Source organism: Actinomadura keratinilytica (genome assembly GCF_039539665.1).
Taxonomy (GTDB): Bacteria; Actinomycetota; Actinomycetes; order Streptosporangiales; family Streptosporangiaceae; genus Spirillospora; species Spirillospora keratinilytica.
Window position 1 is genome coordinate 1 of sequence record NZ_BAABDO010000007.1, and the last position, 57,671, is coordinate 57,671.

The following is a 57,671-nucleotide window of genomic DNA, read 5'->3' on the forward strand; positions in this document are numbered from 1 at the left end:
GGGCGGGGCGGGGGCCGCCGTGGGCGCGGCCGCGGGCGACGCAGCGGCCGGGGGCCGCGCGGTCGGCGCCGGACCGGGCCCCGGGCGGTTATCCACGGAACGCCGTTCGCCTTCCGTTCCGCCGGGCGCGGAAGGGACGCTGGACACGGCGGCGCCGCCCCGGGGGCGGGTCTGGGCGGAGGGCGTCTCCGCGCCGCCGCCCGGAGTCACGGGGGCGGCGCCGCTCGACGAGACGGGAGGTGCGGGCGCAGGTGCGGTGGACGCAACGGGCACACCGGCCGCCAGCTGGCGTTCAAGACGGTCCAGGCGGGCGAACATGGACGACTCGTCGCCGTACGCGGCGGGCAGCAGGATGCGGGCGCACACCAGCTCCAGCAGCAGCCGGGGCGAGGTCGCCCCCCGCATCTCGGTCAGGCCGGTGTGCAGCAGGTCGGCCGCCCGGGTCAGCTCGCCCGGGCCGAGCGACTCGGCCTGGCGCCGCATGCGCTCCAGCTCGTCCGGCGCGGCGGTCAGCAGCCCGGTGCCCCCGGCCTCCGGCACGTTCGACAGGATCACCAGGTCGCGGAGGCGTTCCAGCAGGTCGGTGGCGAACCGGCGGGGGTCCTGGCCGCTTTCGATCACCCGGTCCAGGGCGGCGAACACCGCGGCGCCGTCGCGGGCGGCGAACGCGTCCACCACCTCGTCCAGCAGCGCCGAGTCGGTGTAGCCGAGCAGCGAGACGGCGCGGGCGTAGGTGATGCCCTTCTCGTCCGACCCGGCCAGCAGCTGGTCCAGGATCGACAGCGTGTCCCGGGCCGAGCCGGCGCCCGCCCGCACCGCCAGCGGAAGCGCGTTCGGCTCGTACGGCACGCCCTCCCGCTGCAGGATCTCCTCGACGAGTTCCTGCAGCACCCCCGGCGGGATCAGCCGGAACGGGTAGTGGTGCGTCCGCGACCGGATGGTGCCGATGACCTTCTCGGGCTCGGTGGTGGCGAACACGAACTTCAGGTGCGGCGGGGGCTCCTCGACCAGCTTGAGCAGCGCGTTGAAGCCCTCCCGGGTGACCATGTGCGCCTCGTCGATGATGTACACCTTGAAGCGCGCCGACACCGGAGCGAAGAAGGCGCGTTCCCGCAGGTCGCGGGCGTCGTCCACGCCACCGTGCGAGGCGGCGTCGATCTCGATCACGTCGATGTGGCCGGTGCCGGTCGGGCCGAGCGCGACACACGAGTCGCACGTCCCGCACGGGTCCGGCGTCGGGCCCTGCTCGCAGTTCAGCGACCGGGCGAGGATGCGGGCGCTGGACGTCTTGCCGCAGCCGCGCGGGCCGCTGAAGAGGTAGGCGTGGTTGATCCGCCCGTTCCGCAACGCCTGCTGGAGGGGCTCGGCGACGTGCTCCTGCCCCTTGAGCTCGGCGAATGTCGCTGGCCGGTACTTGCGGTACAGCGCCAGACTCATCGGGGGTCCGCCCTCCTCAGAAGCAGAGCGTCAGAAGCGAAAGGACCCCCCGCACACCCGCCAGAGCCTGCTTATCCTTGCTGCCTTCCGGCCCTGGGGAGGTTCACAGGATGACGCCGTGCGAGGGGTCTGCCCAGAGTCTATGGCATTCCCGGAGCGACGGCTGCACGCTCGCCGTCTCTCGTCCCCGCGTAGGCTCGTCCGCCATGGCCCCTCAAGCCGCCCGGCCGCACCTGCTGCACATCGCCGAACGCCGCCACTGGGAGGCGGCCCGCGCCGCCGGAGCCGCCTACACCATGTCCACCCGAGGCCGCACCCTGGAGGAGGAGGGGTTCATCCACTGCTCCTCCGACATGGACCAGGTGCACGGCGTGTTGTCCCGCTTCTACGCCGACCTGGACCCGGCGGAGCTCCTCCTGCTGGTGATCGACGCCTCCCGGCTGGACGCCCCGGTGCGCCACGAGCCCGTGGACGGCGCAGTTTTCCCCCATGTCTACGGCCCGATTCCGCTCTCAGCCGTTATTGATGTCCGATCAGTGCCTGAAACCCGGTAGGCTCTGCGGCGGAGGATTCGCCTAGTGGCCTAGGGCGCACGCTTGGAAAGCGTGTTGGGGGCAACCCCTCGCGAGTTCGAATCTCGCATCCTCCGCTGGCGCGTTGAGGGCGGTCCCGGTGGGGCCGCCCTCAACGCGTTCTAGCCTCCTTCAGCCTCTCGCCCCGCCCCTGAGCCCCCGCCGCGGCCCCGGTCACGTAGCCCCTCAGCGGCCTGGCCGTACCTCGAACGCCAGTCACACCCCCGCGCGACGCCTCGTCCGCACCGCTGACGCGAAGCCCCCACTATGGGCCGATCTTGAGGCGCTGCACCTCCGCCGCTGCGAGACGCTCGGGCAAGGCCGCGTCTGAGCGTCCCCCAAGGAGCGCAGTCGTCAAGAGATGCCGAAGTCCAACCCGCAGGGCCTCAGCGCACATGACGTCCGCTGATCACATCGCCACGCGGATCGCTGCCGGTGACCTTGCACCAAGCTCACCCGGCGGCCAAGCACGACATCGCCCGCATGCCTGTGCGCGCGGGATGCAGATGCCTCACGGGCGAGCCTTGGTCACGACTGTCCACGGCAACAACACGTTCGTTGCCGAGCCGTCCCAGGACACTCGGAGGAGGCGAGCCAGCCGACTAGCATCATGGCGCTATGAGATGCTGCGCGGAACCGCGTGAGGCGCCGCGCTGACCTGCGCAGTTGCCCAACCGCCGGGTCGCTGCAAAATCAGCAGAGAGACCACTCACCCCAGTCAGCACGACCGGCGACTTTACCCTCGGGTCGCTCATCACCCCTGGAGGGATCGCAACCCCCACGCGTAGGTGCGCAGCGGCACGGCGTAGTGCGTGCCGGTCCCTCATCACCCCTGGAGGCATCGCAACACGGCGGCCTGGGCCGCGTACTCCTCCAGCAGGTCGGACAGGTCGCTCATCACCCCTGAGGGGCACATGCCGCACACGAGCCGCGAGCGCAGCGCCGGTCGCTCATCCCCCTTGAGGGATCGCAACCACGGCACCAGCGGCCAGTGCCCGGCGCCGGCCTCGGGTCGCTCATCACCCCTGGAGGGATCGCAACAGGCTGTCGGGCTGGACTAGGCCGTGTTTCAAAGTAGGTGGAGCCAGAGAAGAGCCTGATAGCGGGCAGCGAGCTTGACCTGGCGGGTGTCCACGGCCCGATGGCGCTCGGGACGGGTGCGGCCGTACCCGACGGCATGGCGTCCCCGGTGGTCGGCCGGGTCGAAGGCGGGTGGACGACCACCGCTGCTGTCGGGCCTGGCCCCCGCAACCAGGATCATGGCGGCGACGCTCGCCTCACTTTGAAAACACGCTAGCCCCCTGATCACGCGTCGCTCATCACCCCTGGAGGGATCGCAACCTGGTACGGGAGATCCGTGCACATGAGCGGCGGCTGTCGCCGCTCATCACCCCCTAGGGTGGGTCGTCAAAGTCTCATGGCCACATCGGCAGGGCGGTCGACGTGACGGCGACTCGGAAGGACTTGACGGTCCTGCAGTTGTGCAGGTGGCGACGCCATGCCACCGCCCGATGCGGTCGAAGCAGCGCTCGACGACGCCGCGCCGCCGATGGACACGCCTGTCGAAGAGCGGCCACATGGTCCGCAACGACCGACCAGGCCACAGCCACAATGACGACACTGCCTAGAGGCCTTGCGGCCTTTCGATCGGATCGCTGTGTCTCCTCGACCGCACCCGCCAGAGGTCCGCGTCGAGCGCAGCCTTGTGGAGGCTGGCGGGTGTCCGCTCCACTTCTGGCTGCCCAGGGCGAAGGCACATCGCTTCCGAAGCCGGGCTTGAGCGGGCACTGCCTACTGGCGGACGACATGGACGGCGGGCGGGCGCTTGCTGCAGGCCCGTGAACAGGGGCGTTGCAAGTTGACCGACTGGTCATCACCGGGTGAGCGGGACGGTTGCGACCCCTTCTCTCGTCCCGCGGTGACACCGTAGACTCGGGGGAGTGATCTTCAAGGCGGTCGGCGAAGGGCGACCTTATCCGGACCACGGCCTGACGTCCCGGGACTGGGCCCAGATCCCGCCGCGCCAGGTACGCCTTGACCAGCTCATCAGCACCAAGCGGGAGCTGGACCTGCAGTCGCTGCTGGCCAAGGACTCCACGTTCTACGGGGACCTGTTCCCGCATGTCGTCCAGTGGCGGGGCGAGCTCTACCTGGAGGACGGCCTGCACCGCGCCCTGCGCGCCGCTCTGCACCAGCGTCAGGTCCTGCACGCCCGCATCCTCGACCTCGACGCCCGCTGACCGGCGGGGCCGCCGCTTTACCCTGACATGCCCACTGCGGCCCCCGTGCCAGGGACCACTGTCGGCCGGGCACGGGCGAGTCAACGGCTCGAGACCAGCACCTCCGCCATGACATGCCACCCGCCCAGCCACGTGCCGGGGGGACCGCTCTCAGCCGGGCGTATGTCGGAGGCCTCGGCACGGAACCGGCGCCGCCGCGCCGTCCCTGTGACGGGAATCACTGCCGGACGGGCGCGGGTCGGAGTCAACGGCACTGCATCGCCACGACATGCCATCGCGTCGTCCCCCTTATTCGGCGGGGTGCAGGGCGGGGGCAGCGGCTCGGGACCGGCACCCTCGCGTCGCGCTGGCACGCCGCTGCGTCAGCCGTGTGCCGGGATGCGCTGTCGGTGGGCGGTAGCGTCCCGCCACCCCGGTCCGTGGCGGGTCCCGGCTTGCTGATCGGCACGGCTACCGATGGCACGGGGGCGCAGCGGCGGCGACGCCCCTGATCGCCGACCCGCTCACGGCTGAATACCAAACCGGACATGGCCCAGGTTGCGTCCGGTGGATCCTGACGGCCGTACGCCCGTCTGCGATGCAGCCGCCCTGCCGGCGCCGCAATGTGGTCGAACACCACACCAACCGGCCCGCAACGAGGCGCGGCATCGCCCCCCGCCACGCCGGGCCTGCCTGTCACCACCGCGCAGCTGCAGCATGATCCACCGGGCCTTAGGCCCGCTTCATCCTTGCCGCGCGGCGGTACGTTCTGGCCTGGTTCCACATGAGCCAGCACGACCACGCCGGCCGAAGGCCCGCCGCTCGGGTTCGTGTGACCGGGTCAGGCGCGGGTCACGGGGTCAGCGGCTCGGGGCCGGCACGTCCGCCGGGACGGACACCGCGGGAGAGGCGGAGACGGTCAGGGGTTCCGGGTCGGCGGCCTCGGCGTGGACGAAGGAGGGGCGGGCCGCCAGCAGCCCGAAGACGATCTCCGGGACGAGCAGGGCCAGCAGCAGGGCGAGGGGGACGTTCCAACCGCCGGTGGCCGTGTGCAGGACGCCGACGGCCAGCGGACCGACTCCGGCCAGCACATATCCGCCGGTCTGGGCCATGCCCGACATCCGGGCCGCCACCGACGGCGTCGCCGACCGCAGGCTCAGCAGGGTGAACGCCAGCGGGAACGCACTGCCCGTGGCGAGGCCGAGCACCGTCACCCACAGCCAGCCGGCCTGCGGGGCGACGATCAGGCCGCCGAGCCCCGCGACCATCGTGACGGCGACGGCCAGGACGAGGGGGCGCTGGTCGCGCATGCGGGCGGCGGCCATGGGCACGACGAGCCCGAGCGGGATACCGATGATCATCATGACCGAGACCATCATCCCGGCGGTGGCGGGCGCGTAGCCCTGAGCCCGCATGATCTCCGGGAGCCATGACATCAGGACGTAGAACATCAGCGAGGCCAGGCCCATGAACAGCGTCACGTACCAGGCGAGGGGGACGCGCAGCAGCGATCCCCCGCCGGAGGTGCGGGCTCGGTGCGGGGGCCGTTCGGCGGTGCGCGCCGTCATCCGCGTGAGGGGTGCCCAGGCGAGGGCGGCCAGCAGGGACGGGACGGCCCACACGGCCAGCGCGAGGCGCCAACCGCCCGTGTCGTTCAGCGGGACGGCCAGGGCGGCCGCCAGCGCGCCGCTGCCCGCCATGAGCATCATCGCCATGCCGGTGAGCGCGCCCAGGCGGCGGGGGAAGACGCGCTTGATGACCGCCGGGGTGAGGACGTTGCCCATCGCGATCCCCGCTCCGGCCAGGACGGTGCCCGCGAACAGCGCCGGCCGCACGGGGACGATCCGCAGCAGGATGCCCGCCGTGATCAGGACCAGTGCCCCGGTGATCGCGGTCTCCGTGCCGAACCGGCGGGCCAGGGGCGGGGCGAGGGCGGCGAAGACGCCCAGGCACAGCACCGGCAGCGTGGTCAGGACGCTGACCTCGACGCCGGACAGGTTGAGACCCTCCCGCAGGTCGCCCAGCAGCGGGGAGACGCCGGTGATGGCGGCTCGCAGGTTGACCGTCAGCAGGACGAGTCCGAAGAAGGTCCAGATCGCGGTGAGACGGGAGAAGCGCGTGGTGGAAGTCATGTCGCCTTGCTCATGAGTGGGGGGTCGGTGTGCAGGCGGGCCACGCCGCTGGCACGTTCCAAAGCACGGGGGGCGGCGGTCGCGCCGCCCGCGGTCAGACGTCGGGGCGGGCGGCCGTCGACCGGATGATCCGGTCCAGGCAGGAATGCGTGGCCTGCATCGCCGCCTCGGCGTCCCCGGCCTCGATGGCGGCCGCGATCGGGCCGTGCGGGACGTCGGTGTACTCCATCAGCGTCCCGGCGGTGCCGATGCTCGCCCGCAGGGCCGCGCTGAAGTCGCGGTAGAGATCGGTGAGGACGCGGTTGTGCGTGGCCTCGACCACCGCGGTATGGAAGGCCAGGTCGGCCTCGACGAAGGCGGCATGGTCGCCGGACGCCCATGCGGCGTCCCGCCGGGCGAGCGCGGCGCTGATCGCGGCGATGTCGGCGCTGGTGCGCCGGGCGGCGGCCAGCCGGGCGGCCTCGACCTCCAGGCCGCGGCGCACCTCCAGGATCTCGGCCAGTTCGGCGGCCTGCAGGCGGCGGCGCACGGCGCCCGACATCTCGCTGGTCGCGCGCACGTAGGTGCCGTCGCCCTGGCGGCAGTCCAGCAGCCCGGCATGGGTCAGGGCGCGCACGGCCTCCCGGACGGTGTTGCGCCCCACGCCGAGGTCGGCGGCCAGCGCCGGCTCGGGCGGGATCTTGCTTCCGACCGGCCACGCACCCGCGGCGATCTCGCTCTTGAGCTGCTCGATCACCTGGTCGACCAGGGACGAGCGGCGGGCGGTGCGCAGAGTCAAGGTCCCCCCAACGGTGCGGCGGCGGTCAGCCGGACATCCAGTCATCCTACGTTTGACCGAACGCGGCCACGCCGCACGGGTATTCCCCGCCCTGCGGAGGACCGTGCGCGCCGCCTGCCGGGTGTCAGACCTTCCTGAGGTCGCAGTCGGCGGTCTGGGGACGCGACCGGCGCAGCCCCGCGGCCTCCAGCGCCTGCCGGTAGGCGGCCGCGGCGGACTCCGTCTCGCCGAGGGTCTCGAACAGCTCGCCCAGCTCCCGGAACAGGTGCGCGGTGGGACGTCCGGCGGGCAGCCCCTCCAGCTGGCCCGCGGCGGCGCGCAGGACGACCAGGGCGGCCGTGCGGTCCTGCTGCGCGATGCGGGCACGGGCGAGCACCAGCCGCGCCTGCGTCGTCTTGCGGACGCGGCGTGCCTCGGCGGGCCCGGGACGGGGGGGCACCGCGAGGTCGGCGGACGCCGGCGGCGACAGGGCCATGCCGGTGTCGAGGAACTCCTCCAGGTCGGTGATCGCCTCGCCGGGACGGCCGAGCGCGACCAGGGCGCGCGCCCGTTCGATCGTGCTCTCGCCGGCCTCGGCGGACGGCAGCCCCCCGGTGTCGCCGAGCAGTTCCAGCGCCTCCTCCGCCGCCTGCGCGCTGACCTCGGCGGACACGTCGGCGGGCCCGCCCAGGCCCCGGCCCTGCGCCGCGGTCTGATCGGACGCCGCCGGGGTCGAGAACGGCATGACGCCGCGCAGCAGGGCCTTGGCGGCGGCCAGGTTGAGCCGCGACCGCGCCAGCAGCGACGTGCGGCCGGCGCGGACCGCCAGCGCCTGCTCCGCCAGGTACAGGGCGTCGCCGACCGCGCCCTCCTCCAGCGCCTGGGACGAGGCCCGCTGGTAGTGCACGCTGGGGTGGTCGTCGTCGGCGGGTTCCGCCTCGCCCAGCCGTCCGCCCACCAGCGTCCGCCCCAGCGCGTGCGCGCGTTCGGGATCGGACCGGTCCACGTACGCCAAGAGCAGGATCCGGCCGACCTCGGTGTGCTCCTCGCCGACGGTCAGCCCGAGCTCCCGCAGCCGCGCCAGCGTCCGCTCGCCGAGCGCGATGGCCTGGCCGAGGTCACCGACGGTGTGGTAGCAGCGCGCCAGCGCGATCACCGGAGGCAGCCAGCTCGCCCGGCACGGGTCGCGTTCGGCCTGTTCGCGCAGCTCCTCGAACAGCGCGATGGCCTCCTCGGTACGGCCCAGCTCCTCCAGCGCCCGGGCGCGGCCCCAGCGGGCCCGCGCGGTCAGCTCGGAGTCGTCGCTGCGCGCGAGCACGTCGTCGAATCCGGCCGCCGCCGTGCCCGCGTCGCCGGCCAGCAGCGCCAGCTGCGCGTGCCGCTCACGGACCTCCAGGTGGGCGCGCTGCTCCGGCTCCACGCCCTCGGCGAGGTACTCGGGCGTGCAGCCGAGCCGCTCGGCCAGCATGCGCAGGACCGTCGGCGTGGGCGTCCGCTTCCCGGACTCGATCAACGAGATATAGCTGTCTGAAAGGTCGTGACCGGCGAGCTGCGCCTGCGAGAGGCGTCTGGTGAGCCGCAGGTTGCGGACACGTTCGCCGACGTTGCCTGGACCCGGCATGTGGACTCACTTAGCGGAAGTAATCAGGCGGCTGGGGTGCCGACATGATTGCACATTGCGGGTTAACGCACATCGAGAGTAACGAAGCGCCAGGGGTGCGATCATCCCCCTCGGTCCTGGCGGCCGATTATGGTCTGCGGTGTCGCCGGCCGCGGCCGCTCCCGCCCGCACGCCGTGGCCGGTGGACGTGACGGCCCCGCGCACGGCGACCCCCGTGTCGTCGTAAGAGGCGTCCACCCGAGCCGGATCGGCCCCGCCGCATGTCACGGGGTGCGCTCCGGTCGGCGAACGTCCCATGTGCCGATCACAATAGCGGGTCCCTATCACAATATCCGACATCACGGGCAAAGATCATCGATTCGGCTCGGCGGACCGGTCCGGGCCGCCGAACGCTCGGCCGTTCGCGCAGGCCGCCGCCGGCTCCGGCGGCCGCGGAGCGTCGCGGCGCACACGGCATGCGGGACGGCGGGCACGGCGCGGCGGGAGTCACGCCCGTTTCGGTGGCGGGCCGGCAACCCGTTGGACGAAACGTCCAAAGCGGCCCTTGAGCGCGGCCTTCACCCGTCCGCAACTCCAAGGGTCACCGTCCGGCCCCGGAATGCCCGCAAACGGGCACGGCGGTTCCGCAATCGGCGAAATCCCGCCCGCCTACGCGGAACAGCCGACCTGCGCGCACCGGCCCCGCGACGGCGCCGTCAGTCGCCGTTCTTGTTGGGGAAGATCATCTCGCAGACTTCCAGGTACAGCTGCTCGGGGTAGGGCAGGTAGTCGACCGTGCGCAGGGCCTGGTCCTGACCGGCCGACTCCAGGACGAACTCGCCGTACCCCAGCATCCGCCCGGTGATCGAGCGGCGGAAGCTCATGTCGGTGACCTTGGCCAGCGGCATCATCGCCACCTTGCGGGTGATCAGGCCGGTGGTCAGCAGCATCCGCTGATTGGTGATCACGAAGTAGTCCACCGACCACTCGGCGACCCGCCAGACGAACCACGCCAGCAGCGCGAGCCAGGCCCACCAGATCCAACTGATCACCCCGCCCGAGTCGCTGGCGACCGTGTTGCTCAGCACACCGGCGACGATCAGGCCGCCGAGCACCAGGCCGACCGGGAACATGAGCACGGCGGGGTGCCGGCGTACGGTGATGACCTGCGTCTCGTGCGGCAGCAGGTACTTGTTGACCGACGTCGGAGCGGAGTCGCCGGGCGTGACCAGCCTCATCGGGGCCTCAGGCGAGTTCGGTGACGAAGGTGGCCAGGGAGTCGGCGACGGACGCGATGCCGATCGCCGCCTGGTTCACCGACTGCGCCGCGCTGCCGGGCTCCCGAATGACGTAGAAGGCCACAAAGGCCATGGCGGCCCACGTGACGTACTTCTTGGCGGGCACTACAGCCTCCCGGAGCGCGATGACCCACAGACCCCTGGTCAGTTTCGCACAGCCGCGACTCCGGGCAAAGCATGCTCAGGGTGCGTTCCCTGTAGCGCTGCGAGGCGTGTGCGGCAGATCGGTACGGCCCTCGTCGCGTCTTCGCTCCTCGCCGTCGTCGGGCGGAGGCATGGCCCGTCCGTCGGGCCTCCGCTCGATCCGGTGGCGGCCCCGTACTTCGCCGGCCGCGGCCCCGTCCGCGTGGTGCCGGGCCTGCGCCTCCTGCCCCGTGCCGGGGCCGGTCTCGGGCCCGTCGGCTCGTCCGTCCTCGCGGCGTTCGGCCTGGCGGCGCTCCGCTCTGCGGCGCTCGGCCCGCTGCTTCTCCGCCGCCACCATCGCGAGCACCTGCAGGTGCTTGCGTGCGATCTTCTCCACCAGACCGGGCGCGGCCGCCCCGGTGACCTCCTGCGCCCCGTAACGGGCCGCGGCCACGCACCGCGTCACCGTCTCCGGAGGATGCACCCCCACGAATTCCTTTTTAAGGCGGTCGCCGATCTCCTCGTAGACCGACGGCTCGCCGTCCCCTTGGTGAGCCATCACGTTTCCTTGAGACTCGCTCACACCACCCCGGTCCCGTTACCCATCCCCTGTGCGCCAGGGCGGTGGAGGGGAACGATCAGCACGTTCCGTAGCACCTTACTACCCACGGTGATTCTCGGCGGAACATCAAGAGTTCCGGCACACAGCCGAACACTCTCGCAATGGCCCCATGCTCCACGTTCACCGCCTCGCCCCGTGCGCCGCTACGAACGCTCCCGTCCCGGCGGGCTGGTCCACATCGCCGTCAAGAAACCCGGCCGCGTCCCCGACGAGCGGCCACAGGGTCCCCGGCGAAACCCCAACAAGAATTGCCGAGGCGGCAGCGGATACGCCTGCCTGCACACCGCCCTGGACGACCACACCCGCCTCGCTGCGCCGAAAACCTGCCTGACGAGAAGGCCGCCGCCTGCGACGCGTCGCCTGGTTCGCCGCCCGCGGCACCACCGTCGAGCGGGTCCTGACCGACAACGCCCGAGGCCTGCACCAAGAACACCGGCGTGGCGCCTGCCGCAAGCTGGGCTCCGCAAAAAGAGAGCCAGGCGGGACGAACCCGGCATCCAGGCAGGCGCTCAGGCGGTCACGGGGCGGCCTGACCACCAAGATCCACCTGGCGGTCGACGGGCGCGGGCCTGCCGTCGGCGGTCGTGCTCACGCCCGGCAACGTCAACGACTGCACCGCCTTCCCGCTCTCCGTCCGCTAGGCAGTGTCGTCAAAGTGGCTGCGGGCTGGTCGGTCGATGCGGACCATGTGGCCGCTCTTCGACAGGCGCATCCATCGCCGGCGGGCGTCGTCGAGCGCTGCTTCGACCGCATCGGGCGGTGGCACGGCACCGCCGCCCGCGCCACTGCAGGAACGCCGAGTCCTTCCGAGCCGCCGTTGCGTCGCCCGCCCTGCCGATGTGGCCGTGACACTTTGACGACACGCCCTAGAACGTGTTTCGAAGTGAGGTGAGCGCCGCCGCGGCATCGCCGCCACGATCCCGGTCTCCTGGGCGACCAGACCCGGCACCGGCAGCGGCGACAGCCGCAGCGGTCGTCCACCCGCCTTCGACACGACCGGCTGCAAGGCCCGCCATACCGCCGAGTGCGGCGTCAACCGCGAGCGCCACCGGGCCGCGGCCACCCGCCACGACACGCTCTTCGTCCGCGCCCAGGTCGTTCTGCCGAGATCACCGAAGTCAACAGGCGGCTCAACCGACTTTGAAACACGACATAGGGCGGACGCACCGCGACAGGGGTGCGCGCCGTTCGGGGGTTCGGCCTCCGTTCGTCGCGCGCGCGTGCGGTGAGATCTGGTGTCGCCTGGTGGGGCACGCCACGCCGCGACATCGGGTGGGCCCGGCGCGCCCCTGAGCCCATGCCGCGGGGTTGCGTGGACGCGCGGGCGGCGGTCGTCAGACGACGCCGTAGAGGCGGTCCCCCGCGTCGCCCAGGCCGGGGACGATGAAGCCCTGCTCGTTGAGGTGGGAGTCGACGGCGGCGGTCACCACCCGGATGGGCGTGCTGGTGCCCTCGAACACCGCCTCCAGGTACTTCAGCCCCTCGGGGGCCGCCAGCAGGCACAGGGCGGTGACGTCGGTCGCCCCGCGGTCGAGCAGGAGCCGGATGGCCGCGGCGAGCGTGCCGCCCGTGGCGAGCATGGGGTCGAGCACGTAGCACTGGCGGCCGGACAGGTCGTCGGGCAGGCGCGTGGCGTACGTCTGGGCCTGCAGCGTCCCCTCGTCCCGGATCATCCCGATGAACCCGACCTCGGCGGTCGGCAGCAGCCGGGTCATCCCGTCCAGCATCCCCAGTCCGGCGCGCAGGATGGGCACGACGAGCGGCTTGGGGCTGGCCAGCCGCACCCCCGTCGCCTCCGCCAGCGGGGTCTGCACCGTGACCTCGGCGACGCGCACATCCCGGGTGGCCTCGTAGGCCAGCAGGGTGACCAGTTCGTCGGCCAGGCGACGGAACGTGGGAGAGTCGGTTCGCTCGTCCCGGAGCGTGGTGAGCTTGTGCGCGACGAGCGGATGATCCACGACGTGGGTCTGCATGGGCACACCGTAGCCCACACCAGGCGATTCCCCGCACATCCGTCGTGAGCGGATACGAGCCCGGTGACCTGGGCACGATGGGGCTATGAACCGCGATCGCATCCAGCGGCCGGGGGACGCGGCCCCGGCACGTGAATCCGTCCATGACCCTCCCAACGAACTCCCCCGTCCACCTCGGGCGCCGACGCGGTCCCCTAGCGGCAGTGAGGCCCGATCCGGAGGGCCCGCCGACAGCCCGGGGGCCGAGGCGGCCCCGCCCCGCCCGGACGCGTCCGGCGACGCGCGGACCTCCGCGGACGCCGGAATCGCGCCGGACGCGCGGGGCGTTGAAGCCGTGGGGGAAGCCGAGACCACCGAGGACACCCAGGCCATGAGGAACGGGCAAACCGAAACCCCAGACGACGACGGGGACCTCCGGGGCGCCGAAGACGGCGACACCTCGGCCGACCCCGCCTCCCGCCGCGACATCACTCCCGAGCAGGTGCGCGAACGCCTCCGCCGCCGCGCCGTCTTCCTGCGTGAACTCGCCGAAGCCCGAGAACTGCGCCGCCGCGTGACCCCGCACCGCTCCCGCCGGGCCCGCATCCACGCGGTCTTGCGGCGCCGCACCTTCCGTCTCCACTGAAACCGACCCGGAGTCCGGGTCACGACCCCGCCCAATCGGACGACGACGCACCGTTGTGCCGTGCACGCGCCGTCCCGCGCCTACCTGAGCGCCGGGTGATCCGATCGCCCTCGCCCGGCGCTCGCGCCCCGTCACGCACCGCACCGGCCACCGCCCCTGTCCGCCCTCGGAGGCGGCGGCTTCAGGTGCCCGCTGCGGTCTGGAGCTTCCGGACGATGCCGTTGCAGGGCTCGGGGCGCCTGATCCGCGCCGCGTCCCCGGGGTGGTTGCCCGACTCGCTGACGTCGGCCACGACAGGGTCCGAAAAATCATGTGATAACCACCACAACCGCCCTTGGAGGAACGGGCTGCCGTCACCGCGCTCGGCGGCCTCCCACCCGACGGCCACGCCGAATCCGACTCGGCCTAGAACAGCGGGGCGACAGGACGTCCGCGAAGCCGCCGACATGCGAGGCCGACGGCGGCGGTCTGCGAACGACGGACGGAAGGCGCTCGCAGGCCAGGTCAGGGCCGGAGCTGCGCCCAGTTTGGCGGTGGTGCACGCGAGCAGGCGCCGCATCTGGGAGCATGCGTTCGCAGGAACGGCGCCGGTGGGGTGGAAATGACGGATGTGGACGCGACGGACTTCGCCGTCGTGGTGTACCGGGAGGACGACAGCTGGGAGGCCGGGGTCCTCCCCGTCGCGCTGACCGAGGACCTGGCGGGGCTGATCCACGCCCTGCGGCAGCAGCCGAGCATCGGCGGCACCATCGGCATGGTCTCGGTGGGCGACGACTTCTTCGTGGCGCTCCGGCTGCTCGGCGACGAGGTCATGGTGTTCCTGTCGGACGTCACCGCCTCGGTCGACTGGCCGCTGGCCGGGCAGGTGCTGGAGTACCTGGACATCCCGATCCCCGAGGACGAGGAGCTGGACCAGGTCCTCCCGGTCGGGGACATGTCGATCTTCGCCGATCTGGGCCTGGACGAGATGGAGCTCGGCGCGATCTCCGGCGACCTGGAGCTCTATCCGGACGAGATGCTGCTCAGCATCGCCACCCGGCTCGGGTTCGCGGCCGCCTTCGAACGGGCCCTCGACACGATCAACTGACCCGGGGCCTCCGGGGCGCCGTCCGGCATGTGACCGGCGCAACATTGTGCGTCACAATATCTGCGTGTCCTGTTTCGCCGCCGTCTTCGCGCAGACCCCGCAGGGCTGGGTGGGGACCGAGGCCGTGATCTCCGAAGCCGAGGACGTCGACGACATCGCCGATCTGATGCGCGAGGCCGCCGTCGAGTCCTACGGCGATCCCGTCGTGCTGCTGGTCGAGGAGGACGACGAGTGGTTCGCCGTCGTCCGCGTGGACGGCGAGGGCGACCCGCGCGCGTTCGTGTCCGCCGCGCGCGGCGACGGGCTCGGGGCGCTGCTGCGGGAGCTGGTCGGCGAGGTGCCCGACGGCGACGCCGCGGGCGAGGCCGACCTGCTGGACGACCTCGGCGTGGCCGCCGACCGCCTCGCCGAGCTGGGCGAGCGGTCGCTGCCCGGCGATGCGCTGGCGGCGATCGCCGAGCTGGCCGGGTTCGGTGAGGAGTTCGACCGGCTCCGTGACTGACCGCATCACCGCGTACGAGGCCGCGATGCGCCTGGCTCTGGCCGAGGCGCGGCGCGCGGGCGACTCCGGGGACGTGCCGGTCGGCGCGGTCGTCCTCGGCCCGTCCGGCACGGTGATCGGCACCGGCCGCAACGACCGCGAGCGCACCGCCGACCCCACCGGGCACGCCGAGATCGTGGCCATGCGCGCCGCCGCGTCGACGCTGGGCACGTGGCGGCTGGCCGGCTGCACCCTCGTGGTGACGCTGGAGCCGTGCACGATGTGCGCCGGGGCCGCCGTCCAGGCCCGCCTCGACCGGATCGTCTACGGCGCCGTCGACCTCAAGGGGGGTGCCGTGGGCTCCCTGTGGGACGTCGTCCGCGACCGCCGGCTCAACCACCGGCCCGAGGTCGTCGCCGAGATCCTGGCCGCCGAATGCGGCGAACTGCTAACCGAGTTCTTCGTGCACCGCAGAGTCGGGTAGGCTTCCCCGCGGTGGTGTCGCCTAGTGGACGAGGGCGCACGCCTCGAAAGCGTGTGAAGGGCAACCTTCCGTGGGTTCGAATCCCACCACCACCGCGTCGCACACGGAGCCGTGCGTCCGCGCCCGCGGACCGCGGCTCCGCTGCTTTTCGCGGGTGATCCCGGGCGTCAGGCCCGCTGGTGCCGGGCGGCGGTGCCGGCGGCACGGGCAGGGCCGATCCGGGGGATGCGCTGTTCGACCCAGATGGTCTTGCCGCCGGAGCTGTAGCGGGTGCCCCAGCGGTGGGACAGGGCGGCGACAAGCTGCAGGCCGCGGCCGCCCTCGTCGGTGAGCTTGCTGCGGCGGATCAGCGGAGTGGTGAGGCTGCCGTCGGACACCTCGCAGGTCAGCGTCCAACTGCGGATCATGCGCAGCCCGATCGGGCCCTTGGCGTGCCGGACGACGTTGCCGACCAGCTCGCTGACCAGCAGCTCGGTGGTCATGAGAAGGGTGTCGTCCAGCCCCCAGGCCGCGAGCTGCTCGCGCACGTGCTCGCGGGCCAGCCCCGCGGCCCTCGGGTCGTCGGCGAAGGTCCACGACACGACGTTCTCGGGGGCGATCCGGTGCGTGCGCAGGACGAGCAGGGCGGCGTCGTCGGCGATCGGCTCCTGGGCGGGCAGCAGGGCGCGGGTGACGTTGTCGCGGACCAGCCGCAGCGGCATGTCCGGCTCGTCCCGCAGCGCGGCGGTGAGGGTCCCGCTGAGGTGCGCCATGCCGGCGTCGATGTCGTGATCGACCGCCTCCACCAGGCCGTCGGTGTAGAGGACGAGCAGGTCGCCGTCGCCGAGCCGCGCGGTCATGGTGTCGAACGGCGGGGCGGCGGCGCCCAGCGGCGGGTTGCCGGCCGCCGTCAGATAGGCGGCGGTGCCGTCGCGGCGGACCAGCACCGGCGGCGGATGGCCCGCGCTGGCGAACGACAGGACGCCGCTGACGGGGTCGTAGACGCCGTAGAGGCAGGTGGCGAAGTAGTCCTCGCCGAGGTCCCCGACGATCGCGTTCAGCCGGTCGAGGATCTCGTCGGGCGGCAGGTCCAGGTCGGACAGGGTGCGCACCGCGGTGCGCAGCCGTCCCATGGTGGCGGCCTCGGAGATGCCGTGGCCCATCACGTCGCCGATCACCAGGGCGACCCGTTCGGACGACAGCGGGATGACGTCGTACCAGTCGCCCCCGATCTCGGCGCCGTACCCGGCGGGCCGGTAGTGCGCCGCGGCCGACAGGCACGGCAGCTCGGGCAGCTCGCGCGGCAGCAGGTCGCGCTGGAGCTCGCGGGCGCGGGTGGCGGCGTCGTCGTACAGCCGCGCCCGGTCCAGCGCCTGGGCGATCAGGCCGCTGAGCGCGGTGAGCAGGGTGCGTTCCTCCCTGCTCAGGTGGCAGGGGCCGTCGAAGCCCAGCACACCCGCGCCGATGACGCGGCCCGACGCGATCAGCGGCAGGAACGCCCGCGCGTCCTTGTCATCGGCGAACGGGTACTCGACCACATGCGGGAAGCGGGCGAGGATCTCCTTGGCGGAGGCGAAGAACACCGGGGCGCGGGTGCGCAGCACCTGCCCGAACGGCGAGTCCCAGGGGAACGGCGAGCCCGACAGCCGGTCGATGAAGTCCTGGCTGTACCCGGTGCCGCCGGTGACCCGCATGGTGCCGCCCTGCACCTCGCAGATGAGCAGGCCGCTGGCGTTGAAGGCGGGCAGGACGTTCTCGGCGACGGCGTCCACGACGTCCCGCGGGGTGACGGCCTCGGTGAGGGCGCGGGTGAGCCGGTCGATGAGCGCGGCGCGGGCGCTGGCGGCGCGGACCGCCGACAGGACGCGGGCCATCGAGTCCAGGGCGGCGTGGTCCTCGTCGGTGTCCCAGGTGGTGTCCCAGAAGGTGCCGGCCAGCCGGACCGCCTTGCTGGACTCGTCCACCGGGGTGATCATGGCCCGGCTCCGCAGCCAGCCGTAGGAGCCGCTGGCGCGCCGCACCCGGAACTCGGTCTCGTACTCGCGGTCCGCCCGCAGGGCCCGCTCCAGATCCTTTTCGAGGTTCGGCCGGTCGTCGGGGTGGATCATGTCCCGCCAGCTTTCGAACCGCTCTACGGGGCCGTGGAAGTCGATGCCCGCGACCAGCTCGCTCAGCGAATCGCTGTAGACCACGCGGCCGGTGACGACGTCGAGCTCCCACGTTCCGGTGATGCCCTCGGGCTGCGGTTCGGCGCCGCCGGGGTGCGCAGCGGTCGAGGCGTCGGAGGCCGCGCGCAGCAGCACCTCGGCGGCGCTGCGCGCGAGGTCCTGAAAGAACTCCTGCTGGTCGCGGGCGGGCTCGGCGTCCGACGGCACCAGCACGGACAGGGCGCCCAGCGGGCCGGCCGGGCCGGGCAGCGGCACGCAGAGCATTCCGGCGGCCATGGGCAGGCGGGGCGGCCTGGGCCGCAGCGACTCCTCCGCCCACGCGGCGGGCGTCTCGATGGCGGGCCGCCATACCGGCCGCCCGGTGCGCCATGCCTCGGCGGGTGCGGCCGGGTCGCCCTTCGGGATGACCTGCCAGGCGCGGATGAACGACGCAGGCAGCCCGCTGCTGACCGCCAGGTCCAGCTCCCCGGCGACGCCCCCCGCCGCCAGGTGCGCCATGCCGCCCAGCCCGTCGAACTCGGCCATGGCGTGGGCGAGCGCGGACCGCAGGGCGTCGGTGCCGCCGTCACCGGGTTCCACGGCCGCGAGCAGCCGCAGCCGCTCGCTCCGCACCCGGTCCGGCCGCTCCTGCGGGCCTTCCGCTAGCCCTTCGCCTACGCCCACCCAGGCCCTCCTCCCTTGGCCGCCCCGGTGCGGGGGTGCCGGCGCACCCGTGCCCTTTCGCAGACGACACCGTCATAGGGTCTGGTGATACCGCATCAGACCGTGGTGATTCCGCCAGTAAACGATAAGCTCCAACGCGTTAGAGCGGACTGCTCCGTTTGCCCAGTTACCCAACTTTAACGATTTTTGAAGCACAATTGGCGGAAAATTGAGAGATGCCGCTCACCAGGCGCAACCGGTGCGCCCCCCCTCGATGCCGCACACCGGCGGCGTGGACGTCGCCCCCGCTTCAGGCCCGCCGCCGACGAGGCCCCGGCGATTGTCGGCACCGATCAACCGACACTATAGACAAATCACGACAATAGGCGTCTAGAGCAAAATCCCGGTCACAATCACCGCTTTCCGGACGCCCTCAGAACGACAGCGGTCGCCACGGCGCCGAGCCGGACGGCAACACAGGAACCGCCCCACCGACCATGGCGCCGCCATCCGCACCAGCCACCACGAGATCGCCAGTGTGAACGGAACGAAGACCACCATCAGCCGGGCCCGACATGCTCCATACGTGCCAGGGGGGCGCGGCGACAGATGCAGCGGCCTTCACGGGGTGGAAGCGACACCGCCACGGGCCCGTCGCGTCAGCTGCGCACGGCGCGGCCAGCACGCCTCCGGGCCGCCCTGGAGCGAGCGGTGCCGAACGTCATGGCCACACGGTGGGCCCTGCGCCGATCCCGCGTCATTTCGAGAAGGCGACCGAGGCAAGGACGACACTTTCCCGACGGCGACCATGGCGACCACCGGCACCGCCCCACCGGCCTGCCCGTGCGGACGGCAGCGAAGACCACCACCGTTCCAGCCGGCACGCGCTGTACGCACCGAAATCCGCGGAAGCGCGGCGTGGATGGGCCAACCGCCCGAGCGCGGCAGCAACCACTGCCGGTCCGCACGATCAGCCCATGTGCAGGCCGTCAGCATCCCGCCGGGAGCGGTAGCCGAGGCGAGAGCCGGGGGCGACCAGCGGCAACCATGACGCCATTCCGCACCAGCCGCCACCGGATCGCCAGTGCGGGCAGCGGCGAGGACCCGCCACCGGTCCGGCCACCACGCAACACACCTACTGGAATACGCGGTACCCGACGACCGCGGTCAGGTCAGCCAACCGAGCACGGCGGCCACCACGCCCGGTCCGCACGTTCAGCCCATATGCAGGCCGTCCGGCCCTCGGCGGGCGAGGCGACCGAAGCGAGAACCGGGGTCAACCGGCGGCGGCCATGGTGATAGCGGCATCGGCCGTTACTGCGGGTCGCCGGTGTGCGACCAGGTCGATGCAGGCGATGGTCGAGCGGCTGGTGTCGGGTTGCGTCCACGGAGGTGGTGTACGAGTCCGCGCAGGTCAGAAGGCGTGGCGTCGGGTGAGCCCGATCTGCTGCGATCGATGGTCAAGACGATCGGCTGCAGCGGCTCAAGATGTGCTCGCCTGGGGCGGGCAGTCGGCGTTAGGTCGGCTGTCGGCGCCCCGGCCGGTTGATGTGCGACATGAGCAGCGTTCGAGGGCGGGCGCGGCCGCCGTCAGTCGGCGGTGATGAGGCGGGTGGCGATGTGGACGTCGGGTGAGATCTCGCGGAGCCGGGCGGCCAGCTCGTCGCCCGCCTCGCGCAGCCGGTCCAGCGGGTACGGTTCGAGGCGTTCGAGCAGGAAGAGGGCGTTCTTGGTGGACTCGGTGATGCGGGTGCGGACGCACTGCCGCCAGTTCCAGCGGCGGCAGGTCACCCCGGCGTCGTCGCGCCACACCACCTCGCCCTCGTCCGGGTGCTCGACGGCAGGCTCGCCGCCCGCGACGGTGTCGAACGGCTCGTCACCGCCGGCGCGGACCAGGCGCGCCGGTCCGCGGTAGGCGTCGAGGTCCTCGCCGCCGATCGGCAGCACGTACCGCACGCTGACCGCGTTGTAGGCGTCGACGACCTTGTTGATCGAGGGGAGCGCGTCGGCGCGGCGCAGCAGCGCGTCCACCGACGGCCGGGTGCGCTGCGGCTTGGCGCCGAACGCCCGGTACGCCTCGCGCCAGGCGGTGACGTGCGGGTCGTCGGGCGCGGCGTGCTCGGCGGCGGCGGTCAGCCATGCCGCCGAGGTGTCGTCGCCGGGGCCGTTGAGCAGGCCCTCCGCGGTCATCGCGAGCACCGCGAAGTCGGGGCGCAGCGTCCGCACGGCGTCGTCGACGACGATCCGGTCCAGCATTCGGGGTTCCCTCATCTCGGTCAGTAAAATGCAATCGAAAGTCATTATAACGACCGACGGTCCGGGGTCAGGGGTGCGGCGGCGGGAGGAAAGTGTGAGCGATCAGGAGGCGATCGGCGAGGCCGTCGCCAGGACCGTGCGGTCTCTGCGCGCCGGGCACGGCTGGAGCCTGGACGAGCTGGCCGGCCGCTCCGGGGTGAGCAAGGGCGTGCTGGTCGGCCTGGAACAGGGGCGCGGCAACCCCAGCCTGGGCACGCTGATCCGCATCTCCGAGGCCCTCGGGGTGCCGCTGACGCGCCTGGTGCAGGTCGAGGAGGAGCCCGTGACGCGGCTGTTCCCGCCGAACCGGCACGTGGTGCTGTGGCGCGGCCCGTCCGGCGGCACCGGCACCCTGCTGGGCGGCAGCGATCCGCGGCCGTCCCTGGAGCTGTGGCGATGGGTGCTGCGGCCCGGCGAGGTCCGCCGGAGCGACGCGCACGTCCCCGGCACCAAGGAGATCATCTACGTGGAGGACGGCGTGCTGACGCTCGGCGTGGCGGGTCACCGCGACACCGTCCGGGCGGGCACGGCGGCCGTGTTCGTCGGCGACCGCCCGCACTCCTACGGCAACGACACCGACGAGGACGTGCGTTTCGTCCTGGCCGTCATGGACCCGTGACCTCGTCCCACGCGGTCCAGCGGCGCCGCCGATCAGCGGCGGTGGCCGGTCGGTCAGGCGGTCAGGCGGATCGGCATGAGGAGGTAGCGGAAGCCGGTGTCGCCCGTGTCGTCGGGCGGTGTGTCGGAGTCGGGGTCGGTGCCGTCGGGGATGGCCGTCAGCAGCGCGGGACGGGTGGGGCCGGTGCACTCCAGGCGGGTGTACTCGGTGTCGATGCCGGCCAGTCCGTCCAGCAGGTACTGGGGGCTGAAGGCGATGTCGATCCGGTCGCCCGTGAGGTGGGCGGGCATGGTCTCGTTGGCGCGGGCGGCGTCGCCGGACGCGGCCCTGATCCGGACCTGGTCGCCGGTGAAGTCCAGGCGCAGCGGGGTGTTGCGCTCGGTGACCAGCGCCACCCGTTTGATCGCCTCGATGAACGGGGCGGTGCGGACCTTCGCGGTGGTCGACCACGCGTCGGTGAGCCGCCCTCGGTAGTTGATGAACTGGTCGTCCAGCAGCCGCGTCGTCGTACTGCGGTCGCCGCCGGAGATGCCGAGCAGCGTGTCGCCCGTGCCGCCCAGGCCGATGGCGACCTGCGAGCCGGGGCGGATCGCACGGGCCGTGTCGGCGAGGGTGCGGGCGGGCACGACGACGCCCGCGGTGAAGCCCGGTTCCGACGGCGACCAGGTCAGCTCGCGTGCGGCGATCCGGTAGCGGTCGGTGCAGGCCAGCCACATCGTGTCGCCCTCGACATCGATGCGGACGCCGGTGAGCATCGGCAGCGTCTCGTCGCGTCCCGCGGCGGGCGTCACCTGGGCGACGGCGGCGGCGAACACCTCGCCCGGCACCGTCCCGGACGGCCGCGGCGGCTCCGGCAGGGTCGGATAGTCCTCCACCGGCATCGTCTGGAGGCCGAACTCGGCGCTGCCGCAGCGCACCACGACCTCGGTGCCCTTGGTCGCCACCTCGACCGGGTAGGGCGGGAGGTTGCGCACGATGTCGGCGAGCAGCCGGCCCGGCACCAGGACGCGGCCCGGCTCGGCCACGTCGGTCTCGACGGTGGCCTTCGCCGACACCTCGTAGTCGAACCCGGAAAGGGTGAGCGCACCGCCGTCGGACGCCTCGATGAGCATCCCCGCCAGCACCGGAAGCGCGGGCCGCGACGGCAGCGTGCGCGCCGCCCACGTCACGGCCTCGGCAAGCGTCTGCCGTTCGACACGGAACTCCACCATGGCCCACGCCCCCTCGGTCGTCACGGCGCACGTTAACCGCCGGCCCTGACAAAACCGCGTTCCCCGCCTGGCGGAGTCGAAGCCCGCCGGCGGGGAGCCGCGACGCGACGGTCAGAAGAGGGTGGCGGCCTCCGCGGCGGTGCGGCGCTCGAAGTCGAGGAGGAAGCGCTTGCGGTCCAGTCCGCCGCCGTATCCGGTGAGGCCGCCCGTCGAGCCGATGACGCGATGGCACGGGACGATGATGCTGATCGGGTTGCGGCCGTTGGCCAGGCCGACCGCGCGGGCCGCCGTCGGCCTGCCGATCTCCCGGGCGAGCTCCCCGTACGAGACCGTCTCGCCGTAGGGGATCTCCCGCAGCGCCTCCCATACGCGCAGCTGGAACGGCGTACCGTGCAGGGTCAGCGGCAGGTCGAACGTGGTCAGCTCGCCGGCGAAGTACGCCTTGAGCTGCTCGGCGGCGGTCGCGAACGGCTCGTCGGCGACCGTCACCCGCGGGCCGAACCGCTCGTCCGGCGGACGGTGGCGCTGCGCGTCCACATAGAGGCCGCACAGGACGCCCTCGCGGGCGACGAGCGTGAGCGGCCCGACGGGGCTGTCCAGTACGGCGTGCGTGCGGTGCCCGGCCGGGACCGCCGGCGCTGCCGCGGCCGCCGCCGTGACGGGTGTGGAGGTCATGGAGTCACAGATCCCTTCGGAAGATGTTCAGGCGGGGATGCGGTTGATGGCGTGGTCGCCGGTCGCCCACAGGTACTGGACGGCGTAGGCGCGCCACGGCCGCCACCGCGCCGCGCGGCGGATGAGGGCGGCCGGGGTGGCGGGCAGGCCCAACCCGGCGGCGGCGCCGCGGACGCCGAGGTCGGTCGGGACGAACGCGTCGGGGTCGCCGAGGGCGCGCATGGCGATCGTCTCGACGGTCCAGGGGCCGATGCCGGGCACGGCGGCCAGGCGGGCGCGGGCCTCGTCCCAGTCGGCGCCGGCGTCCAGGTCGATATCACCGCCGGCCAGGGCCGTGATCAGCGCGGTGAGGGTGGTGCGGCGGGCGCGCGGGAAGGCCAGGGCGGACGGGTCCGGCTCGGCCAGCGCCTCGGGAGCCGGGAACAGGTGCGTCAGGCCGCCGCCGTCCGGATCGGTGATCGGCTCGCCGTGCGCGGCGACCAGGCGGGCGGCATGGGTGCGGGCCGCCGCGGTGGACACCTGCTGGCCGATCACCGCGCGGATGGCGAACTCCGCCGGGTCGACGGTGTGCGGGACGCGCCGCCCCGGGGCCTTGTCGACCAGCGGGGTTAGCACGTCGTCGGCGCGCAGCAGGTCGTCGACGGCGACCGGGTCGGCGTCCAGGTCCAGCAGGCGGCGGCACCGGCTGATCGCGATGGTCAGGTCGCGCAGGTCGGTGAGGGTGAGCGTGCAGGCCACGTGGTCGGGGAACGGGCGCAGCGCGACGACGCCGTGCCCGTTCGGCAGCCGCAGCGTCCGCCGGTACGCGCCGTCCCGCCACTCCTCGACGCCCGGGACGGCGGTGGCCGCCAGGTGCCCGAACAGGTTGTCGGGGCACAGCGGGGCCCGGAACGGCAGCCGCAGCGACAGCGCCCCGGACGCGACGCCCCGCCGCCCCCGCATCGCCCGTTCACGCAGCTGGGTGGGGGTGAGCGCGAACACCTCGCGCACGGTGTCGTTGAACGCCCGGATGCTGGCGAACCCCGCGGCGAACGCCACGTCCCCCATGGGCAGGGCCGTGGTCTCGATGAGCAGCCGCGCCGTCTGCGCGCGCTGGGCCCTGGCCAGGGCGAGCGGTCCCGCGCCGAGCTCGGCGTTCAGCTGCCGCTCGATCTGGCGGGTGCTGTAGCCGAGGCGGGCCGCCAGGCCGGGGACCCCCTCCCGGTCGACCACGCCGTCCGCGATGAGCCGCATGGCGCGGGCCACCACGTCCGCGCGGTGGTTCCACTCGGGGGAGCCGGGGCTGGCGTCCGGACGGCACCGCTTGCAGGCGCGGAAACCCGCCTGCTGCGCGGCGGCGGCGCTGGGGTAGAAGCGCATGTTCTCCGGTTTGGGCGCCACGACGGGGCAGCTCGGGCGGCAGTAGATGCCGGTGGTCACCACTGCGACGAAGAACCAGCCGTCGAACCGGGCGTCCTTGGCCTGGACAGCCCGTGCGCACCGCTCCACGTCTTCGTGCATGCGTCCAGCTTCACCGATGGTCACCGGCGTCCACTAGCGGAAATCCGACATGACCCTGGCTCATGACATGTCAGGTAATGGATCAGACCCCGGCGGTGCGGCCAGTGTGGTGACCGGCGGGAACGAACCCGCCGCCCACACCGAGGGAGAGACCTGTGAGCGACGCTCGTGCGCTGATCGAACGCTACCTGGCCGCTTGGAACGAGAAGGACCCCGCGGCTCGCCGCGCCGCCATCGACGAGCTGTGGACCGAGGACGCCGCCTACGTCGACCCGCTGGTGGCCGCCGAGGGCCGCGACGCCATCGACGGCGCCATCGCGGCCGTCCAGGCGCAGTTCCCCGGCCTGGTGTTCCGCCTGGCGGGCGACGTGGACGCCCACCACCACCTGGCACGGTTCACCTGGGAGCTGGGCCCCGAGGACGGCGAGGCCCTGGCGGTCGGCTTCGACGTGGCGGAGTTCTCCGAGGACGGACGGATCACCAAGATCCACGGGTTCCTCGACAAGGTTCCCGGCTGAACCGCCCACGACCCTGCAGCGATCACGGGTGGCCCGCGCGATGACCACAGCGCGGGCCACCGTCCCCGGGGGGCGACGGGCGGGGCGGCGGGCACGTCACAGACACCGCGCCGCCAGGCAGCCCGGCCAGGGACGATGGGCGAGACGACCAACGCCAGACGGAACAACAGAGCACAGCAGAAACCACCGCGAACGCAGACGCTCCGCCGCCGCGGCACCGGACCGGCCTCCGGTCGGGAACGATGGGTGAGACGGTAATCGCCAGACGGGACGGCGGGGCACGGCGCGAACCACCGCAGACGCGGGCGCCCACCGCCGTGCCGACCGGACCGGCGCCCAGCCGGAAACGATGGGCGGGACAGCGGACAGCAGGCGGGAGGGCCGGGCATGGCGCGGAGCACCGCGGGCGCGGCGACCGGATCGGCGCCTGCGGTCGGCGGACGAGGCGGCATGGTGCGGACGAGCGGGCCGGCGGACGTAGTGATCATCGAGTGGAGCGAGGACGGCGCGGAGCGGTCGGTGCGCTGGCGTTCGGAGAACCGCACGCCGCCGCCCCGCCGCGTCGTCGTCGCCGACGACCGGATGCGGGCCGACGAGGCGTACCGGCTGGCGTGCGAGGGCACCGCGCTGCTGTGGCGCGGCGACTTCCAGAACGCGCGGCAGCTGCTCGCGGCGATGGCGCGGCGCGCCGACCGCACGCCGCGCCGCAAACGCCGCGCCCGCACCAAGGCCGGCGATCCGTCTCCCGCACAGCGCTTCCATCTGCACAGGCAGGCACAGGGCCGGCGCGCCCGCGTGCTCGGCATGCTCCTGATCCCCGTGGACGCGGGCCATGTCGTCCCACTGCGCCGCGCGCCCGATGTACGGGACGCGTGCCTGGAGGTCTACGGCCCGGCGGAGGAACCGTACGTGGTGTCCCTGCGGGAGCTGCAGGGCCTGATCGGCGCACACGAATGGCGGACAAAGGGTGTGCCCATCCCCGCCCTAGGGGGCGAGCGAATCCACCCCCACTACGGAGTGTTCTCACCCATACGCGGGGAGTACGTCGACCTCGTGGCGCGGGCCCCGCTTCCGTCCACCGAACTCGCCTACGACATCGGCACCGGCACGGGCGTACTCGCCGCGGTTCTGGCGCGCCGGGGCGTGGCACGGGTGGTCGCCACCGACGCCGACCCGCGCGCGCTTGCCTGCGCCCAAGAGAACGTTGACCGCCTGAACCTGTCGGATCGGATCGAGGTCGTCCAGGCCGACCTGTTTCCCCCGGGACGAGCCCCACTGGTGGTGTGCAATCCGCCCTGGCTCCCCGCCCGCCCCACATCGCCCCTGGAACACGCCGTCTACGACCCCGGCAGCGCCATGCTGCGCGGCTTCCTCGCCGGACTGCCCGCGCACCTCACCCCGGACGGCGAGGGCTGGCTGATCCTTTCCGACCTGGCCGAGCATCTCGAGCTCCGAACGCGCACGGAACTGCTCGACGCCTTCACCGAGGCCGGCCTGACGGTCGTGGACCGGCTGGACACCAAGCCCACCCACCCGCGCGCCGCCTCCTCCGACGACCCGCTGCACGCCGCCCGCGCCGCCGAGACCACCTCCCTTTGGCGCCTCTCCCCCGCCTGACGCCCCCGAGCAGCCAACTGGTCGAGCGGACGAGGCGGTCAGGGCGAGCGGAAGAACCGGACCACACGAACGCGAACCGGCGGGCGTGGCGAGGTCGGACATTGGGCGCGGTGCACAGGGGGCGGGCAACCCCCCTCCCCCGCGGCCCCTCATGAGAGCGGAGCCATCGCCCGGCTGAGGGCGGCGGGTCGGGCCTCTATAGTAAACGAACAGACATTTACTAATGGAGGCAGACATGCGGCTCAGCGGCAAGGTCGCCCTGGTGGCCGGGGGCACGCGGGGGGCCGGACGGGGCATCGCCGTCGAACTCGGCGCCGCCGGGGCGACCGTGTACGTCACCGGGCGCACCACCCGGACGTCCCGTTCGGACCTCGACCGGCCCGAGACCATCGAGGAGACCGCCGAGCTGGTCACCGCGCGCGGCGGCACGGGCATCGCCGTCCGATGCGACCACAGCGACCCCGCCCAGGTACGCGCCCTCGTCGACCGCGTCGAATCCGAGCAGGGGCGGCTCGACCTGCTGGTCAACGACGTGTGGGGCGGGGACCACCTCACCACGTGGGACCGTCCGCTGTGGGAGCAGGACCTGTCGGCCGGTCTGACGCTCCTGCACCGCGCCGTCGACACCCACATCATCACCAGCCATCACGCGCTGCCGCTGATGGTGGCGCGGCGCACCGGGCTCGTCATCGAGATCACCGACGGCACCGAACGGATGGTGGACGAGCTGCTCAACGGCTACCGGGGCTCGTTCTTCTACGACCTGGCCAAGCAGACCGTGATCCGGCTGGCCAGGAACCAGGCCGCCGAACTGCGCGAGCACGGCATCGCCGCACTCGCGCTCACCCCCGGCTTCCTGCGCTCGGAGGCGATGCTCGACCACTTCGGCGTCACCGAGGACACCTGGCGGGACGCCATCGCCGAGGACCCGCACTTCGGCGCCTCCGAGACCCCCGCCTACATCGGACGCGCCGTCGTCGCACTGGCCGCCGACCCGGACGTCATGTCCAAGACCGGCGGCTCCTACAGCACGGGCGAGCTGGCCAAGGAGTACGGCTTCACCGACACCGACGGCACCCGCCCCGACTTCGCCGAGTACTACCGCGACTTCCTGGCCCGCACGCGGCGGGAGTCCACCACGGTGTGACGCACCGACGCCGACGGCGGCCCGTGCGCTGCCGACGGCCGGTCGCCTGCCACGAAGATGCGCGGTCGGCGACCGGCCGTCACTGCGCCATGTCGACGAAGCGGCTGTAATGCCCCTGGAAGGCCACGGTCACCGTGGCGGTCGGCCCGTTACGGTGCTTGGCCACGATCAGGTCGGCCTCACCGGCGCGCGGCGACTCCTTCTCGTAGGCGTCCTCGCGGTGCAGCAGGATGACCACGTCCGCGTCCTGCTCGATCGAGCCGGACTCCCGCAGGTCGGACACCATGGGCTTCTTGTCCGTCCGCTGCTCCGGACCACGGTTGAGCTGCGACAACGCGATGACCGGCACGCCCAGCTCCTTGGCCAGCAGCTTCAGCGAACGGGAGAACTCCGACACCTCGACCTGGCGGCTCTCCACCCGCTTGCCGGACGTCATCAGCTGCAGATAGTCGACGATGACCAGCCGCAGGTCGTGCTGCTGTTTCAGGCGCCGGCACTTGGCCCGGATCTCCATCATCGACATGTTCGGCGAGTCGTCGATGAACAGCGGCGCCTCGGCGACCTCGCTCATCCGGCGGGCCAGCCGCGTCCAGTCCTCGTCCGTCATCGTCCCCGACCGCATCGCGTGCAGCGCCACCCGCGCCTCCGCCGACAGCAGACGCATGGTGATCTCGTTGCGGCCCATCTCCAGGCTGAAGAACGCCGAGGTCAGCCCGTGCTTGATGGACGCGGCACGGGCGAAGTCCAACGCCAGCGTGGAGTTGTGCGTGGGAACGCAGGACCGTCCGGCCAGGTACATGCGGTCGTCGTTGTCGACCTGGACGCACCGCACCGGCACGCTCTCCACGGGCCGCACGTCCACGATGTACCGGACGCGGCTCTCCGAGGAGACGGTCCGGCGCGGCCGTGCGGCCGGGGTGAAGGCGACCCGGTAGCGCTCAACGACCTCACCCGAGCTCCCCGTGCCCCGCTCGGTCGTCAGGGTGGCCCGGTGGCCCAGCGTGAGGACGAGCTCGCGGACGTCCTCCGCCAGCCTGCGATCCGCCAGGTCGATCTGCACCTGCCCGGTTTCGGTGACGTGCCCGAGCGCGTCGAGCAGCCCGTCCAGCAGCGCCCGCCGCTGGCCCTGCGAAGCCCGCAGGTAGACGCCGGGAATGTGCGCGTCCTCCAGCAGACCCAGCTCACGCAGCCTGCTTCGGAGGCGAGGGGCGGTGCCGTCCGCGTGCCCGCCGCCGAGCCAGGCGCCCAGCAGGTACGGGTCGATGGGCAGATCGGCGGGCGGCAGGTGGAACGGGGCGGCGACCGCCACGGCGTGGTTGGGACGGCCGTCGTCGCAACGCAGGGTCGCGGCGATCTGCGCGGTCGTCCTGACCGGGTCGTGCCGCGACCTGCCCGGAACTGCGGGCGGCACCATGGGCGCCGCGCCGAGCCGCCCGCCCCGGCGGGACATCCCCGTCCGCGCGTAGGCCGCCGTCACGGAGTCTCTTGCACCGGCACAGCCGGGCCGAACGATCCGCTCAAGCAGCGCTGTGGCAGGTCGCCGACCGAGCGGCTGGTCGTCCAGGCCGCCCTCGTACGCCATCGCGGGCGAAACAGGGACGGCTCCTCGACCGGCCGCGACGACCGCGGCAGTGTGCCACCCGCTCGCCACCGTAACGGCACGCCCGCTGAGCCGGCCCGTCCCGTAACCCTGCCGCCAGCGGCCGCCCCGGTGCCGCCCTCGCTGTTCGACGTGCTCTAGATCGTGTCGCCGACCGTCCCGAGTGGTGGTCCGCCACTGGTGCTCGGCGTCGGCGACGATCACCTCGCCGTCAGAGAACTCGATCTCGTAGCACGGCCGCCCGTGCATCATCTCGGTGGCCGCCACGACCCGGGTCGGCCGCCCATCGGCGCCGATCAGCATGTCGCCGACCTCGACCTCGCCCATGGTCGTCCAGCCGGTGGGGGTCGGCAGCGGCGTGTCGAGCGACAGCGCCTTGCCCATGGCGGGCCGTGCCGCCACGACGATCATCTGCCCCGGGTGGAGGCCGTTGGTGAGGGCGTCGAGATCGGCGAAGCCGGTGGGGACCCCCACCATCTGGCCGCCGCGGCTGCCGATGGCCTCGATCTCGTCCAGCGCGCCGGGCATGATCTCGCTCAGCGGGACGTAGTCCTCGCCGGTGCGCTTGTCGGCGATGGCGAAGACCTCGGCCTGGGCACGGTCGAGGATCTCGTCGGCGTCGGCGCCGTCGGCCGCGTACCCCATCTGCACGATGCGGGTGCCGGTCTCGACCAGCTTGCGCAGCACCGAACGCTCACGGACGATCTTGGCGTAGTAGCCCGCGTTGGCGGCGGTGGGCACCGAGGAGATCAGCGTGTGCAGGTAGGGGGCGCCGCCCACCCGGCCGATCTCGCCGCGCTTGGTCAGCTCGCCCGCCACGGTGACGGCGTCGGCGGGGTCGCCGCGCCCGTACAGGTCCAGGATGACGTCGAAGATGATCTGGTGCGCGGGACGGTAGAAGTCCTGGGTGCGCAGGACCTCGATGACCTCGGCGATCGCGTCCTGGGACAGCAGCATGCCGCCCAGCACGCCCTGCTCCGCGGCGATGTCGTGCGGCGGGGTGCGTTCGAACTCCTGGTCGTGGGGCCCGAGATCGGTCACGCTCACCTGCACACCCCCTCGACTCGGTCATCGGACGCCTCGTGGGCCCCGATGTCGCCCCCGTATCCCAGAAGTACCGGAAGCCTCCGACATTCTCCGGCCCGGCGTGCCGGGGGTGCAAAAGCGGCTGTGGACGGCCTGTGGAGGACCTGTGCAGACACGCCGGTGGACCCTGTGCACAACCTGGGGACAACCCTGCGGATAACTCCGTCCAAGATCCCCAAGCAAGCCGCTGACCTGCGTGAACGTCATCCACCGGGTGTGTGGGAAAGAAAGTCCGCCATCCCCGCCCGAACACACGCCCCGCCCTGTTTCCACACCCGCCCGAGACGCCGGCACCGCCACCCCCGCCAACGGTGGTGGCAGGCGGCGGTGGCGTGGCATCGCTGCTGCCTTTTGGCGAGCGTGCCGGTCAGCGGGTGGGGTGTGGGTGCTGTGGGATGCGCGCGTGCCGGGTCGTTGCAGGTGAGTGCGCCCTGGGGGTGTGTCTTGTGGCTGTGGCGTTCGTCTGTGGTTGATCTCGGGGGTGGCAGGTCGTCTGCTGCTTGTTGCGGGCTCGTGGCTTGGTTGCGGTTGCGTCCGCTGAGGTGGTGTCCGAGGCGTAGGGCCGGTGGTAGGCCCATTCCTCCAACAGGGTGCGATGGAACCGTTCGGCCTTGCCGTTGGCCTGGGGACGCCAGGGCCGGGTCCAGCGTGGCCAGATGCCCGACCGAGCGCAGGTGGCGCGCAAGGTCGCCTTGGTGCAGGCCCAGGCGTTGTCGGTCAGCACACGCCGGATGGTGATGCCGCGGGCGGCGGACCACACCGTGGCGCGGACCGGGAACGCGGCGCAGGTGGCCGCGGTCTCATCGCTCAGGATCTCGGGTGCAGGCGGCCGGGCGGGAGTGCTCGGTTCGGGGCAGTGTGCAGGTAGAGGTAGCCGCCGCTGTCGCGGTGCCGGTTGTTGGGGGCCAGGCTTCACGGCTGCGAATGCGCTAGGTGTGCCGCATCACAGCGTCCACAAAGCCGCGGCACCGAACCAGCGCCGCACCCACCCGCCAAGGCCGCGCTCGCACGGCGGCCGCCACCGTGCTGATCGGAGCCCACCGGCAGCGAACAGCGCACCCGCAGCCGAGGAACCCGCCCCCCAGCTGCGGCGCCCGGTTGGCCCCAGAACCGGCCCGGCCGCGGTCGGACGCCATTGCCCGGGGCCACAGGATGTCTGTCCGGCCGCAGCGCCGGGCCGGCTGGCAGGTGAAGCCGACGGAAACGTGCCGTGCACAAGGCCGCCGCTCACCACCGGATCCGCCGAACGCCGCGTCGCTCCGCCGATGGGCATGGCCTGCATCGAGATCGAGCGGCTTGGCCAGGCGGCAGCCGACTGTAATAGCCAAATCTTTCATAAGCATTACAGACTTGGTAGCGTTGCGGCGGTATGGCCCGTTCACCCCTGCGCGCCCTCGCGAACGCGCACGACCGCGAGATCCTGCGGCTGGCGCTGCCCGCGTTCGGCGCACTGATCGCCGAGCCGCTGTTCCTGCTCTCCGATTCGGCCATCGTGGGGCACCTGGGCACGGCGCAGCTCGGCGGGCTGGGCGTGGCCGGTCAGGCGCTGGCGACGCTGGTGTACCTGTGCATCTTCCTCGCGTACGGCACGACCGCCGGGGTGGCCCGACAGGTGGGGGCCGGCGATGTCCGGGCGGCGGTCCGGCAGGGCATCGACGGCATGTGGCTGGCACTGGCCATCGGGACGGTCCTCGCCGTCGCCTGCGGGCCGCTGGTCCCCTGGCTGGTCGATCTCTTCGGGGCCTCGGCCTCCGTCACCCCGTACGCCCGGACGTATCTGACGGTCAGCCTCCTCGGCATCCCGGGAATGCTGGTCGTGCTGGCCGGCACGGGCGTGCTTCGCGGCCTGCAGGACACCCGCACACCGCTGCTGGTCTCCATCGGAGGTTTCTCGGGAAACCTCGTGCTGAACCTGGTGTTCGTGCTGGGGCTGGGCTGGGGCGTCGCGGGCTCGGCCTGGGGGACCGTCATCGCGCAGACGGCGAGCGCCGCCGTGTACGTCGCGGTGGTGCTGCGCGCCGCCCGCAGGCACGGCGCACCGGTGCGGCCGGATCTCGGCGGGCTGCGCACCGCCGCCACGGCGGGCGTGAACCTGCTGCTGCGGACGGCGGCGCTTCGCGTGGTGCTCATCGTGGGCACCTCCGTGGCGGCCCGCATGGGCGACGCCGAGATCGCGGCCTACCAGGTGGGTTTCCAGGTGTGGACGCTGCTGGCGTTCGCGCACGACGCCATCGCGATCGCCGGACAGGCCATCACGGGTCGTCATCTCGGGGCCTCCGACACCGTGGGGACGCGTGCCGCGACCCGCCGGATGGTCCAGTGGGGCGTCGGCTGCGGGGTCGTGTTCCTGCTGGGCCTCCTCCTCGTGCGGCCGTGGCTGCCCGAGTTCTTCACCAGCGACGGCCGGGTGCGCGACCTGCTGCTGGTCAGCCTGGTCCTGGTCGCACTGCTGCAGCCGGTCGCGGGTGTGGTGTTCGTGCTGGACGGCATCCTGATCGGAGCGGGCGACGGCGCGTATCTGGCCGCCACGACCGTGATCGCGACGGTGGTGTTCCTGCCCGCCGCGCTGGCGGCCTACGGGACCGGCGCCGGGCTGGTCGGGCTGTGGCTGGCCATCGGGTTGTGGATGGTCGCCCGGCTGATCACATTGGGCGTGCGGGCGCTCGGGGACGCCTGGCTGGTCACCGGTGCCGTCCGCCGCTGACCAGCGCAAAGCACGTTTCACGGGGTTCGTGTGATGCGGGGGGCTCCCCTGCCGAAACCCCGTCTCCGAGCCTCCTGAACCGCTAGAATTCGAACATGCGTTCTACAAATGGCGAGCGGCTCGCCCTGCTGACCCAGGCGATCGACGACCTGGCCGCCGAGGGCATGGCCGACCTGCCCCCGGAGACCCTGGTGGAACGCATCGCGGGCATCTGGTCGCTCGTGGAGGGCATCGACCCGGAGATCGCCCGCCGCCGCAGCCGCTATATGGCCACGGAGAACTAGCCCGACAGCGCCGCGTCACAGGCCCGCCGCACACCGGCGTACGGGCGAGTGCGGCAACGCACACGGCACGTCGGTCCCAATGCCCCGATCAGGTCTGCCGGTGCACGCGCTGCTGTCCCCTGGTTGCGCACGGCCTCGACCACGGGCGGCGGCACGTCCAGCGACGCCACCGGCCCGTCGATCTGCCGTCCGCCGTGATTGGACGATCACACCGTCCATGCCCGCATCCGCCGCGCGTCATGGCCTTAGGGCGATTGGCCCGTGCCAGTGCTCGCACAGGAGCACCAGGTCGTCCCAGGTCAGCGAGGGGTCACCCACGTTGGCCGCCCAGTGCAGGACGCCGCGTCGGTGATCTGCACGCCGATCGCCCGGCCATCCCGCTGAACCGCAGAGGAGCATCTGGCTAGGTGGCCTCCCCGGCGGAACACCCCCTTACTCGAGAAGGTCCAGCAGGGATGACGCGTCACCAGGCGCCTCAGGAGGGCTCACCGGATCCGTCACGGCCGGTTCCGGAGCCGCTGATGGCGCGTCAGGCCTGGTGGACGAGGGACTGGGCGTTTCAGGCGCGGAAGGACGGGACGTCGGCGACGTGCTCGGCGCGGGGTCGGTGTCGGGGCGGGCGGCGCGGGCGTCGGCCCTTCTGCGCACCCGTGGTTTCTTCGGCCGGGCGCGTCCGATGGAACGTTCGAGACGGTCCGCGACGCCGCGCCGCAGGTCGGGAAGCATCGCGTACAGGACGTCGCCGGGGCAGTCGGTGGCGGCGAAGTCGCGGTGTCCGACGATGGCGCGGAACGGGTCGAGTTCGTACTGCGCGCACAACCACGCGCAGACCCGCTCCAGGGAGACCCAGAGTCGGCGGGGCACCTCGTCCTCCATATAGGTGCCCTCGTTCTCTATGCCGATGGTGGTGCGGTTGTAGCCCCGTACCTGCGCACCGACGACCAGGTGACCGCGCCGGATGGCCCTCAGGCTGCGGTTCCTGCCCTCCATCACGTGGCCGCCACGGCTGATGGTGAGCTGCTGCCCGGCGTCGGCCCAACCCCGGACGCGCATGTGGTGATGCTGGATCCAGCGTGACAGCCAGTAGGCGTGTTGGAGCGACTCGTCCGGATAGTTCGGCGTGGCCGTGTGGTGGACGACGATGTTTCTGGGCCGACGGCGCAGGATCTGGGCCCGTTCCCGAGGCGGCCGTGCACCCCACTCGCTGCGCGTGTGGATCCGGGGACGCAAAGCGGACAGGGCAAGCCGACGGTCGTCTTGGCCGCCCGCCGGCAGGTGCGGAGAGTCCGCGGCGGCAACCGCGGGCAACGTCTCAAGAAGAAAGGCGTCGAACAGGCCGATGCCGAGCACCCCCGCCACCGTCCGGCGCATCGGCCACCTGCCTTCTTCAGGATGACCTTTCGAAAGCGCGGCCATATCGCCCCTTCCCCCCGCGGTCGGATCACTACGGAAGGTAGTTGTCCGGCAGACGGGGCACCAAAGAGAGGGCGTTTCGCGGACGTTTCACATGAAACGCAGCACAGGCCACGCGCAGACGGGCTTCCGCTCGTGCCCCTCTGCCCTGCTGCGACGCACCCCATAGAGCCGCAACGCAATCAGCCATACATCAGAAGACGGAGGTGGGCACGGTACGCGCCGTCGGCATCGGGCGGGACGGGGCAGCCCGGCCCTCGGCGCTCCTGGCCGTGCTGCGCACCCCCCGTGCGCGGCACACAGGTCGAAGCGCAGAACCGGGACGACTCCGGGCCGCCCGTGATGGCTCCTGCTTTCGGCTGTGGTCGATCTCGAATGCGAGGGGCGGTAGCCGGGTCGCCCGCCATCTGCTGCGGACCCGCGGCGCGCCCCCACCATCTGCGAACGGCCGGTCAGCGGGCCGGACGGATCTGCCGCGGACCGAGGCGGCGGCCCCGTCTCCGATACGGCCACCCCGCCGATGCCGCAACGTCACCAACCGGCTTGAGTGACGACGCGGCAACGCCGCCCGCCGCGCCAAGCGCGCACCACCGGGCGGGACCAGCGCAGTGCTGCGGATCCACCATGATCCACCGGACAGGACTTGGCAGTGCTTCGTCGGCTCGCTAGCGAGTGTCTGGCGTGCGGGTGCGGCAGTGACCGGTCCAGGTGGCGAGCAGTGTCTGCGGCCGACGTGGAACGGTGTCGAGGGTCAGCCCGCCCCGGCCGCTTGTGGGCTGGTCAGCGCGGAGCCTTGAGGACAAGGGGTGGGGCGCCGGGTGTGCAGGCCCGGCGCGATGCGCCACGTCGCGGGGTGGGGCCGCCGGCCGCTGGTGGTCCCTGGGCGGCGTGGCGCATCGCGTCAGTGGTGTCGTTGCCGCGGTCCGATCAGGCGGCGATGACGTTGACGTCGATCGTCGCGTTGACGTCGGCGTGCAGCCGGACGCTGACCTGGTGGGAGCCGAGCGTCTTGATCGGGTTGGCGATCTCGATGCGGCGCTTGTCCAGTTCGGGCCCGTCGGCGGCCTTGACCGCCTCGACGATGTCGGCGGCGGTCACCGCGCCGAACAGGCGCCCGTTGCTGCCGCTGCGGGTGCGCAGCGTCACCTTCAGGGCCTGCAGCTGGTCGGCGATCTCGCGGGCGTGCTCGATCGTCGCGATCTCGCGGGCCGCCCGCGCCTTCTTGATGGACTCGATCTGCTTCTCCGCGCCCCGAGTCCACTTGATCGCGAACCCGCGCGGCACGAGGTAGTTGCGGCCGTAGCCGTCACGGACCTCGATGACGTCCCCCGGCTCGCCGAGCCCGGAGACCTGCTGGGTCAGGATGAGCTTCATGTCTGCTGGTCCCTCCCCACTCAGCGCGCGGTGCTGGTGTACGGCAGCAGCGCCATCTCGCGGGCGTTCTTGATCGCCGTGGCGACGTCCCGCTGGTGCTGGGTGCAGTTACCGGTCACGCGGCGGGCACGGATCTTGCCGCGGTCGGAGATGAACTTCCGCAGCAGGACCGTGTCCTTGTAGTCGACGTAGGAGATCTTCTCCTGGCAGAACACGCAAACCTTCTTCTTGGGCTTGCGCGGAGGTGGCTTCGCCATCGTGGTGCTCCTTTAACGAGAGCCCCGCTCACGCGGGAATGGACGTGTGTTCAAGGTTGGATGCCGGCCGACGCGGCGCGAGGCCGCCACCGGCGCCGCCGGCGGAGCCCCTGCCGTGCGGTCGAGGGGGTCGGCCCGGTGCGACGGCCGCCACGACCGGGCCGGCCGTGGCGGGTCGCAGCCGAGGCATGTCCGAGTGCGGGTCAGAACGGCGGGTCGTCGGAGAACCCGCCCCCGCCACCGCCGGTGGTGGCCCAGGGGTCGTCCATCGGGGCGCCGCCGGGGCCGCCGGCCTGGCCGCCACCGCCGAAACCGCCGCCGGGGCCGCCGAAGCCGCCGCCGCCCTGGCGCTGGGTCTTGTTGACCTTCGCGGTCGCGTTGCGCAGGGACGGGCCGACCTCGTCGACCTCGATCTCGTACACGGTGCGCTTCTCACCCTGCTGGGTCTCGTACGAGCGCTGCTTGAGCCGCCCCTGCACGATCACCCGCATGCCGCGCTGCAGGCTCTCGGCCACGTTCTCGGCCGCCTGCCGCCAGACGTTGCAGGTGAGGAAGAGGGCCTCGCCGTCCTTCCACTCCCCCGACTGGCGGTCGAAGAACCGCGGCGTGGACGCGACGCGGAATGACGCGACCGCCTGCCCGCTGGGGGTGAAGCGAAGGTTCGGATCCTCGACGAGGTTGCCGACAAGGGTGATCTGGGTGTCGCCTGCCATGGGCTCGCTCCGGCTGGTGTGGCTGGTGTGCGGTACCGGGCCCCGCTCAGTGGACCTCGGGGCGGATGACCTTCGTACGCAGCACCGACTCGCTCAGGTTGAGCTGCCGGTCGAGCTCCTTGACCGTGGCAGGCTCGGCCGTCAGGTCGATCACCGCGTAGATGCCCTCCGACTTCTTCTGGATGTCGTAGGCCAGGCGCCGACGACCCCAGACGTCGAGCTTCTCCACGCTGCCGCCGCCATCCTTGACGACCTTCAGGAACGGGTCCAGCGACGCGGCCGCGTTGCGCTCGTCGATCGCGGGGTCGAGGATGGTCATGACTTCGTAACGACGCATGCTTATGTCCCTACCTCCTCTGGACTGATGCGGTCACGGTCTCTCCGTGACAGGAGGGCTCTTGCGTCCCCCACGGCGGCGGACCGAACCGATGATCGGGGCACCACCGCCCGTGAGACCGGTACAGGCTACCAAGCTCAGACGCCCTCCGAACCCCTTCTCGGGGCTGCCGCCAGGGCACTCTGCCTGCTCTACCGCGATTCGACCGGCTTCGTCCACCCAAAAGGAGAACCCGGCCACCCTCGCGAGGTGACGGCTGAGCAAGCGCGGCATCAAGGGGCCTATCCGGGGGCCGGTCGACGTTGTGGGACGCGGCGACGACCGGGGGCGCCGCCGAGGCGTCCGGTGGTCGCGGAGACGGGGCCGCGGACGAGCGGGTGCGGCTCCCGGACTCGCCGGAGGTGTCGGGCCCCGGCCGCCGACCGCCGTCCCGGCGACCGGGGTGACGCCCGCAGGGCCGTCGCCCGCGACGCCCCGCATGCCGCCGCTGACACCGCACCGGCGCCGTGCGTGGGGGTTGCCGGTGGCGACGCTCCTGGGGACGGGCACCGCAGCGGTCCGGCCCGCGCCGGTCGTCAAGGCGGCGGGACGCGCCGCCGGCGCCCCGACCGCCGCCGGCACCGGGCCCGGCGGCGTCGCCGGACCCGGACGACGGCCACGGCACCACCGCATCGCGCTCATGAGAGGCGGCGTCAGCGGCGGGTCGCGGTGGCGGGGGCCGACCTGGCGGCGCAGCGGCGGCGCTCCAGCTCGGCCATGATGTCTGCCATCCGGGCGCGCATGCGGGCGGTCTGGGTGGTCAGCAGCGACAGCTCCTCGACGAGCTCCGCGTCGCCGATGACCGCGAGTTCGCTCTCCCTCATCTTCGGCACCTCCTGGGTGTCCACGCGGCCTCGAATCCATGTTCGACACTACCGGTCCCCGCCGACGGTTTCCGCACTCGCGGCTCCGGTTGATCTATCGGACCGTGGGGAATCTCTTTACCGCGTCGTCCGTGCCCGGCGGCGCCGATCCGCGACCGCCGTGGCCGGAACCACAGGTGAACCCCGACCCGACGAGCTTCCCGACCGCACTTGGAGGGGGTGGACCGATGTCCGACGAGGCGACCGGAACAAAGCGCCCGTTGCTCACGCTCAACACCGACGGAGAGCGGCACCCGCTGGAGAACGCGCTGGCCATCGCCGCCATCACGATCGGCCTGATCGCCCTGGTGCTGGGATTCATCCCGGCGACCCACTTCTTCGGAATGCTGGCGGGCGTGATCGGCCTGCCGCTGGCGCTCTTCTCGCAGATGATCTCCGCGACCACGGGCGAGCGCTGGCTCAACGTCATCGGCATGATCGCCTCGTTCCTGGGCGCCGCCTTCGCACTGCGCCACGGCGGCTTCAGCATTTGACCCGCCCGTCGTGCGAGGGCGCGCCCCAGCCTTCGCCGCCCGACCCCAGCACTGCCAACACACCCGTCCCCGCTCCCGCGCGTCCGCCTCCCGCGGACGCGCGGCCTCACAACACCCGGCACCGGACACGGCACGGCCCTGGCCGTGTCCGCTCGGCGTCCTGCGCCGCGCCTCGACGATCCGGCCCGCCGTGGCGCTATCACCCCTTGCCAGGGCCCTGCCGTCGTCGGCGGCTGAGACACCGATCCGAAACCTACGCGCGCCCCCTCCGACCGCCTGCCCCCCGAGGTCCGCCGCCACAGTGGCAAGCTCTCTGTCCCACCCCGGCAGACGGCCTCCATCGCCCGCCCCCCAGCACACGGCCGGTGCACCCGCAGAGGGCACCCGGGCGAGGTGCGATCGGGTTGGGTGCACCACGCAGAACGGGCAGGGGGCCGCCCCTCGGAGCACGCACCGGCTCACCGGCGGGCATGGCCTGCACGGGCAACAGGGGTGTCCGGTGCGGTCAGGTGAAACGGCTCGGCGAGCCGATGTCGGAGGTCGCGGATAGGCTCGGGACATGCGCATCGGAGCCCACGTCGACCAGAACAACGCGCTCGACACCGCCCGTTCGATCGGGGCGGAGGTCGTCCAGTTCTTCCTCGGCGACCCGCAGGGCTGGAAGAAACCCGTCCTGCCGGAAGGCGTTGAGGCGCTGCGCGGTTCCGGGGTGGACGTGTACGTGCACGCCCCGTACATCATCAACGTGGCGACGTCCAACAACCGGATCCGCGTGCCCAGCCGCAAGGTGCTCGCGCAGCAGCTGGAGGCGGCCGCGTCGATCGGCGCCAAGGCCCTGGTCGTGCACGGCGGGCACGTGCTGAAGCAGGACGACCCCGAGACCGGCTTCGAGAACTGGCGCAAGGTCTTCGAACGGCTCGACTGCCCGGTTCCGATCTACATCGAGAACACCGCGGGCGGCGACAACGCCATGGCGCGCAGGTTCGACCGGATCGCCCGGCTGTGGGAGGTGCTGTCGGGCGTCGCCGACCTCGACTCCAAGGTCGGGTTCTGCCTGGACACCTGCCACGCGCACGCCGCCGGCGAGGAGCTGATCGACGCGGTCGACCGGATCAAGTCCATCACCGGGCGGATCGACCTGGTGCACTGCAACGACAGCCGGGACGCGTTCGGCTCGGGGGCCGACCGGCACGCCAACCTGGGCAGCGGCACCATCGACCCGGAGCTGATCCTGTCGGTGGTGCGGGCCGCCGGCGCACCGGTGGTCGTGGAGACGCCCAAGGCGGGCCAGGCGCAGGACATCTCCTGGCTGCGCGCCAACCTGGCGGCCTGACCGGTTCCGGCGCACTTCCGGGCCCGCGGCCGGGTCCGGCACCATGGTGAACCGGCAAGCGATCGACAACGTCCAACCGAACACCGTCACCAATCACGAGACAACCGGCGAAGCTCGGAACCAGCCCCGTGGCGAGCGCGCCCAGAACGAACGGGACTCCCATGGCACACCCCCCTTACGGACCGTCGGACCCATACGGCTCCTACGGGCAGCCGGACCCGTACGCCCAGCCCTACCAGCAGCAGCCCGCGGTGCAGCACCACTACTACCCGTCCGCCCAGCCCGCGGTGGTGGGCACGAACGGTCTGGCCACCGCCTCGCTGGTCCTGGGGATCGTCGGCTTCGTGTTCTGCGGGCTGACCTCCATCCCGGCGATCATCTGCGGCCACATCGCGCACAGCCAGATCAAGCGCACCGGCCAGGAGGGGCACGGCCAGGCCGTCGCCGGCCTCGTCCTCGGCTACGTCGTCACGGCCCTGTGGATCATCTACTGGGTCGTCATCTTCGGGATCTACGGCTTCGCGCTGTGGAGCGTCAGCTCGAGTACGTCGACCTACTGACGGGCGGCGCCGCCGAAGGCTGACGGGCGGCGCCGCCGAAGGCCCCGGCGGAGGAATCACCGCCGGGGCCTTCGGGGTGCCGTCACGCCGTCGCGTCACCGGCCGTCAGGCGAGGCGGGGGACGCCCGCCACCTCCACGCCGACGTTCGACAACAGCACGGTCATGGGGGTGGCGGTCTCCCGCCACTCCTCCACGGCCTTGGCGAAGATGTCCAAGACGGTGCGGAACGACGGCTGGTCGGCCTCGGCGAGCTCGGCCCACGACTCGTACAGCACCAGGTAGCCGTTGCGCGCGGGGGCCCACGACAGGTCGGTCAGGCACTTCTCCAGCGCGTCCCAGTCGCCGCCGGACGTCGCCGGAAACGCGAAGACCTCGGCGCACAGGCGCAGGAAGGCGTCCTTGTCGCGGGCGCGGCGCCCGTCGAGGTGGTAGGCGCGCCAGCCCGCCGCCCGGGCGCGTTCCGTCCAGCCGGTGTCGCCGACGGCGCCGGGTGTCGGCGGGATCCGCCACTGGTAGACGCCCGGCTTCAACCGTCCGATGAGCAACTCGTTCAGTGCTCGGTTCGCATCCACGAAACGTCACCTCCCGGCAAAGTCGTTATTCCGGCTCGCGAGGCCGCCGGCATCCGGTGGCGGCATCGGCGCCCTCCGGGTCGCCACGGCCGGTAACGGGCGATCAGGGCGTCCGCGCCTACGGACAGGGCCATGCGGGCAGGCGCCACGGCACCGCCCGGACCGGGCGCCGTCGTCGGCCGAGGGGACGAACTGGACATGGCTCCCACCGTTCCCGCCACCACTCGCGGCACACGTGCCGGCAGCCGTTCCTTTCCGCGTCCGCGTCCCCGCGGGCCTTGAGGCGCCGTGATCCGGGGCGTCCGGACGCAGGCACCCGTCCCGCACCGAAGGGACGAACATGACAACATCATGACGCTCGCGACCCCGAAGACGCCTCCGCTGATCGTCCCGGCTGGCAGGAACTTGCGTCCCGGTCAGCCGCCGCCCGGTGCGATGCGTCACGCTCCACCGGCACGGCAGGGCCGAGCCACGCGGCGCGTCGAAGAGGACGTCCGGCCGGCCACGGTGAGGCAACGCCCGCGCGGTGCCCGCCGCTTGCCCTCCGGTGCCGTCCAAGCACAGCCACAGCACCCCCTCCCCGCCCCACGAACCATCCAGCCAATAGGCAGGCAGGCGCCGGTGGAAGTCCGGTGCGTCGCAGTCCGCCGGAGCGGCGGGACCGGTGAGGATTTGCAGCCACTCGCGGCGCACGCCGACGCGCCGGACGGCACTGCGGACGGTGGCCGGTCGCGGATCGCGTCACGGGGGGCGGGACGGACACCGCCGCACCGGCGTCCCACCAGGACTCCTGACTCTCCAAGGCGCGCACCGGTGATGCGGCCCGCCGGAGGACACGTCAGCGACCTGGTCACGCCATCCGGGTCGCGGGTCACCTCACCGGGAGCGGGGCGGACGCCGCTGTACCGGCAGCGGCAGCCGAGCCAGATGCCGCCGCAGCAACGCGACTCCCGGATCCCGCGAGGCACGCACCGGTGAGGCGGCACGTCGGCGCTGTGGTCACGCCGTCACCCGGCGGGTGGGGCCGCATCAGCATCAGCCCCCGGCGGCCGCCGCGCCGGCGTGCCTCCCGAATCCCGCCAAGGCACCCGGATGCGGCGGCGATGTGGGTGTGCTGTTTCGGGTGCGGCTGCATCGGTTGTGGTCAGGTTGTCTTGAGGGGGCGGAGGGCGCTGAGGCGGGCGGTCAGGCGGAAGGTGTCGGGGGCCTGATCGAGGACGCCTCCGGCGGGGTCGTCGTCGCCGTCGGTGCGGACGGGGTCGCCGGACGGGCGCAGGATGTCGCGGACGACCAGCACGGCGAGCAGCAGAACCGTGACGAAGCGGGCGAGCAGGGCGACGTAGTAGGCGTTGGCGTCGATGCCCTCGGTGGGCAGGTCGAAGCCCAGCAGCGTCGAGAGCGTCGCGGACAGTCCGGCGCCGTCCACGCGGAGGGACACCGACAGCAGGTACCACCAGATGCCGAAGAAGTAGACGAGCTCACCCGCCTGCCACAGCAGGTAGGCGGGGAGGCGGGGGCGGGCCAGCGCCACCAGGGGCAGCAGCCACAGGACGTACTGGGGCGACCACACCTTGTTGGGCAGCATGAACGCGATGAGGACGAGCAGCATCAACTGGGGCAGGCGCGGACGGCGGGGGGCGGCCAGCGCCAGCACGCCGATGGCCAGGGCGAGCAGCGCGAACGTCCCGGTGCCCACCAGGTTGAGCTGGTCGCGTTCGGCCACGCTCGCCAGGCCGTGGTCCTGGAGGAAGTAGAAGATGGAGCCCCAGTCGATGCCCCGGGTGCGGCTGAAGGAGTAGAAGGTCAGCCAGCCGTCCCAGGCGAACAGCATCACCGGCAGGTTCACCGCCAGCCAGCTCGCGGCGGTGCCCGCCAGCAGGCGTCCCAGGGCCCGCCATCGCCCCGCCCGCACGCACAGCAGGACGAGCGGCCACAGGAACAGCACCGGGTAGAACTTCGCGGCGATCGCCAGGCCGAGCAGCACGCCCGCGAGCGCCGGGGCGCGGCGCGACCAGGCCGCCACCGCCAGCGCCGTCAGGCCGACGGCCAGCAGGTCCCAGTTGATGTAGGCGGTGAGCAGCAGCGACGGGGACAGCGCCACCATCAGGCCCGCGCGCAGCGAGCGCCGTCCCGCCGCGTAGGCGGTGGCCAGCACGGTGACGACCGCCAGCACCGCCAGCAGCACGACGGTGACGTTGTAGAACGCCATCCCGCGCCCGCCGGCGTCGAACGGCTGGACCAGCCAGTTCACCACCTGCATGAACGCGCCGCTCAGCACCGGGTACTCGACGTAGCGGAAGGTGTCGCCGGCGAAGGAGTCGAAGTAGGGGATCTTGTTCTCGTTCAGCCCGCGCACGAAGTACAGCGGGTAGATGTCGGTGTAGCAGGCGCGCGTCGTCGTCTTGACGAAGTCGAACCCGGCGGTGGCGCACGGCTGCTTCTGCAGCCAGCCCAGCAGGCACACCAGGCTCGTCACGCCGGTCAGCACGGGCACCAGGCCGCGCAGGCGTCCGCCCGCGCCGGCCGGGGCGGGCGCGGCGGGGTCCTCCGCGCTCACCTCGGAGCCGGCGTATCCATCCGCGGAAGAAGACGGCGACATGGTCGCACACTATGGCACGCGGGCCCGGCCCCTCGCGAAGTACGCCAGAAGGGCCGGGCTTGCGCGTCCGTCAGTCGTTCGACCCGAAGTTCGGTTCGGTCGACTCGCACTTGGGGTGGTAGGGGTGCGAGTTGCACCACCACCGCGGCGGCGGGTCGGACGGGGGGATGTTCGGGTTGCAGCCGACCGGCATGCCGAACCGGTTGCACGGAACCTGCCCGATCGGCGGCGTGGCCGTGATGCTCGGCGAGGGGGACGGCGACGACGGCGGGCAGTCCCCGTCCGGGCCCTCCTCCTGACCGGGCGGGCAGGTCTGCGAGGGCGAGGGCGTCGGCGTCGGGCTGGGGCTGGGCGGGGGCGGCGTGTCCCACGCCTTGGCGGCGGTGTCGCTGTAGGTGGGCTGCGGGAAGGTCTCCGGCTGCAGGTTCTCCCCGGCGATGACCTTCTCCATGAAGTTCTTCCAGATCTTCGCCGGGACGGTGCCGCCGTAGATGCTGTTGCCCTGGAACCCGGGGATGCCGGTGATCGGCTTCTGGCCGTTCTTGTTGAACATCGTCACGGCCGTGGACAGCTGCGGGATGTAGCCCACGAACCAGGCCGCGGCGTTCCGGTCGGTGGTGCCGGTCTTGCCGGCGACCTGGCGGCCGTCGCTGAGCTGCGCGTTGGTGGCGGTGCCGCTGGTGACGACCTTGCGCATCGCGTAGGTGGCCTGGGCGGCCTGGTCCTGAGTGAGGATCCGCTCGCCCTTGTCCTTGCCCCACGGCAGCGGGATCGTCCGGTACGTGCCGTCCTCGGTCTTCACCTGCACTTTCCTGATCAGGTGGGGGGTGACGGACGTGCCGCCGTTGGCGAACGCCGCGTACCCGGCCGCCTGGTACACCGCCGGGATGTTGGCGATGCCCAGGGACAGACCGCCGGCGTCGCGGTGCGGGTCGAGGTAGCGCTTGGGGATGCCGAACTCCTCGGCGGTCTCGGCCACCCGGTCGAGACCGAGCTTGAGGCCGAGCTTGACGTAGGCGGTGTTGACCGACTTCTCGGTGGCGGTGACCAGGTCGATCACGCCCATCGGCGGGTCGCCCTCGTCGTTGTTGACGGTGTAGCAGCTGGAGGAGATCGGGTGGCTCTCGCCGCTGCCGTCGAAGCACTGCGGCGAGTGGCCGTCGATGGTCGACTTGATGCTCTGCCCGCTCTTGAGCGCGGTGGCCAGCACGTACGGCTTGAACGACGAGCCGACCTGGGCGCCCGGGGTGAAGACGGTGTCGACCTGGCTGCGCTTGGGGTCGCCGCCGTAGAACGCCTTGATCTCGCCGTTCTCCGGATCGACGGCGATCAGCCCGGTGCCGATGTTCTTCGGCCAGTTCTTCACGCCGGCCTCGGCCATCGCCTGCCGGGCGTAGGACATCCAGCGGGGGTCGAGGCTGGTGGTGATGCGCAGACCGGCGTTCTCCACGTCGTCCGGCAGGCCCTTGATCTGCCGGAGCTCGTCCATCACGCGTTCCTTGATGAACCCGGTCTGGTTGGTCTGCTTGGTGTCGGTCCACTCGCGTTCGGTGAGCGGGAACTTCTGCCGCTGCCGGTCGGCCTCCGACAGCGCGCCCATCTCGACCATGCCGTCCAGGACGTACTTCCAGCGGGCGCGCAGCGCCCGGTTGGCCTCGTCGTTGCCCTGGGTCTTGAAGTAGGTGGGCCGCTGGATCATCGCGGCCAGCAGGGCGCCCTCGGCGACGGTCAGCTTGCCGACGTCCTTGTGGAAGTAGGCGCGGGCCGCGGCCTGGATGCCGTTGGCCTGGCGGCCGAAGTAGACCGTGTTGAGGTACATCTCCAGGATCTTGTCCTTGGAGAGCTTCTCGCCGATCTTGAGTGAGACGAAGATCTCTTTGATCTTGCGGCTGAGAGTGCGGTCCTGGCTGAGCCCCTTGTAATAGTTTCGAGCCAGCTGCTGGGTGATCGTGGAGCCGCCCTGGGTGTCGCCGCCGATCGCGGTCTTGAACACGGCGCGGGCCAGGCCCTTGGGGGACACGCCGAGGCTCTCCTGGTAGAAGCCGCGGTCCTCGGCGGCGAGCACGGCGTTGCGGACGTGTTCGGGCACCTTGTCCAATGGGACCGATTCGCGGTGCGCGCCGAGCCGGACGATCGGGGTCTTGCCGTCGGCGTAGAGGATGGCCGAGCCCTCGTCGGTCACGCCGTCCTGCGGCTTGGTGGGCATCGGCGTCATCGTGTAGCCGACGGCGAACAGGGTCACCCCGGCGAGCATGACGAGCGCCGTGAGCCCGGCGAGGATCTTCCAGGACGGTGCGTAGCGCCGCCATCCGGCCTTGGGGGGCTTGCCGGGGCGGGCGCGTCCACGCCCCCCGCCGCCGGAGCCCGGCCCCCCGGGGCCGCCCGGTCCGCCGGGTTCCCACGGCGGCCCCCCGCCGGGCATCGGAGATGCCGCGGCCCTATGCCCCGGAGGCGGGGCGCCGCGCCGTCTTCGCCCCGGTGCTCCGCGCGCCGAGACTCTTCCGCCCGGTCTTCCCCCCGTTCCCGAGGCGGGACCCAGGTCCGGCGCACCGCCGCCCGACGCCCCCGCCCCACCGGGCGGGTAGGAGCCCGACCGCCGCGCCGGGCCCTCTCCGTGTTCCGGTCCGTACTGGCTTCGGTAGCTCACGCGACCTCATCAGGTAGTTACTCTGCCGCCTTCGTTAGGCGAATGTACCTTCGGGCTCCGCGCCGACGACCGGCCGCTCACGGTCGCACGGTGGGACGACCGGTGCGTCCGCGGCCGCTCGGGCCCGGCATTGTGCGCGATTCACTCCTGCTCGGTGTCGAGGGACCTGCGTCGTCCGAGGGTACTGCGCACGTCGGCACGCGCGCGGCGTCATGACGGGGCGGCAGCCGGAGGGGCGCGCGGGCGAGCGGAACGTCGCCCCGGTACGGCGAACGGCCCCGCCCCGGGGGTCGCCCGGGGCGGGGCCGTTCGCGGTGGGTCGTGGCGCTACGGCCTTGATCTCGAGTAGGTCAGCGGTGACGACTGCTGCTGCGGATTCGGATTGGTCGGATCGTTCGAGTCGTCGTCATCGTCGTCGTTCCCCTGGCACCGCGGATGGTTCGGGAAGTACTCGCAGAACTTGTCGTTGTTCGGCGGCGTCGGCGTCGACGAGGGGAGGCAGTTGCCGTTGCCCTGCCCCGGCGGGCACGGCGTCGTCGGGGCCGTCGGCGTCTGCTGGGCGCACTTCGGGTGGCGCCGGTTGCGCGGGTCCTCGCAGTCGGGCTGCTCCGTCTCGCGGTCCTCGGGCGTCTCGCTCGCCGTCGGCGTGGGCGTCGTCTTGCCGAACGTCTGCTGGTCGCCGCCGAACACCGGCGGAGCGAACTGCTCGGGCGTGGTGCCCTGCGCGACCGCCGCGGTGTAGGCGTGCCAGATCCGCGCGGGGACGACACCACCGGAGATCTCGCCCAGGCCCGGGATGTACAACGTCTTCTTCTTGTCGTTGAACATCGTCACGGCCGTGGACAGCTTCGGGTTCGCGGTGAAGCCGACGAACCAGGTCGCCACGTTCTTCTCGGTGGTACCGGTCTTGCCGGCCACCGGCCGGTCGGACAGCGCCGCGGCCGTCGCGGTACCGCCCGGCTTGACGACCTGCTGCATCGCGTAGGTGACGTCGCGGGTGACGTTCTCGGAGAAGACGTCCTTGCGGACCTTCCAGTTGAGCTTCTTGTACTCGCCCGCGTTGTCCTTGGTGCGGACCTCGCGGACGACGTGCGGCTGGTAGTACGTGCCGCCGTTGGCGAACACCGCGTACCCGGCGGCCTGCTCGATGGGCCGGATGTCGTTGATGCCCAGCGCCAGACCGGCCTGGTTCTTGTACGGCTCGACCAGGTCGGACGAGATGCCCACGTTCTCGGCCGTCTCCGCCACGTTCGGGACGCCGACCTTCAGCGCCAGCTGCACGAACCCGGTGTTGCTCGACTCCTGGGTGGCCTTGATCAGGTCGATCGCGGCCGGGCCGGAGTGGCTGTTGCGGATGGGGGCGAGCGCGCCGGGCGTGCCGGCGGGCACGACCTGGCCGCTGCCGTTGAACGACACGCCGGAGCGGTTCTCCACCGTGGTGCGCAGGCTCCAGCCGTTCTTCAGCGCGGTGGCCAGCACGTACGGCTTCATCGCCGAGCCCGCCTGCGCCGAGCCCGCCCACACGTTGTCGAACGACTGCTTGAGGTAGTCCGGCCCGCCGTAGATGGCCTCGACCTCGCCGTTGGTGGTGTTGACCGAGGTCAGGCCCAGCCGCACGTGCTGCTTGAGCAGCTTCCTGGGGTCGACGCCGGGGACCGACTTCTCCACGGCCTGCTTGGCCGCGACCATCTTCTTGCGGTCGAAGGTGGTGACGACGCGCAGGCCGTTGCGGATGACCTCGTCCTCGCTGATGCCCTGGTCGCGCTGCAGCTCGCGCAGCGCCCGCTTGATCATGTAGCCGTTCTGGCCGCCGAAGGTGGCGCTGCCGCCGATCTCCTTGGTCTGCGGCATGCGCTGGCTGTACTTGGCGTAGTCCGCGTCGCTCAGCTTGCCCATCTTGCGCATGCCGTCGAGCACGTAGAGGTAGCGCGCCTGGGTCTGCTTGACGGCCTCGGCGTCGTCGCTGCGCGGGTCGAACCGGCCCGGCTGCTGGATGATGGCGGCCAGCAGCGCCCCCTCGTCCGGCGACAGCTTGCTGACGTCCTTGCCGAAGAAGCTCTTGGACGCGGCCTGGATGCCGTAGGAGTTGCGGCCGAAGTAGATGGTGTTCAGGTACAGCTCAAGAATCTTGTTCTTGCTGCCCAGCTTGTCCTCCAGTTTCAAGGAGATGAACATCTCCTTGAACTTTCGGCTCATCGTCTGCTCGGGCGTGAGGTAGTAGTTCTTGGCGAGCTGCTGGGTGATGGTCGAACCGCCCTGGGTCTCACCGCCGGTGAGGTTGTTCCACACCGCCCGGGTGATGCCCTTCACCGAGAATCCGCTGTCGGTGTAGAAGGTGCGGTTCTCCGCGGCGATCACCGCATAGCGAACATGCTCCGGGATCTGATCGAAAGTGACCGGCACCCGGTTCGTACCCAACCGGCCGATCTCGGTCTTGCCGTCCCGGTAGTAGAAGATCGCCGCGGTCTTGGTGGCCTCCTCGTTGCCCTGGTCGGGCACCGGCGTCTGCGCGTACGCGACGCCGATCAGCGCGGCGAGGCCGAGGAAGCTGAACAGGCCGCCGCCCACGACGAGCTTCCACGAGGGCAGGAACCGGCGCCAGCCGGTGGGGCGGGAGCGCAGGTGGTCGTACCACTTGCGTTCGCGGTCCTCCGGTTCGCGGGGGCCGCGCCCGCGTCCGCCGGGGCCGCCGGGGCCGCCGCCATGCCTGCCCGGACCGCCGGGGCCTCGCCCCCCTGGACCGCCCGGACCGCGCCCACCCGGACCGCCTGGACGCCCCGGACCACCAGGTGCGCCGGGCATGCCGCTGGCGGCGCGGCGCGATCCGCCGCCACCGGGGCCCGGGGGCACCCGGCCCGCGCTGTGACGTCCCGGACCGCCCTGCGGCCTACCCATGCCGCCGCCCGGTCCGCTCGGTGCGCCTCCTCGCCCGCCGGGACCACGACCCGGCTGCGGCGGGCGGCCGGGCATGCCCGAGGCGGCGTCGCCGCCGCTCGGCATGCCCTGCCTGCTGGGCATCCCGGGCCGGCCGGAGCGGGGACCGTTCTGCCCGCCCGGCCACTGCGACCCGGGTCCTGGTCGGGGCTGGCTTGGAATACTCACGCGACCTCATCAACGGGGGGTACGGATGGTGCGTCGTCCGAAGATTACTGTGCACGCTGATGAGCGGGAGACGGCTGTGCACGATCCGCTCGTCCGGCCCCGCGCTGGCGCGCCGGGCGGAACGCGTGACCCGGAGGGCCTATCCCCGCTGGCCGCGGGGCTCCTCTCCGTGCCCGAGGACGTATGACACCGTTAGATGGTTCCAGGCGCAACCCTGGCATACCTCGACAACAAAGACTCGGAATTCGCCATATTCCCGGGCCATCTCGGCCAGTTCGGACGTCGCCTTGACGCGGCCCGCGTACCGTCCGAGTTCGTCCCCGTACACGTAGGTGACGTGGGTGAGGCGCTCGCGCCGGCAGACCGGGCAGCGCTTGTCGGTGGGCTCGCCGTGGTACTTGGCCGCGCGCAGCAGGTAGGGATGCGCGTCGCACGCGTCGTCCCGGGCCAGCCGACCGGACCGCAGCCGGGCCAGCGCCGCCCGCTTGGCCAGGCCGTAGTCGACGACCAGGCGCGGCCTCATCGGCGGTCCCTCCGCCCCGACATGCCAGCAGCGTACGTCGCACCGGCATGCCTGGAAAGATCGCAAACCAGTACGGAAGGTGACGAAACCCCCTCCTGCCAGGGGTAGACGGTACGGATTTCCGGGGTTGGGCCACTTGCCAGGAAGCATGGGAGCTACGTATCTTTGCGATGTATCGAATCGATACATTGACTCGATACATCCCGCGGCCCGGACGGCCCCGGCCCACGGCCGACCGACCGGGGCCCGCGGCGCCCTTCGGGGGAGACCCCGAAGGGCGGGAACATCGACCGGCGACCCGGGGGGGCGCGATGGCAGGCAAGAGGGGCTCCGGCGTGCTGGAGCTCGCCGTGCTCGGCCTGCTCAACGAGTCCCCCATGCACGGCTACGAGCTGCGCAAGCGGCTCAACGCCCTGCTCGGCATGTTCCGTGCGTTCTCCTACGGCTCGCTCTACCCGTGCCTCAAGCAACTGCTGGCCAACGGGCTGATCGTCGAGGACCGGCCGGAGGAGCCGAACGTGGCGATCGCCCTGCAGAGCCGCCGGTCGAAGATCGTCTACAGGCTCACCGCCGACGGCAAGGAGCGACTGCAGCACCTGCTCACCGAGGCCGGACCGGCGACCTGGGAGGACGAGGGCTTCGGCGTGCGCTTCGCCTTCTTCTCCCACACCCGCGCCGACGTCCGGCTGCGGATCCTCGAAGGCCGGCGCAGCCGGCTGGAGGAGCGGCTGGAGAGACTGCGCGCCGCGCTGGCGCGGACCCGGGAACGGGTCGACCACTACACGCTTGAGCTGCACAACCACGGGCTCGAGTCGGTCGAACGCGAGGTCCGGTGGCTCAACGAGCTCATCGGACGCGAGCGGGCGGCACAGGAGAACGCGAGTACTTCGGACAAGAACCAGGACGCGCCCCGGCGCGACGGCCGCTGACACCGCGGCCGCAGCACCGGGGGCGGGTGTGACGACCCCGCGTCCCGTAACAGAGAAGGAGCAACCGGATGGGTTCGGTGCGCGTGGCCATCGTCGGAGTGGGCAACTGCGCCGCTTCGCTCGTCCAGGGCGTCGAGTACTACAAGGACGCTGACCCGGACACGAAGGTGCCAGGTCTCATGCACGTCCGGTTCGGCGATTACCACGTCCGCGACGTGGAGTTCGTCGCGGCCTTCGACGTGGACGCCAAGAAGGTCGGCATGGACCTGTCCGAGGCCATCACCGCCAGCGAGAACAACACCATCAAGATCTGCGACGTGCCGCCGACCGGTGTCGTGGTGCAGCGCGGCCACACCTACGACGGGCTCGGCGAGTACTACCGCGACATGATCGAGGAGTCCGCCCAGGAGCCGGTGGACGTCGTCCAGGTGCTCAAGGACACCAAGGCCGACGTGCTGGTGTCCTACCTGCCGGTCGGCTCGGAGGAGGCCGACCGCTTCTACGCCCAGTGCGCGCTGGACGCGGGCGTGGCGTTCGTCAACGCCCTGCCGGTGTTCATCGCCTCCGACCCCGAGTGGGCGGAGAAGTTCACCAAGGCGGGCGTCCCGATCGTCGGCGACGACATCAAGTCGCAGATCGGCGCGACCATCACCCACCGCGTGATGGCCAAGCTGTTCGAGGACCGCGGAGTCGAGCTGCAGCGCACCTACCAGCTCAACTTCGGCGGCAACATGGACTTCATGAACATGCTGGAGCGCAGCCGGCTCCAGTCCAAGAAGATCTCCAAGACGCAGTCGGTGACCTCCCAGGTGCCGCGCGAGATGGCCAAGAGCGACGTGCACATCGGCCCGTCCGACCATGTGCCGTGGCTGGACGACCGCAAGTGGGCGTACGTGCGCCTGGAGGGCAAGGCGTTCGGCGACGTCCCGCTGAACCTGGAGTACAAGCTGGAGGTCTGGGACTCCCCCAACTCCGCCGGCGTCATCATCGACGCGATCCGCGCCGCCAAGATCGCCAAGGACCGCGGCATCGGCGGCCCGATCCTGTCGGCCAGCTCCTACTTCATGAAGTCCCCGCCCGTGCAGTACGACGACAACCGTGCGCGCGAGGCCGTGGAGGAGTTCATCCGCGGCGAGGTCGAGCGCTGACCCTCGCCCGCTGAGACGCCGAACGGCCGCCCGGCGCGCCGGGCGGCCGTTCGGCGTCTCCGGGCCGAGAACAGGAGAAGCCGAGAACAGGAGAAACGGCCACGACACGCCCGCCCCGGCGTGTGCCGGCCCGCCATTGCGCCCGCGGTCGGGAAAGATGGTCGACCGGCGGGCGGCCAGGACTTCCGGACGGCGCTCTCTCGTCGCCATCAAGCATGTCTTTACATGGCGAAAATGCCGATGTTACGGACGTTGTCACGCTCTGGCCCTACTGTTGCACCGTCAGTGATTGTGCGTACCGTTCCAGTGGCCGACTGGAGGACTTGGATGGCACGCGACCTGGGAAAAGTGACGGCGGGACTGGCCGGGCTGGCCATGGGCCTGACGGCGTGCGGGGCGAGCGGCTCCGGCCGCGTCGCCGACGGCCCGCCGCGCGACGGCGGCACGCTGCGCGTCGTCGGCTCGTCCGACGTGTCGCACCTGGACACCGCCGCCGCCAACAGCGTCGGCGCGTACGGGCTGAACCGCACCTACGCGCGGACGCTGCTCGGCACGAAGGCGTCCAACGACTTCAGCGAGACCCTGCCCGTCCGGGCCGACATGGCGGTGCAGGTGCCCAGCCGCGAGAACGGCGGCATCAGCGAGGACGGCCGCACCTACACGCTCCGGCTGCGCGAGGGCGTGCTGTGGAACACCCGGCCGCCGCGCCCGGTCACCGCCGAGGACTTCGTCCGGGGCTTCAAGCGGCTGTGCAACCCCGCGGCCCCGGCGCCGGGGCGGGGCTACTACACCTCCACCATCCGCGGCATGGACGAGTTCTGCCGCGGCTTCGCCCGCGTCAGGGCCGACGACGCCCGGGCCATCGCCGCGTACCAGAACTCGCACGACATCGCCGGCATCCGGGCCAAGGACCCGTACACGCTGGTGTTCACGCTGCGCGAGCCCGCCAGCGACTTCCTCAACCTGCTGGCGCTGCCGTACACCGCCGCGGCCCCCAAGGAGTACGACGCGTACGTGCCCGACGGCCCCGAGTTCCGGCAGCACACCATCTCCAACGGCCCGTACCAGATCACCTCCTACCGGCCGGGTATGTCGTACGTGCTGACCCGCAACCCGGTGTGGCGGCGCGAGACCGATCCGCTGCGCGAACGGCACGTCGAGAAGATCCAGATCACGCTGGGGCAGGACTCCCCCGCCACCGTCCAGCAGCAGCTGGAGCAGGGCACCGCCGACCTGGCCTGGGACCAGCCGGTCCCCACCGCCGCGATCCCCCGGCTGCGGGCGCGGCGGGACGAGCGGTTCGCCGTGCACCGCGCGCCCAGCAGCAGCCCGTACCTGGTGTTCAACACCCGCAGCCCGAACAACCGCGGCGCGCTCGGCCGCCGCGAGGTGCGGCAGGCCCTGCAGTACGCCGTCGACCGCGCCGCGCTCGTCAAGATCGTCGGCGGGCCGGAGGTGGCCGAGCCGCTGCACACGGTGATCCCGCCGGGCTCCTTCGGGTACGCCGCCGCCAACCGGTATCCGACGCGGGGCGAGGCGGGCGACCCGGCGCGCTGCCGCCGGCTGCTGGCGGCGGCGGGGTATCCGGACGGCCTGGCGCTGAAGTTCCCGTACCGCACCAACAGCGTGCACAAGCTGATCGCCGAGTCGATCCGGCAGAACCTGGCGGCGTGCGGGGTGCGGGCCGAGCTGATCCCCGACACCGGCGGCGACTTCTACGGCAAGACGATCTCCACGCCGGAGCGGACGGAGGCCGGCCAGTGGGACATCGCCGCCCCCGGCTGGACGCCCGACTGGTACGGCAACAACGGCCGCACCGTCGTGCAGCCCCTGTTCGACGGCCGCGTCTACGGCCCGAACTCCACCAACTACGGCGGGTACGACAACCCGCGGGTCAACGCCCTGATCGACGCCGCGCTGACCGCCCCCGACGCCGCCCGCGCCGCCGGGTTCTGGCAGCGCGCCGAGGACCTGATCATGCGGGACGCGGCGATCGTCCCGCTGCTGAACCGCGCCCACACCGCCTACCGCTCCGCCCGCGTCCGCGGCGCGGTCTTCCTGCCGACGGCGGCGGGCTACGACTACACCCGCCTCTGGCTGGCCGACTGACCGCCCCGCCCGGCGGGCCCGCGAACGGGCCGCCCCGAAGTGGGCGATCTACCGCGTAGGGTGATCGGGTGAGGGCTAGCGAGCTGCGCGCGATCCTGCGCGGACGGGACTTCCGCCGCCTGTACGGCACCCGGCTCACGTCGCAGCTCACCGACGGCGTCTTCCAGGTCGCGCTCGCCGGATACGTGTTCTTCTCGCCCGAGCGGCAGACGACGGCGGGCAAGGCGGCGGCCGCGTTCGCGGTGACGCTGCTGCCGTACTCGGCGCTCGGGCCGTTCGCCGGGGTGCTGATCGACCGGTGGCGGCGGCGGCGCATCCTGATCTGGACGCCGGTCGTCCGGGCGCTGCTCACGGTGCTCGTCGCGGCGCTGGTGGCGGCCGGGCAGGACGGCGCGGTGTTCTTCGTGACGGTGCTGGTCGTGCTGGGCGTCAACCGGTTCTTCCTGGCGGCGCTGTCGGCCGCGCTGCCGCACGTCGTACGGCGCGAGCACCTGGTGACGGCCAACGCGTTCGCCGTGACGTCCGGCACCGTGATCGCGTTCGCCGGCGCGGGCCTGGGCTATCTGATGCGGCGTGTGTTCGGCCCGCACGACGACGGGACGGCGCTGATCCTGCTGGGCGCGGCGGCGCTGTGGGTGGCGGCGGCGCTGGTCGCCGCACTGCTGCCGCGGGGGTTGCTCGGCCCGCATCTGGACCGGGCGGCTCCGCACACCCGCGAGGCCCTCGGCAACGTGCTGCACGGCCTCGCCGACGGGGCCCGGCACATGGTCGCGAACGGCCCGGCGGCGCTGGCGCTGGCGGCGATCTCCGTGCACCGCTTCCTGTACGGGATCGTGCTGATCATGACGTTGCTGCTGTGCCGCAACCACTTCACCACCGACCCGGACGCGGGCATGGCCGCGTTCGCGGTCATGCTGGGCGTGTCGGGCGCCGGGTACTTCGCCGCCGCGCTGATCACGCCGCCGGTGGTGCACCGCGTCGGCAAGGCCGCGTGGACCACCCGGCTGCTGGCGGGGGGCGGCGCGGCGCTGCTGGCCCTCGGCCTGCCGTTCGCTCAGGGACCGTGGGTGGTGGGCGCGTTCCTGCTGGGGGTGGTGTCGCAGGGCGTGAAGCTGTGCGTCGACACGACCCTGCAGGAGTCGATCGAGGACGCCTACCGCGGCCGGGTGTTCGCCGTCTACGACATGCTGTTCAACGCCGCGTTCGCCGCGGCCGCGGCCGTCGCCGCCACCTGGCTCCCCGCGGACGGCGTGTCCCACGCGACGCTCATCACCGTGGTGGCCGCCTACCTGGTGGCCGCCGCCGCCTTCCGGGCCGGCGCAGTCCGACTGTCCCGCGTCCCCACCACCACCTGACGCCCGCCGAGGCGGCGCGCGTCCCGGTCAGAGGGATTCGGCGATGGCGTACATGGCGTCGGCGATGCGCTCGGTCTCCTCGGCCGTGCACACGTACGGCGGCATGGTGTAGACGAGGCGGCCGAACGGGCGCAGCCACACCCCGTGGTCCATGGCGATCTTCTGGACGGCGGGGACGTCCACGGGTTCGCGCGCCTCGATGACGCCGATCGCGCCGAGTACCCGCACGTCCCGCACCCCGGGCAGGTTCTCGGCGCCGTCCAGGCACGCGGTCAGCACGGCCTCGATGGTGTCGACCTCGTCCCGCCAGTCGCGCGACAGCAGCAGGTCGATGGACGCCGACGCCACCGCCGCCGCCAGCGGGTTGGCCATGTAGGTGGGGCCGTGCATGAGCACGCCCGCCTCGCCCGTGGTGATGCCGTGCGCCACCCGGTCGCTGCACAGCGTCGCGGCCATCGTCATGTACCCGCCGGTGAGGGCCTTGCCGACGCACATGATGTCCGGGGCGATCTCGGCGTGGTCGCAGCCCCACATCTCGCCGGTGCGGCCGAACCCGGTGGCGATCTCGTCCAGGATCAGCAGCAGGTCGTGCTCGTCGGCCAGTTCGCGCAGCGCCCGCAGGTATTCGGGGGCGTAGAAGCGCATGCCGCCCGCGCCCTGCACGATCGGCTCGACGATGATCCCGGCCAGCTCGCCTTCGTGCGCGGCGGCCAGGGCGGCCAGCTCGTCCAGGTACGCCCGGTCGGGTTCGGCGAGGTAGCCGAGCGGGGGCGGCGGTGCGAACACGTGCCGGGCCAGCACGTCGGTGAACAGCTGGTGCATGCCGTTGACGGGGTCGCACACGGCCATGTCGCCGAAGGTGTCGCCGTGGTAGCCGCCGCGGACGGTCAGCAGCCGGTGCCGTCCGGGCCGCCCCTGCGACCGCCAGTACTGCAGCGCCATCTTGATGGCGACCTCGACCGCCACCGAACCGGAGTCGGCGAAGAATACCTTGGTCAGCGGCTCGGGCGTCAGCTCGACGAGCCGTTCGGCCAGCCGCACCGCCCCGGGATGGGTCAGCCCGCCGAACATCACGTGCGCCATCCGGCCCAGCTGCCCGGTGACCGCGGCGTTGAGCCGGGGGTGGTTGTAGCCGTGGATGGCCGACCACCACGACGACATCCCGTCGATCAGCTCGGTGCCGTCGGCGAGGGTGAGCCGCACCCCGGACGCGGACACCACGATCTCGGGCGGCACGGCGGCGGGCATCGGCGCGTACGGATGCCAGATGTGGTCGCGGTCGAAGGACTGCAGCCGTTCGATCTCCGCGGGGCTCATCCGCCCCAGCCTGACCTCGATCACGCCTGTCCGTCCTCGGCCGGGCGGGTCTCGGCGGCGTCGTCCCGGCCGGAGGACGCGGCGCCGCCGTCGCCCGCGGGGACGGGCAGGCCCTCGGCTTCGGCCCAGCGGAGCAGCTCCCGCGTGGCGGCCTCCTTGCCGATCACACCGCGGTCCAGGCGCAGGTCGAGCAGGAACCGGTACGCCTTGCCGACCAGCGGGCCCGGCGAGATGCCCAGGACGGCCTGGATCTCGTTGCCGTCCAGCTCCGGGCGCAGCTTGGCCAGCTCCTCCTCCGCCGCGAGCCGCTCGATGCGGGCCTCCAGGTCGTCGTAGGTGCGGCGGAGGCGTTCGGCCTTGCGGCGGTTGCGGGTGGTGCAGTCGGCCCGGGTGAGCTTGTGCAGCCGCGGCAGCAGGTGCCCGGCGTCGCGCACGTACCGGCGGACGGCCGAGTCGGTCCACTCGCCCGTCCCGTACCCGTGGAAGCGCAGGTGCAGTTCGACCAGGCGCGACACGTCGGCGACGACGTCC

45 protein-coding genes, 2 tRNA genes, 1 other RNA gene and 2 pseudogenes (1 of these 50 running past the window's edge) are annotated in these 57,671 nt (G+C 72.0%); 21 read left to right on the top strand and 29 right to left on the bottom strand.

The genetic code is table 11. The annotated features are described in order from the left end of the window. The coding region (locus tag ABD879_RS03880) for a DNA polymerase III subunit gamma and tau (protein ID WP_345017493.1) at positions 1–1,437 on the bottom strand (1,437 nt) is incomplete at its 3' end. A gap of 37 nt (positions 1,438–1,474) precedes the next feature. After that, an RNA gene (gene ffs, locus ABD879_RS03885) (signal recognition particle sRNA small type) lies at positions 1,475–1,570 on the bottom strand. Between the two features lie 73 nt (positions 1,571–1,643). Here ffs and ABD879_RS03890 point away from each other — a divergent pair. From ABD879_RS03890 to ABD879_RS03900, 3 genes are all read left to right on the top strand, one after another. Further along, positions 1,644–1,991: a DUF952 domain-containing protein gene (locus ABD879_RS03890; protein ID WP_345017495.1), complete on the top strand. Its 348-nt coding sequence runs from the start codon at positions 1,644–1,646 to the stop codon at positions 1,989–1,991. 10 nt (positions 1,992–2,001) lie between these two features. Continuing rightward, a tRNA-Ser gene (locus ABD879_RS03895) sits at positions 2,002–2,086 on the top strand. 1,863 nt (positions 2,087–3,949) lie between these two features. Further along, complete coding sequence (locus ABD879_RS03900) at positions 3,950–4,249, top strand: type II toxin-antitoxin system VapB family antitoxin (protein ID WP_345017497.1); 300 nt, start codon at positions 3,950–3,952, stop codon at positions 4,247–4,249. Positions 4,250–5,088: 839 nt separating this feature from the next. Here the strand turns inward: ABD879_RS03900 and ABD879_RS03905 are convergent. From ABD879_RS03905 to upp, 7 genes and pseudogenes are all read right to left on the bottom strand, one after another. Continuing rightward, positions 5,089–6,360 carry a CynX/NimT family MFS transporter gene (locus ABD879_RS03905; RefSeq protein ID WP_345017499.1) on the bottom strand — a complete coding sequence of 424 codons (1,272 nt, stop codon included), beginning with the start codon at positions 6,358–6,360 and terminating at the stop codon, positions 5,089–5,091. Between the two features lie 94 nt (positions 6,361–6,454). After that, positions 6,455–7,138, bottom strand: a complete 684-nt coding sequence (locus ABD879_RS03910) for a FadR/GntR family transcriptional regulator (protein ID WP_345017501.1) — start codon at positions 7,136–7,138, stop codon at positions 6,455–6,457. Between the two features lie 124 nt (positions 7,139–7,262). Continuing rightward, complete coding sequence (locus tag ABD879_RS03915) at positions 7,263–8,738, bottom strand: helix-turn-helix domain-containing protein (RefSeq protein ID WP_345017503.1); 1,476 nt, start codon at positions 8,736–8,738, stop codon at positions 7,263–7,265. A gap of 695 nt (positions 8,739–9,433) precedes the next feature. Beyond that, complete coding sequence (locus ABD879_RS03920) at positions 9,434–9,955, bottom strand: PH domain-containing protein (protein WP_345017505.1); 522 nt, start codon at positions 9,953–9,955, stop codon at positions 9,434–9,436. Positions 9,956–9,962: 7 nt separating this feature from the next. Next, positions 9,963–10,121 carry a hypothetical protein gene (locus ABD879_RS03925; protein WP_345017507.1) on the bottom strand — a complete coding sequence of 53 codons (159 nt, stop codon included), beginning with the start codon at positions 10,119–10,121 and terminating at the stop codon, positions 9,963–9,965. Positions 10,122–10,475: 354 nt separating this feature from the next. Next, positions 10,476–10,697: pseudogene (locus ABD879_RS03930) on the bottom strand (hypothetical protein); the annotation flags it as partial. A gap of 1,397 nt (positions 10,698–12,094) precedes the next feature. Continuing rightward, on the bottom strand, positions 12,095–12,733 hold the full coding sequence (upp, locus tag ABD879_RS03940; protein ID WP_345017509.1) for a uracil phosphoribosyltransferase: 639 nt from the start codon (positions 12,731–12,733) through the stop codon (positions 12,095–12,097). Between the two features lie 370 nt (positions 12,734–13,103). Here upp and ABD879_RS03945 point away from each other — a divergent pair, with 370 nt between their 5' ends. From ABD879_RS03945 to ABD879_RS03965, 5 genes are all read left to right on the top strand, one after another. After that, on the top strand, positions 13,104–13,358 hold the full coding sequence (locus ABD879_RS03945; protein WP_345017511.1) for a hypothetical protein: 255 nt from the start codon (positions 13,104–13,106) through the stop codon (positions 13,356–13,358). 601 nt (positions 13,359–13,959) lie between these two features. Next, positions 13,960–14,445, top strand: coding sequence for a tRNA adenosine deaminase-associated protein (locus ABD879_RS03950; RefSeq protein ID WP_345017512.1), 486 nt, complete (start codon positions 13,960–13,962; stop codon positions 14,443–14,445). Between the two features lie 64 nt (positions 14,446–14,509). Beyond that, complete coding sequence (locus ABD879_RS03955; RefSeq protein ID WP_345017514.1) at positions 14,510–14,947, top strand: tRNA adenosine deaminase-associated protein; 438 nt, start codon at positions 14,510–14,512, stop codon at positions 14,945–14,947. Next, on the top strand, positions 14,940–15,410 hold the full coding sequence (gene tadA / locus ABD879_RS03960) for a tRNA adenosine(34) deaminase TadA (RefSeq protein WP_345017516.1): 471 nt from the start codon (positions 14,940–14,942) through the stop codon (positions 15,408–15,410). Before ABD879_RS03955 ends, tadA begins: the two co-directional genes overlap by 8 nt. 10 nt (positions 15,411–15,420) lie before the next feature. Further along, positions 15,421–15,505, top strand: a tRNA-Ser gene (locus ABD879_RS03965). Positions 15,506–15,577: 72 nt separating this feature from the next. Here the strand turns inward: ABD879_RS03965 and ABD879_RS03970 are convergent. Next, positions 15,578–18,220: a SpoIIE family protein phosphatase gene (locus ABD879_RS03970; RefSeq protein ID WP_345017518.1), complete on the bottom strand. Its 2,643-nt coding sequence runs from the start codon at positions 18,218–18,220 to the stop codon at positions 15,578–15,580. A gap of 1,569 nt (positions 18,221–19,789) precedes the next feature. After that, entirely contained in the window at positions 19,790–20,470 is a 681-nt protein-coding gene (locus ABD879_RS03975) for a B3/B4 domain-containing protein (RefSeq protein WP_345017520.1), read from the bottom strand. Between the two features lie 79 nt (positions 20,471–20,549). Between ABD879_RS03975 and ABD879_RS03980 the strand changes: the two genes are divergently transcribed. Next, on the top strand, positions 20,550–21,113 hold the full coding sequence (locus ABD879_RS03980) for a helix-turn-helix domain-containing protein (RefSeq protein ID WP_345017522.1): 564 nt from the start codon (positions 20,550–20,552) through the stop codon (positions 21,111–21,113). A 53-nt stretch (positions 21,114–21,166) separates the two neighbouring features. Here ABD879_RS03980 and dnaN read toward each other — a convergent pair whose 3' ends face one another. From dnaN to ABD879_RS03995, 3 genes are all read right to left on the bottom strand, one after another. After that, entirely contained in the window at positions 21,167–22,321 is a 1,155-nt protein-coding gene (dnaN, locus tag ABD879_RS03985; RefSeq protein ID WP_378272661.1) for a DNA polymerase III subunit beta, read from the bottom strand. A gap of 114 nt (positions 22,322–22,435) precedes the next feature. After that, entirely contained in the window at positions 22,436–22,999 is a 564-nt protein-coding gene (locus ABD879_RS03990; protein WP_345017526.1) for a methylated-DNA--[protein]-cysteine S-methyltransferase, read from the bottom strand. A 27-nt stretch (positions 23,000–23,026) separates the two neighbouring features. Further along, on the bottom strand, positions 23,027–24,499 hold the full coding sequence (locus tag ABD879_RS03995) for an AlkA N-terminal domain-containing protein (protein WP_345017528.1): 1,473 nt from the start codon (positions 24,497–24,499) through the stop codon (positions 23,027–23,029). Between the two features lie 155 nt (positions 24,500–24,654). Here ABD879_RS03995 and ABD879_RS04000 point away from each other — a divergent pair, with 155 nt between their 5' ends. The 3 genes from ABD879_RS04000 (at position 24,655) to ABD879_RS04010 (ending at position 27,781) form a co-directional block, all read left to right on the top strand. Then, positions 24,655–25,017 (top strand): nuclear transport factor 2 family protein, encoded by a 363-nt coding sequence (locus tag ABD879_RS04000; RefSeq protein WP_345017529.1) that lies wholly within the window; start codon positions 24,655–24,657, stop codon positions 25,015–25,017. A gap of 387 nt (positions 25,018–25,404) precedes the next feature. Next, positions 25,405–26,634, top strand: coding sequence for a methyltransferase (locus tag ABD879_RS04005; protein ID WP_345017530.1), 1,230 nt, complete (start codon positions 25,405–25,407; stop codon positions 26,632–26,634). Between the two features lie 235 nt (positions 26,635–26,869). Next, positions 26,870–27,781 carry an SDR family oxidoreductase gene (locus tag ABD879_RS04010; RefSeq protein WP_345017532.1) on the top strand — a complete coding sequence of 304 codons (912 nt, stop codon included), beginning with the start codon at positions 26,870–26,872 and terminating at the stop codon, positions 27,779–27,781. A 79-nt stretch (positions 27,782–27,860) separates the two neighbouring features. Here ABD879_RS04010 and dnaB read toward each other — a convergent pair whose 3' ends face one another. Together dnaB and ABD879_RS04020 are read right to left on the bottom strand one after the other, a co-directional pair. After that, a complete protein-coding gene (dnaB, locus tag ABD879_RS04015) occupies positions 27,861–30,428 on the bottom strand; it encodes a replicative DNA helicase (RefSeq protein WP_345017534.1) in 2,568 nt (855 codons plus the stop codon). A gap of 568 nt (positions 30,429–30,996) precedes the next feature. Beyond that, positions 30,997–31,373, bottom strand: a pseudogene (locus ABD879_RS04020) (integrase core domain-containing protein); the annotation flags it as partial. A 463-nt stretch (positions 31,374–31,836) separates the two neighbouring features. Here ABD879_RS04020 and ABD879_RS04025 point away from each other — a divergent pair. Both ABD879_RS04025 and ABD879_RS04030 read left to right on the top strand, forming a co-directional pair. Continuing rightward, a complete protein-coding gene (locus tag ABD879_RS04025) occupies positions 31,837–33,171 on the top strand; it encodes an MATE family efflux transporter (RefSeq protein ID WP_345017536.1) in 1,335 nt (444 codons plus the stop codon). 95 nt (positions 33,172–33,266) lie between these two features. Continuing rightward, a complete protein-coding gene (locus tag ABD879_RS04030) occupies positions 33,267–33,455 on the top strand; it encodes a hypothetical protein (RefSeq protein ID WP_345017538.1) in 189 nt (62 codons plus the stop codon). 432 nt (positions 33,456–33,887) lie between these two features. Here ABD879_RS04030 and ABD879_RS04040 read toward each other — a convergent pair whose 3' ends face one another. From ABD879_RS04040 to ABD879_RS04065, 6 genes are all read right to left on the bottom strand, one after another. Then, the gene (locus tag ABD879_RS04040) at positions 33,888–34,871 is read right to left on the bottom strand and encodes a peptidoglycan recognition protein family protein (protein ID WP_345017542.1); all 984 of its coding nucleotides are present in this window, start codon (positions 34,869–34,871) and stop codon (positions 33,888–33,890) included. Between the two features lie 924 nt (positions 34,872–35,795). Further along, entirely contained in the window at positions 35,796–36,242 is a 447-nt protein-coding gene (gene rplI / locus ABD879_RS04045; RefSeq protein ID WP_345017543.1) for a 50S ribosomal protein L9, read from the bottom strand. 20 nt (positions 36,243–36,262) lie between these two features. Then, complete coding sequence (gene rpsR, locus ABD879_RS04050; protein ID WP_026403973.1) at positions 36,263–36,499, bottom strand: 30S ribosomal protein S18; 237 nt, start codon at positions 36,497–36,499, stop codon at positions 36,263–36,265. 203 nt (positions 36,500–36,702) lie between these two features. Further along, entirely contained in the window at positions 36,703–37,212 is a 510-nt protein-coding gene (locus ABD879_RS04055) for a single-stranded DNA-binding protein (protein WP_345017545.1), read from the bottom strand. A 46-nt stretch (positions 37,213–37,258) separates the two neighbouring features. Further along, a complete protein-coding gene (rpsF, locus tag ABD879_RS04060; protein WP_285496791.1) occupies positions 37,259–37,549 on the bottom strand; it encodes a 30S ribosomal protein S6 in 291 nt (96 codons plus the stop codon). Between the two features lie 692 nt (positions 37,550–38,241). Next, the gene (locus tag ABD879_RS04065; RefSeq protein WP_345017547.1) at positions 38,242–38,412 is read right to left on the bottom strand and encodes a hypothetical protein; all 171 of its coding nucleotides are present in this window, start codon (positions 38,410–38,412) and stop codon (positions 38,242–38,244) included. Positions 38,413–38,639: 227 nt separating this feature from the next. Between ABD879_RS04065 and ABD879_RS04070 the strand changes: the two genes are divergently transcribed. From ABD879_RS04070 to ABD879_RS04080, 3 genes are all read left to right on the top strand, one after another. Then, a complete protein-coding gene (locus ABD879_RS04070) occupies positions 38,640–38,945 on the top strand; it encodes a hypothetical protein (protein ID WP_345017548.1) in 306 nt (101 codons plus the stop codon). Between the two features lie 559 nt (positions 38,946–39,504). Then, on the top strand, positions 39,505–40,278 hold the full coding sequence (locus tag ABD879_RS04075; RefSeq protein WP_345017549.1) for a deoxyribonuclease IV: 774 nt from the start codon (positions 39,505–39,507) through the stop codon (positions 40,276–40,278). 161 nt (positions 40,279–40,439) lie between these two features. Next, positions 40,440–40,838, top strand: a complete 399-nt coding sequence (locus tag ABD879_RS04080) for a DUF4190 domain-containing protein (protein WP_345017551.1) — start codon at positions 40,440–40,442, stop codon at positions 40,836–40,838. A gap of 105 nt (positions 40,839–40,943) precedes the next feature. Here the strand turns inward: ABD879_RS04080 and ABD879_RS04085 are convergent, their stop codons facing one another. The 5 genes from ABD879_RS04085 to ABD879_RS04105 all read right to left on the bottom strand — a co-directional run bounded on the left by ABD879_RS04085 (position 40,944) and on the right by ABD879_RS04105 (position 50,282). Next, positions 40,944–41,411 carry a barstar family protein gene (locus tag ABD879_RS04085; RefSeq protein ID WP_345017553.1) on the bottom strand — a complete coding sequence of 156 codons (468 nt, stop codon included), beginning with the start codon at positions 41,409–41,411 and terminating at the stop codon, positions 40,944–40,946. 1,144 nt (positions 41,412–42,555) lie between these two features. Further along, positions 42,556–43,968: a glycosyltransferase family 87 protein gene (locus tag ABD879_RS04090; protein ID WP_345017555.1), complete on the bottom strand. Its 1,413-nt coding sequence runs from the start codon at positions 43,966–43,968 to the stop codon at positions 42,556–42,558. Positions 43,969–44,080: 112 nt separating this feature from the next. After that, positions 44,081–46,432, bottom strand: a complete 2,352-nt coding sequence (locus ABD879_RS04095) for a transglycosylase domain-containing protein (protein ID WP_345017557.1) — start codon at positions 46,430–46,432, stop codon at positions 44,081–44,083. A 552-nt stretch (positions 46,433–46,984) separates the two neighbouring features. Then, the gene (locus tag ABD879_RS04100; RefSeq protein WP_345017559.1) at positions 46,985–49,225 is read right to left on the bottom strand and encodes a transglycosylase domain-containing protein; all 2,241 of its coding nucleotides are present in this window, start codon (positions 49,223–49,225) and stop codon (positions 46,985–46,987) included. A 673-nt stretch (positions 49,226–49,898) separates the two neighbouring features. Next, a complete protein-coding gene (locus ABD879_RS04105) occupies positions 49,899–50,282 on the bottom strand; it encodes a DUF5318 family protein (RefSeq protein ID WP_345017561.1) in 384 nt (127 codons plus the stop codon). 311 nt (positions 50,283–50,593) lie between these two features. Here ABD879_RS04105 and ABD879_RS04110 point away from each other — a divergent pair, with 311 nt between their 5' ends. From ABD879_RS04110 to ABD879_RS04125, 4 genes are all read left to right on the top strand, one after another. Then, positions 50,594–51,211, top strand: coding sequence for a PadR family transcriptional regulator (locus tag ABD879_RS04110; RefSeq protein ID WP_345017563.1), 618 nt, complete (start codon positions 50,594–50,596; stop codon positions 51,209–51,211). Positions 51,212–51,279: 68 nt separating this feature from the next. Next, positions 51,280–52,359 carry an inositol-3-phosphate synthase gene (locus tag ABD879_RS04115; RefSeq protein ID WP_345017564.1) on the top strand — a complete coding sequence of 360 codons (1,080 nt, stop codon included), beginning with the start codon at positions 51,280–51,282 and terminating at the stop codon, positions 52,357–52,359. Positions 52,360–52,686: 327 nt separating this feature from the next. After that, positions 52,687–54,468 carry an ABC transporter substrate-binding protein gene (locus ABD879_RS04120; RefSeq protein WP_345017566.1) on the top strand — a complete coding sequence of 594 codons (1,782 nt, stop codon included), beginning with the start codon at positions 52,687–52,689 and terminating at the stop codon, positions 54,466–54,468. A gap of 68 nt (positions 54,469–54,536) precedes the next feature. Continuing rightward, positions 54,537–55,823 (top strand): MFS transporter, encoded by a 1,287-nt coding sequence (locus tag ABD879_RS04125; RefSeq protein ID WP_345017568.1) that lies wholly within the window; start codon positions 54,537–54,539, stop codon positions 55,821–55,823. Between the two features lie 27 nt (positions 55,824–55,850). On the opposite strand, the gene ABD879_RS04130 is transcribed toward ABD879_RS04125, so the two are convergent. Both ABD879_RS04130 and ABD879_RS04135 read right to left on the bottom strand, forming a co-directional pair. Then, complete coding sequence (locus tag ABD879_RS04130) at positions 55,851–57,164, bottom strand: adenosylmethionine--8-amino-7-oxononanoate transaminase (protein ID WP_345017570.1); 1,314 nt, start codon at positions 57,162–57,164, stop codon at positions 55,851–55,853. Further along, positions 57,161–57,671 carry the end of a CCA tRNA nucleotidyltransferase gene (locus ABD879_RS04135; protein ID WP_345017572.1) on the bottom strand. It continues 1,034 nt past the right edge of the window, so only the last 511 of its 1,545 coding nucleotides appear in the window; the start codon falls outside the window, past its right edge — the gene reads right to left on this strand; its stop codon occupies positions 57,161–57,163. The genes ABD879_RS04130 and ABD879_RS04135 overlap by 4 nt, the downstream gene beginning before the upstream one ends.

What these genes read in the sequence shown, in the direction of transcription:
- ABD879_RS03945 (WP_345017511.1), top strand. Translation starts at nt 13,104, where the DNA reads ATGAGGAACGGGCAAACCGAAACCCCAGACGACGACGGGGACCTCCGG.
- ABD879_RS03915 (WP_345017503.1), bottom strand. Translation starts at nt 8,738, where the DNA reads ATGCCGGGTCCAGGCAACGTCGGCGAACGTGTCCGCAACCTGCGGCTC.
- rpsR (WP_026403973.1), bottom strand. Translation starts at nt 36,499, where the DNA reads ATGGCGAAGCCACCTCCGCGCAAGCCCAAGAAGAAGGTTTGCGTGTTC.
- ABD879_RS04055 (WP_345017545.1), bottom strand. Translation starts at nt 37,212, where the DNA reads ATGGCAGGCGACACCCAGATCACCCTTGTCGGCAACCTCGTCGAGGAT.
- ABD879_RS03995 (WP_345017528.1), bottom strand. Translation starts at nt 24,499, where the DNA reads ATGCACGAAGACGTGGAGCGGTGCGCACGGGCTGTCCAGGCCAAGGAC.
- ABD879_RS04030 (WP_345017538.1), top strand. Translation starts at nt 33,267, where the DNA reads ATGCGTTCTACAAATGGCGAGCGGCTCGCCCTGCTGACCCAGGCGATC.
- ABD879_RS04110 (WP_345017563.1), top strand. Translation starts at nt 50,594, where the DNA reads ATGGCAGGCAAGAGGGGCTCCGGCGTGCTGGAGCTCGCCGTGCTCGGC.
- ABD879_RS04010 (WP_345017532.1), top strand. Translation starts at nt 26,870, where the DNA reads ATGCGGCTCAGCGGCAAGGTCGCCCTGGTGGCCGGGGGCACGCGGGGG.
- rplI (WP_345017543.1), bottom strand. Translation starts at nt 36,242, where the DNA reads ATGAAGCTCATCCTGACCCAGCAGGTCTCCGGGCTCGGCGAGCCGGGG.
- ABD879_RS04115 (WP_345017564.1), top strand. Translation starts at nt 51,280, where the DNA reads ATGGGTTCGGTGCGCGTGGCCATCGTCGGAGTGGGCAACTGCGCCGCT.
- ABD879_RS03890 (WP_345017495.1), top strand. Translation starts at nt 1,644, where the DNA reads ATGGCCCCTCAAGCCGCCCGGCCGCACCTGCTGCACATCGCCGAACGC.
- ABD879_RS04025 (WP_345017536.1), top strand. Translation starts at nt 31,837, where the DNA reads ATGGCCCGTTCACCCCTGCGCGCCCTCGCGAACGCGCACGACCGCGAG.
- upp (WP_345017509.1), bottom strand. Translation starts at nt 12,733, where the DNA reads ATGCAGACCCACGTCGTGGATCATCCGCTCGTCGCGCACAAGCTCACC.
- ABD879_RS03950 (WP_345017512.1), top strand. Translation starts at nt 13,960, where the DNA reads ATGACGGATGTGGACGCGACGGACTTCGCCGTCGTGGTGTACCGGGAG.
- ABD879_RS04095 (WP_345017557.1), bottom strand. Translation starts at nt 46,432, where the DNA reads ATGCCCGGCGGGGGGCCGCCGTGGGAACCCGGCGGACCGGGCGGCCCC.
- ABD879_RS03975 (WP_345017520.1), bottom strand. Translation starts at nt 20,470, where the DNA reads ATGAGGGAACCCCGAATGCTGGACCGGATCGTCGTCGACGACGCCGTG.
- ABD879_RS04070 (WP_345017548.1), top strand. Translation starts at nt 38,640, where the DNA reads ATGTCCGACGAGGCGACCGGAACAAAGCGCCCGTTGCTCACGCTCAAC.
- ABD879_RS04105 (WP_345017561.1), bottom strand. Translation starts at nt 50,282, where the DNA reads ATGAGGCCGCGCCTGGTCGTCGACTACGGCCTGGCCAAGCGGGCGGCG.
- ABD879_RS04065 (WP_345017547.1), bottom strand. Translation starts at nt 38,412, where the DNA reads ATGAGGGAGAGCGAACTCGCGGTCATCGGCGACGCGGAGCTCGTCGAG.
- ABD879_RS04080 (WP_345017551.1), top strand. Translation starts at nt 40,440, where the DNA reads ATGGCACACCCCCCTTACGGACCGTCGGACCCATACGGCTCCTACGGG.
- ABD879_RS04005 (WP_345017530.1), top strand. Translation starts at nt 25,405, where the DNA reads ATGGCGCGGAGCACCGCGGGCGCGGCGACCGGATCGGCGCCTGCGGTC.
- ABD879_RS03920 (WP_345017505.1), bottom strand. Translation starts at nt 9,955, where the DNA reads ATGAGGCTGGTCACGCCCGGCGACTCCGCTCCGACGTCGGTCAACAAG.
- ABD879_RS04120 (WP_345017566.1), top strand. Translation starts at nt 52,687, where the DNA reads ATGGCACGCGACCTGGGAAAAGTGACGGCGGGACTGGCCGGGCTGGCC.
- ABD879_RS04040 (WP_345017542.1), bottom strand. Translation starts at nt 34,871, where the DNA reads ATGGCCGCGCTTTCGAAAGGTCATCCTGAAGAAGGCAGGTGGCCGATG.
- rpsF (WP_285496791.1), bottom strand. Translation starts at nt 37,549, where the DNA reads ATGCGTCGTTACGAAGTCATGACCATCCTCGACCCCGCGATCGACGAG.
- ABD879_RS03990 (WP_345017526.1), bottom strand. Translation starts at nt 22,999, where the DNA reads ATGACCTCCACACCCGTCACGGCGGCGGCCGCGGCAGCGCCGGCGGTC.
- ABD879_RS04075 (WP_345017549.1), top strand. Translation starts at nt 39,505, where the DNA reads ATGCGCATCGGAGCCCACGTCGACCAGAACAACGCGCTCGACACCGCC.
- ABD879_RS03905 (WP_345017499.1), bottom strand. Translation starts at nt 6,360, where the DNA reads ATGACTTCCACCACGCGCTTCTCCCGTCTCACCGCGATCTGGACCTTC.